This window comes from Maribacter polysiphoniae (assembly GCF_003148665.1).
Classification (GTDB): Bacteria; Bacteroidota; Bacteroidia; order Flavobacteriales; family Flavobacteriaceae; genus Maribacter_A; species Maribacter_A polysiphoniae.
The window spans coordinates 115,343-173,013 of sequence record NZ_QGGQ01000005.1; the positions used below are offsets into that span (position 1 = coordinate 115,343).

Consider the following 57,671-nt stretch of genomic DNA (forward strand, 5'->3'; position numbering starts at 1 on the left):
ATCCGAATTAAAATTTATGTAGCATGAATGGCTGTTCAAAGGTTTTATGCGAAGAGGGGTATTTTGGAATTGGCAGATTACTTTTTCCGATGCTGGTACATTTGCATGAATAGCATGGTGCTCATTTTTTGGGCCCTGTTTTTGGCAATCCATGCGACTTCACCCTCAAATAATTCGTCCAAGGTTTCAAACCAAAGGTTTAGCCAAAAACCGAAATGCTCGGATGAAATGGTATGGTTTGTTTTGTCGTCTACTTCCTGATGTGCGGTTACAGGGTTGCCATAGTATTTCCGTTTGAGGAACAATTGTGTTTCCCAGAAATCGGTCAGCAATTCCAAATGGGCGTCCCAATCGGAAATAATGTTGTTGAAGATAGGTCCTAATATATCGTCCTTCCGTATTTTTTTGTAGAACGTATTCACCAATAATGAAACGTCATCTCTGTTGGTTATGTCTGTTTTTGAACCCATTTTTTTATCCTTTAAATTATACTAGGAGAACTTTTTGTAACTCATTACGGCCAAGCCGTTCATTGCAACCGCATATAGAAGCGTTTTCAATACTTGGGGGTAAATATCGGAAATTCCAGCACCTTTGAGCATTACCATTCGCATGACTTGAACGAAATATTTGATGGGATTGAACTCGGTCAAAATCTGGGCCCATTCGGGCATACTCTCAATGGGGGTGAACAAACCACTCATCAAGATAAAGATAACCATAAAGAACCAGGCAATGAACATGGCTTGTTGTTGGGTGTCGGTATAATTTGAGATAAACAAACCAATACCGAGGATCACAAGGATATAAATAATCGTATAGCCGTACATTAGCAGGATACTTCCCACCATGGGAATGTCGAATATTAGTTTGGCAATAATCAGTCCAACGGTCAATAGGACGAGTCCCAATATCAAAAAAGGGAATAGTTTGCCAATGATGAATTGGTGTTTTTTGATCGGGGTGACATTAATTTGCTCCAAGGTGCCGATTTCCTTTTCCCGAACCACGTTCATTCCAGAGAGGAAGAGGGTGATCATGGTCACCAGCAACACTAAAATACCTGGCACCATAAAGGTTTTATAGTTCAATGTCTCATTGTACCAAAATAGGGGAATGGTCTCTATGAGTTGGGGCTGTACCTCGGGAGTGCCTAGAAGCATTAGGCCTACCCTTATTTTACTGTTGAATTGTTGAACGATTTGATTCACGTATACGTTTTCAACCCCGGCTGCGGCACCGTCAATGGCATTAATGGTCACTGATAGGTCCGATTTTTTTTCCTTTATCAGATCACGACTGAAATGTTGGGGAATTTCAAGAACGACATCGACCTCCCCATTGAGCATGGCGGATTTGGCTTTTTTTGCTGTAGGATAATCGGAAAGAACATTAAAATAGGTCGAGGCATTGAATTTTTCAACCAATTCCCTTGAAAAGGAAGTCTTGTCATTATCGATATATCCAAACTTGATGTTCTTGACCTCAAACGTTGCCGCATTCGAAAGAATGATCAGTTGGATCATGGGCATGATAAAGATGATGGGAAGCATGGCCTTATTTCTAAAGATCTGCCTAAACTCCTTTTGAATGATATAGCGGATGATGTTCATTATTCCAATCTGATTTTATATTTTTTGATACTTAAGGCAATAAAGAACAAGGTCATCCCAATCAAGATCAAGGTTTCTTTCCATAAATATTCAATACCTACCCCTTTGAGCATTATGCCTTTAATGATGATGATAAACCATTTGGCCGGAATGATATTACTTAACAGCTGTAAGGGTAGGGGCATGCTGCTGATAGGGAAGATAAATCCGGAAAGTAAAATTACGGGTAGCATTAACCCCATAAGTGAGACCATCATGGCGGTCTGTTGGGAAGTTGCAATGGTAGAGATCAATATCCCCAACGATAGGGCATTGATGATGAACAGGAGACTTTCAGCCCCCAAGAGGAAGAAGCTTCCTTCAACGGGCATTTTAAAAACAAAAAGGCTCAATAAAACAATGATTATGGCATTGATGACGGCAAGTAGTATATAGGGCACTACTTTTCCGATAATGACCTGAAAGGGCTTTAAGGGAGACACCAACAGGATTTCCATGGTACCTAGTTCCTTTTCACGGGTTATCGATATGGAGGTCATCATCGCGGAGACCAGCATTAGAATGACTGTCATGACCCCTGGTACGAACATGAAAACGCTTTTAAGTTCAGGGTTATACGCCAAACGGGTTTTGGGTACAATCTGATAGGATAATGTGGCTCCCTTATTGAGGTCCCCTTGATAGTTTTTTAGGATGGAGGCCGTATAGTTGCTTATGGTATTCGCGGTATTGGGATCGGTGGCATCGGTCAATATCTGTATGGTCGCTTTGTTTTCGGATATCAGTTTTTTGCTGAAATCGTTTTCAAAATTCAATACCGCCTTGATATGTCCCTTTTTAAAAGCGGGTTCTATGGCTGCTTCATTATCAATGACCTGTTTAATGCTGAAGTATTTGGATGCGGCTATTTTAGCGATGATTTCCTTGGTGGTTGCATCTTTCGAATGGTCGAGGATGGCAATGTCCACATTGTTGATTTCATTGGTTATGGCAAAGCCAAAGAGTAACACTTGGGCAATGGGCATACCAAAGAGGATGAACAGCGATCGTCTGTCCCGTAGAATATGGTAAAATTCTTTTTGTATGAATCCTATAAATCGTTTCATCCCTTTTATTATTCTATGTTTCTCGCTAATTTGAGGAACACTTGGTTCATTGTGTCTACCTTGTACAGGGTTTTTAGGTTCTTTGGCGTATCCAAGGCCTCTATTTTTCCTTCGACCATAATCGATACCCGATCGCAATATTCGGCCTCGTCCATGTAATGTGTCGTTACGAAAATGGTTTTGCCCCTATGTGCTTCCCGATAGATCATTTCCCAAAATTGCCGTCTTGTAATCGGGTCTACACCGCCAGTGGGCTCATCCAAGAAAATGATTTGCGGATTGTGCAAAAGCGACACCGAGAAAGCTACTTTTTGCTTCCACCCTAAGGGCAATGCCCCGACTAGTTTATTGGCTTCATCATGTAGTCCCAGTTCCTCGATCAATTCTTTGGTCTTTACTTTTATATCCGCTTTTTTAAGTCCATAAATCCCGCCAAAAAAAGTGATGTTTTCCTTTATGGTAAGGTCGTTGTACAAAGAGAACCGTTGGCTCATATACCCGATACTCTTTTTGACATCCTCTGCATGGGAAATAACATCGAAATTGGCCACAGTGGCTATTCCCGATGTGGGTTTTAGAATGCCAATGAGCATTTTCATAGCAGTGGTTTTTCCTGCACCATTGGCTCCAAGAAAGCCGAAGACCTCACCTTTTCCCACTTCGAACGAGATATTGTTCACTGCGGTGAAGGCGCCAAATGTTTTGGTCAGATCTTTAACGGTTATGGCATTTTCCTTGTTCATTTTTTTCTTGGACTGACTGTTTGTACTTATTTCGACAATTCCATAAAAGTATCCTCTATGGTAGGTGCTGTTTCATTGACCTCAATGTCCGTATGTCCGTTTGCTTGGAGATACTGAACCAAGTCCTTGGCGTTGAAATCAACATTGTTGCTTGTAAAATGTATGTATTCCCCAAAGGGATAGGCACTATGCGTTTGCTCGTAGCTACCTAGATCCTGGATTAGTTTGAAGGTTTCAGCTGCCTTAACCTTGAAAAGCCTTTTAGGGAAGGAATTTTTAATCACTTCAGGGGTGTCGATCTCTAAAATGTTTCCATCTTGGATTAGGGCTATCCTATCGCAGAGTGCTGCTTCGTCCATATACGGGGTAGATACCAAAATGGTGATTCCTTTTTTTTGCAATCGTTTCAGCATTTCCCAAAATTCCTTACGCGAAACAGGGTCGACCCCAGTGGTCGGTTCATCCAAGAACAATACCTTGGGTTTGTGGATCAGGGCACAGGATAATGCCAGTTTTTGTTTCATTCCCCCAGAGAGTTTCCCTGCCCTACGATCTTTAAAAGGTTCGATCTGAACATATATTTCCTTGATCAGATCGTAATTTTCCGCTATAGTCGTTCCGAAAATGGTGGCAAAGAAATTCAAGTTCTCCTCCACGGTTAAATCTTGGTAGAGCGAGAATCGCCCCGGCATATAACCAACATGGTTTCTGATGGACTTATACTCCTTGATGACATTGTAGCCTGCCACCGTGGCCTCTCCTTCGTTCGCAATCAACAAAGTGGTAAGGATACGGAACAAGGTGGTTTTACCCGCTCCGTCAGGACCTATTAAACCGAACAATTCCCCAGGTTTTACCTCAAAGGAGATGTTTTTCAAGGCCATAACCTTATCGTACGATTTACTTATATTTTTGACGGATATGCCCATTTTATCTTTTAATTAAATAATTCCGCACCAATTTTCCTTAGTTGAAATAATCGTAGTACCCTTCTAAATGCGTTTTGATGTCTGACAGTAATAGTGCTCCTTCCTCCTTGTTTTGGGTCTTTTGGAGCATCGCTATTTTTTTGATGAGGGGATGCAACCAAATGTGTAGGTTGTCGTGTGATGCCCCATCCATGGTACATTCCTTGACCACGGTGTTCTTTACTGCATTGAGACGATCGCCTAAGGCCCTATATTCGTTGCTAGTGGTTGCCTGACCCTCGTCTATGTAGGATAACATCAACATGACCCCATCGGTAGTTTCTTTGTTCGCCTTCCATTTGATACCATTGTTCAATACAATTTCTTTGATCCAGGCATTGTCGGGTTCTCGGGACGTTTTTGACTCGGCCTGATGATTGGTTGCGCTGATTGTTTCCATTGTTTCCGGCTGCTCTTTATTGGTTTCTTTACAACCATTGAGTCCCATCAGCAGTGCTATTGAAATAATTTGGATTCGTTTCATGCGTACTAGGTTTTAGTTGAACTTCTCTTTTTGACCAATTTTAGTCGTATGAACAGGAATATCAACAACCAAACAATTACCCTAAAGACCATGGCTTTTATGCTTTCCATGGCGACGGTATCAATAAAAAAGTAGAGATAGGCCAAGACAAGGGCATGGAAGCAAAGGATCACCGATATCAATTTTTTCGAAAGCAGGAAATCCTTCCATATCAGATATGCGGTAATCACGGATAGGGCCCCAACGACAATGTTATAAACCACCAGTCCATTCAAGACCGTATAATCGACTTTATGAAGACCCAATAGTACCGATGTTCCAGAGAGAACAGACATGGTTCCTATGGCTCCGGCAAGCACTAATGCGATAATTTGAGTGGTTTTCATAACATTTTTATGATGTTAGTAGCTTTAAAGCTACTGATTTTCGTTGTTGATCCACATTTCCCCTGGCATTCCTATTTTGAGGCTTCCATCGTTTTTGACCTTGACCTTTATGGCATAAACCAAGTTTATACGCTCCTCTTTGGTCTGTATTATCTTGGGGGTAAACTCAGCGGATTCGGCAATCCAGGATACCGTTCCCTTATAGGATTTCATGCTGTCCCCAGAATCTACCCGTACAGTTACTTCCTGGCCGATCTTTAGGTTTGCCAATTGGGTCTCACTGATATATACCCGAAGCTCCATTTCATCCAAGTCCGCAATCTTATATAGGGGTTTTCCAAAGGATGTGATTTCATTGGGTTCAGCGTATTTTACAAGAACAGTCCCTTTTACGGGATTTTTAATGATACTTTTTTTGATTTGGTCCTCAATCTGTTGTATTTGGACCTCTATGCTTTTTACTTCATTGACGATTGGGGCATTTTGGGTCTCAACACTTCGCATTTGTTGTTTCAGAATGTCGATTTTCCCATTGATATCGTCCAATTGTTTCTCGGTGGCCGCATTTTCCTTGATTAGGTTTTTAATCCGATTTTGGTCTTTAACGGCAACTTTCAATTGTTCCTTGATTACTTCCCGTTGGGAAAGAACATTACTCGATTTGGAAAAAACACTCGTCTTATTCGCTAACAGTTGGTCTTTTTTTAAAGAGAGTTGAACCGTGTCCACGACACCGACAATGGTATTTTTTTCAAGGATGAGGCCTTCTTCCGCATTGAAAAACAAAAGTTTACCATTCGCTTCGGAAGATATGATGGTTGCTGTGGCTTCGAAGTTTCCATAGCCATCCGCTTTTTCTCCGTTACCGCTACAGGATAGCATTAGGATTCCAATACATAGGGCCGGGAATATTGTTGGAATTTTCATCATTTTGGGCTTTAATATAACTTGGGAATTAGTATTTTCCATAAGTTCCGTTTGTCAATTGATATTGTATCTGGAGTAATAACAGTTGTGTTTTGTGTAAGGCAAGATTGCTCTTGGCCTCATATAGGTCGGTAAATTCGGTGATATAGGCCGAGGAGGTGATAACCCCGTTTTTCAGTTGGGAAGCCGCCGATTTTACCATGTTTTCGCGAATTCGGATTATTTCGCTGTCCATGTCAATGAAGTCCTGTAGCTTATCTATTTCAGATTGTAGTTGAACAAGTTCAAGATTGGTGTTAAGTTCAAAAGTCTCTTTTTGGGTATTTATGATTTCCTTGTTGATCTCTAGGGATTGTTTTTGCCCCTTCGTTTTATTCCAATCAAAGATGTTCCAATTGAGTTTTAAGCCTGTCATGTAAAATGTCTTAAAGGAATTATCGAGCATGTTCAAGCCAGGATTGCCATAGCCTCCCTGTGCAAAGGCATTCAATTTGGGTAATTTCGATTTGGTCAGTTGTTGCTTTGATAAATCGATCTGTGCTTTTTTAAGTTCGAATAAGGTTAGTTCCGGTCTTTGGGAGTCAGTTTGGTTCTCGGTGGGAACCATGGGGGTCTGTAGGATAGCATCAGCACTGAGGTCACTTCCGATCAGTAGCGCCAAACGTTGGGTCAAACCCTTTTTGGAATAATCGATTTCGGCATATTTCTGCTTAATGTTCAATAGTTCTACCTGCAGGGCATCTGCGGATGAAGGAAGTAACGTGCCATACAATACACCGGCCTGGACTTCCTCAATACGGCTTTGCAATTGTTTTTCCTTAGCCGCCAATAAGGACCTGTTCTCCTGTAAGAGAAGGAGGGATAAATATAATTGGTTTACCTTGTTTTTTAAGGCGTACAGATTTACGTTAACCTCTTGTTCCGATACTTTGGAGTTGCTTTCCTTTACTTTGGCGGTAGCATCTATTAGTCCGCCATTGTAGATGAGAAGGCTGGCGTCCAATGTGGCCCTATACTGATCTTTATTAGGGGGTGTAACCGATATATTCGGAAGTTCAATGGGTAAATGTGTGACGTCAGATTGGTAGGTGGCTTGTGCATTCACATCCAATCTTGGTAATTTGTCCTTCTTTAGCGTTGCAATATCCAACTCGGCCTGGCTTTGAAGTAAAACGGATTGTTTCGCCAGGGGATAATTTTTGGTCACCCTATCGAAACAATCATCCAAGGTCAACGTGCGTTGCCCTACTAAAACTACCGGTAAGAATAGTAAGAGAATGAAACTGTATTTCGTTATGCCCTTATTTATTGATGTGTTCATACTGTTATGGTTTATGGAACCGACATTTATACACTGATACTACTTATGAATTGTTCCGCAATCAAGGTTTTACGTTCCTGAAGTATCTTTTTATATTCTGAATCTGGGATATCCAATACTAATTTAAGCAGTGTTTCCCCTACGAAAGGGAAGATGGTGAGCGATAACAAATTCAACACTAATTGTTTAGGGGATTTTCTTTTTATTTTGCCTGCTTCAATTTCCGCTTCAATTTGTCGTAGGAGGGGTTTTGGGTCCGGTTTGTTGGGGTGTGACATTATTTTAGTCACAAAATCAGGATTGTGGTTGAGTTCGTGAATTATAAACGAAGGTAAATAGGGGTTCTCCAATATAAAATCGATATAACTTGATGAGAACCTTCTTATTTTTTCATAGAGGTCGATTTCCAAGGCGAAAATGATGTTCATCTGTGGAGCCAGTTTTTGAAAGGCGGACATCAGAACAGCCTCGAACAATTGTTGTTTGTTTCTGAAATAATAATGTAGCATGGCCTTGTTGATCTTTGCCTCATCGGCAATTTCTTGCATGCGTGCCCCAGCCATACCCTTCTTTTCGAAAATGGTTATGGCGGCATTTAAAATAGTTTGCTCTGTACTGGAATCTTTCATCAACTAAATGGTTTAACCAAATGGTTAACAAATGTATAAAAAAATTCACAAGTAGAATAATTTTTGGTTTTTTTTCGTCGTAAATGGTGTATTCAAGTGCTTGGCCTTACGTCGGATTTGTATAAAGGTGGTTGGACTGATAGGGTTCAGGAGGGTGTTCCTGGAAATAAAAATTGATGGGTAAACCGTATGGTGAAAATTGGAAAGGAACCTTTTAAGGGTGGCATTCCATGGGGCTTGTTCCTATTTCGCTTATGGGTTTGGGTGAAACATAAGGGATGCCAAGACCCATTCCCCGTAAAATAAAGAGTACGCCAATGACCACCACGAAAACGGGAATCAGTTGTCGTATTCTTCTTTTGGCCGAACTTTGCAAAAAACCACTCATATATATCGCTGTGGTCATTAGGGGTACAGTACCCAGTCCGAATAAGACCATGTAAAGGCTGCCTTCGAAGGCACTTCCCATGGCTATGGCCCCGAAAAGAGCCATGTAAACCAAACCACAAGGTAAAAAGCCATTTAAAAAACCAATGGTCAAAAATGTGTCCGGCGATTTTTTCTTCAATTCTTGTCCCAGTCGGCTCTTTATTCTTGATATAACCCTGAATAAGGGCTTCGAAAGGTTGTACTTCGCAAAGGTTTTGTAGGGGATAAGAACGGCAATAATCATAATGACACCAATGATGATCGATAGTTTTTGTTGCATACCAAAAACATAAAGGCCCTTGCCTAAAAGGCCAAAGACCAATCCAATCAAACCATAGGCCAAAAGGCGGCCAGCATGGTACAATGTTATCTGAAATACTTTCTTGAAACCATTGTTGCGATCAACAGGGAGCATAAATGCAATGGGGCCGCACATACCTACGCAGTGTAGACTGCCCATAAGACCCAATGCCAAAGCTGATAATAACATGATTAATAGGTGATGCTCTCTTTAAATAAATAGGGAAGGTCAAGATATTCCCATGAAATTTTAATGTCCCAGCGACCATCCAACAAACGTTTGTCAGGTATGAGCAAATGTGTATTGGATAAACTTATGGGTAAGTCAAAATCCAAGTGTTTATTGGACGGTCTGTATAGGGACACTGTGCCTTTAATTTTCTCAGGTTCTATTTCTTCAGGAAATTGAACGAGCAATCCTTCTGGGGTTTTTTGTACTATAAGTTTTGAAGACAGATTATTGGCATTGGTCTCGGCATCAATCTCTTTTTGAAACCCCAATTCCGCCTTGTAATACTCTTCAGTGACCAAATCGTGATTCGCATGGTCATCCATATTCATTCGTACGACAAAAAATAGTATAAAGCTTATAAAGCCAATGAATGCCAGTACAATTCCTGTTCCCCAATTAATTTTCATATGACTCTTTTTATTGCTTTATGCATGGTTTAATTATAACTCCTTGGTGCCAAGAATCGTGCTGTGGTGGTTTCGATTAGTTCGTCCCCACTATATACCCCGATTTTCAGCTTATCCTTATCGCCATTCAGTGCCGAATTGTTTATTTCGATAAATAGGGTGCCTTCCGCCAAATCCTGGGCAGGTACCACAAAGTTATCATGGGTCACTAATTTGATGGTACCCTTGTGGGACATGAGTTTAAAACTTACATCAGGAATATCCTTGGTTGTCTTATTGATCAATTTATAAGTAAAGACATTACTGATGATGTTGCCCTCTTTGTGTTCGTATAGTTGTCCGGGAAGTCGCAATATGTTTGCTTCCAAATCATTACGCAAGAAAAGCATACCGATCAACACTCCGGTCAATATGACCAAAACAGCGGTGTAACCTTTAAGCCTTGGTGTAAACTTGAATTTTTCCTTTTTGGTGATTTCGTCTTCACTGGCATATCGGATCAGACCCTTAGGGAGGTTTATTTTCTCCATTACCGTGTCGCATTCATCAATACAGGCGGTACAGTTAATGCACTCCAATTGGGTCCCGTTTCGAATATCGATGTTGGTTGGACACACATGGACGCATTGTTTGCAATCAATACAATCCCCGTGGCCAAGCGCTTCACGGTCTTCGTTTTTCCGGAATTTTTTTCTGCCATTTTCGCCTTCACCCCGTTTGTGGTCATAGGCGACAATAATCGATTTATTATCGAGTAATACACCCTGCATTCTTCCATAAGGACAGGCGATGATACATACCTGCTCTCTAAACCATGCAAATATGAAGTAGAATACCGCCGTGAATATCAATAGGGCTACCAAGGTGCTTATATGGGACATTGGTCCTTCGAATACATATTGTATCAGCTTGTCACTACCGATCAAATAGGCTAGAAAGACATTGGCTATGATAAAGGATATCAGAAAGAAGATAATCCATTTGGTGACCCTCTTCCTTATTTTCTCACTATTCCAAGGTTGTCGGTCCAAACGCATTTGCGCAGGACGATCCCCATCGATCCAAAACTCGATTCGTCGGAAAACCATTTCCATAAAAATGGTTTGTGGGCAGATCCATCCACAGAAAATACGGCCAAAAGCCACGGTAAAAAGAGCGATGAAAATAACGCCTATAATCATGGAAATCACGAAAAGATGAAAATCCTGGGGCCAGAAAGGGAATCCAAAAATATTGAAACGACGTTCCAATACGTTGAACATTAAAAACTGGTTGCCATTGACTTTGATAAAAGGCGATAAAATCAAGAATGCCAATAGAAAGTAGCTTACCAGCTTTCTGTATTTATAAAACTTCCCACTCGGTTTCTTGGGGAAGACCCAAGCGCGTTTACCATCTTCCCTTATGGTGCCTATGGAATCCCTGAAATTATCCTTTTCTTGATTTGCCATTATCTATTCCTTTTTATATGGAATGAAATTTATTAATTAACGGCCACTGTGATTGAATCGGTCGCTTGTTCCGGTGTTTGTTCTTGTGTTTGTTCTTGTGTTTGTTCTTTTGCTGGGGCATTCTCATCTACCCAAATATCACCTTCCGGTGCTTTCGGATTGGCTGGTGTCGTACCCTGAAGACTCAGTACATAACTGGCTATCTGGGCAATTTCAGCAGGTTTGAAGTTCGATTTCCAGGCAACCATACCTTTACCATCACGACCACCTTCTGAAATGGTGTTGAAGACATTCTTTATTCCCCCACCCAAAATCCAGTGGTCATCGGTTAGGTTGGGTCCAATTCCCCCACCACCATCGGCCATATGACAGGCTACACATGTGGTTTCAAAAATTGCTTTACCGGCATTTAAATCGGATGCATCGGTCAATAATTCAACCGAATTGGCATCGACTAGGTCTTTGGCAGTTTTTTTATATTCCTCTATTGCCAAGTTGGCAGCTGCAACTTCCTGTTCGTATTCCAGTTCTTGGTCATAATCCCCATAAACTTCAAAACGTACCAAATAGACCACGGCAAAGACTATGGTCGCATAGAACATATATACCCACCAAGGTGGTAATTCATTGTCAAGCTCCTTGATACCATCATAATTGTGGTCTAGGATAATCTCACCTTCTTCCGCGATGGGTTTGTTGGCTGTTAACTTGGCCCAAACCTTTTTGGCCCAAGGCCATTCCCATTGTTTTGATTTTGCCGATAAGTAGCGTTCTTTTGCCTCTTCGCTAAGCGTTTGGAACATCACATTCTCAATCGACTTCAAAATCAATTCTATGGCAATCAAAATCAATAGCACCATCAACATAAAGAATTGTGTAATGGGGTATTCTATGATGGCCAATTTATCGCCAGAGTCTATAAAGTACTCCATCAATCCGAAAATGACGAAGAAGGTTACGGGGATTCTAATCCACCAAGGTGACATATTTTTCATAATTCTAGTTGGTTATTTTGGTTGTTATCATCTTCTAAAGGGAGTTCGCTTACCTCTTTGATGTATGCCTTGCGTGCGGTGAAAACCCACAAAAAAAGGATGGCAAAGAAGAGGAAGAATATACATAATGATATCATGGGATAGGTGGCTACGCCATCTATGCTTTCCATGTGTCCTTTAATGAATTTCAGCATGACTTTATTTGTTTTGGGTTAAAACTTCGCCTGTCTCCTTGACCTTGATGTCGGTTCCCAATCGCTGTAAATAGGCGATTAGGGAAACAATCTCGCGATCTTTCATTTCCACGAATTCCTCTCCGCTTTCTTCAGCAAATTTTTTGTCGGCCTCATAAGAACTTACAAAATCGGGATCTGCATAAAGGTTTTTCTCGATTTTTGACGCTTGGGTGTCCATTAACTCGTAAGCATTGGCAATTTCCTCTTCGGTGTAAGGAACGCCTAGGCTAACCATGACCTCCATTTTAGCTTGAATGTCACTACGGTCGTGTTTGTTGCGGATCAACCATCGGTAGGCCGGCATAATCGATCCCGAGGAAGTACTTTGGGGATCGTACATATGATTGAAATGCCAGTTGTCCGAATACTTGCCACCGACTCTTAAAAGATCCGGTCCGGTACGCTTACTACCCCATAGGAATGGGTGGTCGTACACAAATTCCCCGGCTTTGGCATATTCACCATATCTTTCCACTTCACTTCTGAAAGGACGCACCATTTGTGAGTGGCAGCTCACACAACCTTCCCGTATATAAAGATCCCTTCCCTCCAGTTCCAAGGGAGTGTATGGTTTAACACTGCTTATTGTAGGTATGTTTGATTTTACCATGATGGTAGGGACTATCTCGATCATACCACCAATTAAGATGGCGACGGTAGCCCAGACGGTCATTTGAACAGGTTTGCGTTCCAACCAAGTATGTAGTGTCTCTCCAGCGGTTCTTTTGCTCGATACACGGGTCAAGGCAGGGGCCTCGGCCAACTCATCCTCTACCTTGCTACCTGATCTAATGGTAACAATGATGTTGTAAACCAAGGTAAACATTCCTAGGATGTAAAGGCTACCACCGATGGCGCGCATCCAATACATTGGCATGATTTCGTGTACGGTTTCCAAGAAGTTCCCATAGGCCAATGTTCCGTCAGGATTGAAGTCTTTCCACATCAATGCTTGGGTGAACCCGGCAACGTACATGGGTAACGTATAAAGAATGATCCCTAAGGTACCGATCCAAAAATGGAAGTTGGCCATGCCTACGGAATATAATTTGGTCTTGAACATTCTTGGCACCAACCAATAGATCATACCAAAGGTCAAGAAACCGTTCCAGGCCAAGGCTCCAACGTGTACGTGGGCAATAATCCAATCACTAAAGTGGGCAATGGCGTTTACGTTCTTGAGGGAAAGCATGGGTCCTTCGAATGTGGCCATACCATAACCGGTAATCGCCACTACCATGAATTTTAGGGTAGGGTCTACGCGAACCTTGTCCCAAGCACCACGCAAGGTCAACAATCCGTTGATCATACCTCCCCAAGATGGGGCGATCAACATTACAGAAAAGGCAACCCCTAAATTTTGTGCCCAGTCAGGTAAGGCGGAATACAACAAATGGTGTGGTCCTGCCCATATGTAGATAAAGATCAAAGACCAGAAATGGACTATCGATAATCGATATGAATACACGGGTCTATTGGCGGCTTTAGGTACGAAATAGTACATAAGCCCCAAGAAAGGCGTTGTCAAAAAGAATGCAACGGCATTGTGACCGTACCACCATTGTACCAAGGCATCCTGAACACCAGCGTACACGGAGTAACTTTTCATTGCGCTTACGGGTAATTCCAAACTGTTGAAAATATGTAATACGGCAACGGTTACGAATGTGGCTAGGTAAAACCAGATGGCAACATACAGGTGACGTTGCCTTCTTTTGAACATGGTCATTATCAAGTTTACACCAAAAGCAACCCAGACAACTGCAATGGCGATGTCAATCGGCCATTCCAATTCTGCATATTCCTTGGTTGTAGTATACCCTAATGGAAGTGAGATCGCGGCAGCTACAATAATCAATTGCCATCCCCAAAAGTTGAATTTACTTAAGAAATCGCTGTACATACGCGCTTTCAACAATCGCTGTGTGGAATAGTATACCCCTGCGAAAATAGCGTTACCCACGAAGGCAAAAATCACAGCATTGGTATGCAAGGGTCTTAAACGACCAAAGCTTAACCATGCGATGCCATCGGTTACATTTGGGAAAAGAAACATGAAGGCCAGTAGTAGGCCTACCGACATTCCCACAACTCCCCAGAACATGGTAGCATAGAGGAAATTTTTTACGATTTTGTTATCGTAATAGAATTGTTGTACTTCCATAATTACAATTTTTGACTTTTATTTAGTTGGTTTGATTTATTCTTGTCCTCTTTTTTTAAGGCGGTGTCGTCTTTTACTAACTCGTCATCAAAGAGCATGCGAACAGATGGCGTATACGAATCATCGTACTGCCCGCTGCGCACTGAAATAATAAAAGCTGTGAAAAAGATTATAGCAACAACGATGCTAATAGTCAATAGCACATAAATAACACTCATACCTTACCTGAAATTCGACCCAAACATATGTATTCACCAAAAGGCAAAATATGATTTTTGTCATGTTTTTAAATTAATTTACTTTTTTTCCTAAAATATTTGTGGCCAAGGTGGTAAAACCTACCACGCTTATAGAGCTTAAAGGCATTAGGATTGCTGCTATAACGGGCTCTAATTGCCCAGTTACCGCAAAATACAAACCAACAACATTATATACAAGTGATAATAGGAAACTTAACTTAATAATTTTCATTGCTTTCTTTGCCGCTAGGATATATTGGTCCAATTGGTCAAATTTTGAAGCGTCCAATATGCCATCACATGCCGGTGAAAAAACATTGATATTCTCTGATATGGCAATACCGACATTACTTTGGGCCAGCGCCCCGGCATCATTGAGTCCGTCACCCACCATCATGACTTTTTTGCCCTGCTCTTGCAATGTCTTTATGAAATTCAGCTTGTCCTTCGGCTTTTGGTTGAAATACATGGGGGTAAGCGGGGGCAATATCTTTTCGAGCCGGTATTTTTCCCCTTCGTTGTCCCCAGATAAAATGGCTAAATGTAAATGCTGGTCCATGGCCTTAAAAACATCGGAAACACCTTCCCTGTAGTGGTTGTGGAATACAAAACGGCCTTTGTATGTGTTGTTGGCGCTGATATGGACCGAAGTGGTTTCGGAATCATAATCGGTAGTGTTTCCAACAAAATCCGCTGATCCCACCTTGATATGGCTTTCATTTTTTTGTCCTTCGATCCCTTTGCCCAGATGTTCTTGGTAGTCGTCTAGAGGTACGATATTGTGGGCTGCCAACATATCGTACAGGGTTCTGCTCAATGGATGGTTGGAGGCCCTTAGGGTATTTTTCAAAAGTGATTCTTCTTCCAGTGTCAGTTCCATGCCCTCATAGGTGGCCTTGCTTTTCATGGTGGTGGTAATGGTTCCGGTTTTGTCAAAGATGGCCGTGTCTATTTGGGCCAATTGCTCAAGGGTTTGGGTGTTTTTCAAGTAGAATTTCTTGCGCCCAAAGATCCGTAGCATATTGCCAAGGGTAAATGGCGCGGCCAGGGCAATGGCACATGGGCAGGCAATGATAAGTACTGCCGTAAACACATTCATGGCTTTGCTGCTATCGTAATAGAGCCAAAACGCCGTGGTTATAAAGGCAATGGTCAAAACAGCCCAGGTAAACCGCTTTCCAATACTATCGGTCAGGGTTTGGAACTTGCTCTCTTTATTTTCGCTAAATACCGTACTGCTCCATAATTGGGTCAAATAACTTTGGGAAACGGTCTTTAGTACATCCATCTCTATGGCACCGTCCAATTGTTTTCCCCCTGCGTAGATTTTGTCGCCCGATTCCTTGAATACCGGTTCGGACTCACCCGTGACAAAGCTATAATCGATTTGGGCCCTACCGTTGATAAGTATACCATCAACGGGAATCAATTCTTCATTGCGGATCAAGAGGCGATCCCCTTTTTTTATGTCATAAACCTGGACGGTCTCCTCTTTATGGTCTTCTGATATTTTGGTGACAGCGATGGGGAAATAAGATTTATAATCCCGCTCAAAAGAGAGGAAGGAATATGTTTTTTGTTGAAAAAACTTCCCTATTAGCAGAAAGAATATGAGTCCGGTCAAGCTATCGAAAAAACCAGTTCCCCAATCAAAAATGATTTCTGCGGTGCTCCGAAGGAATAAAACAAGGATTCCCAGAGCAATAGGGACATCGATATTCAGTATTTTGGAACGAAGGCCCTTAAAGGCTGAGATTAGATAATCCTGCCCGGCATAGAACACAACGGGTAGTGAAAAAGCGAACATCAACCATCGGAACAGCCCTTTGTATTGGTCTAGCCAAAACTCATTGACCTCAAAGTATTCTGGAAAAGAAAGAAACATTACGTTGCCGAATGCAAAACCTGCGACGCCCAATTTATAGATAAGCCCCCGATCTATATTCTTCTTGCCCTTGTCAAAATCCTCTAGTGAGATATAGGGTTCGTATCCGATACGTGCCAGTAGGACGACAAGGTCTTTAAGCCCCATATTTTCGGGGTTGAAGATAACGCGTACCGTCTTTTTGGGGAAATCCACTTGGGAACTACTGACCGCTGGGTTTAATTTGTTGAGGTTTTCCAAAACCCAAATACAGGAACTACAATGGATTTGTGGAATATAAAGGTTTACGATTTGTAGGTTTTCCCCATTGAATTCCAAGAGTTTCTCGATGATTTTGGAATCATTTAAAAAGTCGTATTTGCTTTCGACAACGTTCGGTGTGGAACCGGCGGAGGATTGCAGATCGTAGTAATAGGACAGGTCGTTGGAGGAGAAAATTTCGTATACGGTCTTACAGCCGTTACAACAGAAATTCTTCCCATCGTGAACAATAGGGTTTCTGCCGCAATCGTCACCACAATGATAACATCGGACTTTCTCCATTTACATTTGCATATACCTACAACAAATATCTAGAACTTTCCTGAAATAATTCATGATAATTGTCAGCTTTTCGATATTTTTATACCATATTAAAGGTAGAGCAAATAGATTACTTTATGGATGAGGCAGAACAGAGTAGGTGTGAGAACTGTATTGTACGGCAGTTCAACTCTTTACGTGCCATGAGTAAGACCGAATTAAAGAAGGTTTCTGACTCGAAGGTCACGAAAAAGATTAAAAAGGGGGAGGCTCTTTTCGAGGAAGGGGACAAACTCGATGGGGTGTTCTGTGTTCGGGAAGGTGTTTCCAAGCTTTCCAAATTGAGTTCTAACGGTAAAGATCAAATCATAAAGTTAGCCAGTAAAGGTGAGGTGATGGGTCAAAGATCCGTCATTGCCGAAGAATATACCAATTTAAGTGCCGTGGCTGTCAGTGACATGGAAGTGTGTTTTATCCCAAAAGACAGTATCGTTCATACCTTAAGTAAAAATCCGGATTTCGCCATTGAGGTTTTAAGGCATATGGCCCACGACCTTAAGGAAGCCGATGATGTAATAGTGAATATGTCCCAGAAAACGGTAAAACAACGTATTGCCGAGGCCTTTGTTTATTTAAAGAACAATTATGGGGAGGATGATCAGGGATTTTTAAAACTGACCCTTTCCAGAGAGGATATCGCAAATGTTGTGGGTACCGCAACGGAATCCGCCATCCGGATAATCTCCGAATTCAAGAAAAAAGGAATGATCAAGACCTCCGGCAAAAAAATCGGGGTTTTGAATGAAAAATTGCTCCAAGATCTTATTGAGGGCTTTTGATAAGCCCGTTTTATCCTTCTATTTCCAAGCTTCCACATGTCTTATAAACCCTCTATTTTATTAAGGGTTTGGCGCATTTATGAAAAACTGACATAAATCATAGTTTGCCAGAACGTCTTCCGATAATTTTACACCTTATAAAATGGATTGGAATGAAAAATGTTTTACTACCCACGGACTTTTCAGAGAATGCTTGGAATGCCACTAAGTATGCTATTGAGTTGTTCAAAGAAGAGGAATGTGTTTTTCATTTGCTCAACACCTATACCCCTGCCATTGTCAGTAGTAGGTTTATGGGGACCAGTATGGGCCACGTACAGGAAAGTAATGTTCGTGATAATTCGGAAAAGGGATTAAAAGATCTCTTGGGTAAAATAAAGAAGAATTTCAATTACCCCAAACATAGTTTCAAAACCATCTCATCTTTTAGCCTGCTCGTTGACGAAATCAAGGATATCGTTGAAAGAGTGGGTATAGATATGATAATCACGGGAACCAAGGGGGCATCAGGTTTGGATGAGGTATTCATGGGTAGTAATACCGTACGAATAATCAAGTCCGTAAAGAATTGTCCCGTATTGGCCATTCCTCAGCATTTTGAATATGCGAGTCCTACTGAAATCGCTTTTGCAACGGACTTCAATAGGTTCTATTCGCTTTCCGAGCTTCAACCGATTATCGATTTGGCCAAGACTTTTAAGGCGTCATTGCGTATTGTTCATGTGCAGTACGAGATAAAGGCATTGACAGAGATTCAAATGTTCAATTTAAATATGTTGCGTAAATACTTAAATGAAGTTGAGCACTACGTGCATACGGTTTCCGAATTGAATTCCGTGTCAAAGACGTTGGAGGTTTTTGCCAAAGAGCTCGATATCCATTTATTGGCCATGTTGAATTACCAACATAGCTATATGGAGAAAATGACTCGTGAGGCAGTAGTGAAACGTATGGCTTTCCACACCCAAATACCTTTATTGGTCATTCCCGAACTGGGTATGAACACGCCCTTGAAATCTTCATCGAATAGGGAAAATGCGGTAATGGATTAAGAAGTTTGTCCAATAGGATGGTCTTCGTAGAAATCCTTGAATGTTTTTTTCGTGGTGTAGTTATCCGTTAAAACCTTATACACCATATAAACGACCATTGACTGGCCTAGTACGGTTATGTAAAATACCCAATTGAAAGAGAAATTCATAGCAGCCATAATCGTTACGACAACTAAGGTTAAGGTGGTGTTGGCTACCCAGAACATTGCGGAGTTTTTCATGTTTTATTTACAAAATACGAAAATGGTGGTTTTTCAGGGTTAAATAAATACTAAAAAAGGTGTTCCTTATAAGGGCTGTTCAACGTGTTCCTGGTATGCAGCCCATTGGGATGTCCCTATGGTTATGGATGTTACGCTGATGTTAAAGACATGGTAAAGGGTGTTATAATGGTGTCGTAACCGCTTGGGATTGCTTAATTTTGTATAAAAAGCATGAATATTCCCAAGACGGATAAGAAAAGGGTTGTGGTCATCGGAGGCGGCTTTGCCGGAATCTCATTGGCCAAAAAACTCAAGGATTTGGATGTGCAATTGGTATTGCTCGACAAACAAAACTACCATACGTTTCAACCTTTGTTGTATCAAGTGTCGACAAGTGGGTTGGAGCCCGATTCGATAGCCTATCCCTTGCGAAAGGTGTTGCGTAAACTCAATAATTTTTATTTTCGATGGGCCACTGTAGAGCGAATTGACCCCGTACAGCAACGTGTGATAACATCCAAAGGGGATTTGTCCTATGATTTTTTGGTGCTGGCCACAGGTACAAAAACCAATTATTTCGGGAACAAGGATATTGAAAAATATACCATGCCCATGAAGAATGTTCCCCAGGCATTGAATATTCGAAGTCTTATGCTCCAGAATTTTGAAAAGGCCGACGATTGTGTCGATGAAAAGGAGCGCAATGCCCTGATGAATTTTTGTATCATAGGGGCAGGACCTACCGGGGTGGAATTGGCAGGGGCCTTTGCAGAACTCAAGAATAATGTTTTCCCCAAGGATTATCGTCATTTGGATATTTCCGAAATGCAAATTCATTTATTTGAAGGCGGTCCCCGGGTCTTGCCCCCCATGAGTGTAAAAGCCTCGAAAAAAGCCCTTCAGTTTCTTTGTAAATTAGGGGTTACAGTGCATTTGAATACGATTGTTGAAGATTATGATGGGGAAACACTGACCTTGAAAAACCAGGAAACCATTGCCAGTAAGAACTGTATTTGGACGGCAGGGGTCACCGGTGCCTCCATTGAAGGATTCAATAAGGACGCACTGGTAGATCGGATAAATAGGTATAAGGTAAATGAATACAACCAAGTTGAAGGGTATTCGAATATTTTTGCCATTGGTGATATAGCGTTGATGCAGACCAAGGAATATCCGAAAGGGCATCCGCAGGTGGCCCAGCCCGCCATACAACAAGGGGAACTCTTGGCTAAAAATTTAAAAAGCCTATTGGTCGGTAAGGAGATGAAACCATTTCGGTATTATGACAAGGGTACTATGGCCACGGTTGGGAGAAATAAGGCTGTGGTCGATTTAAAGAGGGCGAAATTCGGAGGCTTCTTTGCCTGGTATATTTGGATGTTCGTGCATTTAATGGCCTTGGTCGGTTTTCGAAATCGTGTGATTGTCTTTTTCAATTGGGTTTATAATTACATTAATTTTGATAAGGCGGCCCGTTTGATCGTTCGGCCGTATCAGCCCAAGGAGTAGATACCTGAATTGTGTGATTCTATATCCCGGATCCGAAAAACCTTTGTATATTTGTAATGTTGTGTTGAGCTTCGATTTCGGTTGAGGCTATGGTGAAAATGCCTTAGGGCATCTACCAATGAAAGGCTTTCCTACTACTGGGAGGCTTTTTTTATGCACTTTTCCAAGATTTTACACAGCATACCCAGTCATTCTCTTCATCTAAATAATTGAGTTGGATTTCAATGGTTAGATGGTTTATCGTATTTTTAAGAAAGTTTAATCAATACCACGATCATGCCATTATATCATAAATTGGGTAAGATTCCCCATAAACGACATACGGTTTTCAAAAAGGCAGATGGTTCTTTGCATTATGAGCAATTGTTCGGAACGATAGGGTTTGATGGTATGTCATCCTTGCTCTATCATTTGCATAGACCAACGATGGTCAAGCAAGTTGGGGCGACCAAGGATGTATCTCCCAAGGCGGCAGTGCCACATAATATAAAGTCGAGATTGCTAAAGGGCTTCCAGGTGCAGGCCGAAGATGATTTTTTGGATAGTAGGAAGATTGTACTTTTCAATTCCGATGTGAATGTGGGTTTGGCAGCACCACGAAAATCAATGACCGATTATTTTTACAAGAATGCCGATGCCGATGAATTGATGTTTGTTCATAAAGGGACCGGTACATTGAAAACATTCTTGGGTGAAATTGATTTTGAGTATGGGGATTATCTCTTGATTCCCCGTGGAATGATCTATCAGATTGAGTTTGACTCCGAAGACAACCGTTTATTGGTAACCGAATCGTATAGCCCTATTTATACCCCCAAACGATATCGCAATTGGTTTGGACAGCATTTGGAGCATTCGCCTTTCTGTGAACGCGATTTTAAACTGCCCCAAAATTTAAAGACCCATGATGAGAAGGGCGAATTTGTGTTGAAGGTAAAGAAGCAAGGTCAGTTGCACGAATTGGTCTATGCCTCGCACCCTTTTGATGTTGTGGGTTGGGACGGATACAATTATCCTTATGGATTCTCCATACACGATTTTGAACCGATAACCGGAAGGGTACACCAACCGCCACCAGTACACCAGACTTTTGAAACGAATGCTTTTGTGGTCTGTTCCTTTGTGCCCCGGATATACGATTACCATCCCAAGGCCATTCCGGCCCCATACAACCATTCGAACATAGATTCTGATGAGGTGTTGTACTATGTGGATGGCGATTTTATGAGCCGAAGGAATATTGATCAAGGCTATATTTCATTACATCCCGCGGGAATACCCCACGGACCGCACCCGGGTACTTATGAGGCAAGTATCGGTAAAACCAAAACGGAGGAGCTCGCGGTTATGATCGATACCTTTAAACCGTTACAACTCACCCAGACCGCCTTGGATATTGATGATGGAAAATACTACCAGTCCTGGTTGGAGTAGGGTGATTTCCATGGTTGTCCTGTTTTCAATTGGTATCCCCCACGCTAAGGCCGTCAACACAGTGAAGGTTGAACGCCAAAAGTAAGTGCCGTATTAAGATAGTATCGCCTTGTAGCGCCATACCCGTTATGGTAGTTTAGATCCTATGCAGTACATATTGGATCAAAGAGGCCGCCAGTTTAGCGGTTTGGTGGTCCCTATCATATTTTGGGTTCATCTCAGCAATATCCATACCTATCATTTTATTGGATCTGATTATCGTCCATAAGGATTTAAGTACAATATCGGGGGCAAAACCCATAGGCGATGCTGCACTGACCCCAGGGGCGTATGCCGATGAAAATCCGTCTAAATCTATGGTCGTATAAATGTAATCCACCCCAGCGATAAAATCTTTGATGGTTTGTCTCACAGCATCCAAATGTTGCATATTGAATTCCTTTTTTCGCAAGAATTCAACATTGAAGTCTATAGCTGTTTCAAAGAGGGTTCTGTCATTGGCATCTTTACGAATGCCTAGGCACAAGTATTTAAAATTGTGTTTGCCGGCAGTGGCGTCTTGTGCGATTTGATAAAAGGGTGTTCCTGAATTATTGCCTTTTTCATTGGAACGAAGGTCGAAATGGGCGTCAAAATTGATAATGCCAATGGTCTTATCCTTTTCGATATGGTCAAGTAAGCCGTTATAATGGCCATAGGCGATATCATGACCGCCCCCAAGGAGTATCGGAAATGTATGTAGCTCCAATAACTTGGACACTTTTTGTGATAATAGGTTTTGGGCGGCCTCCATATCATCATCCACGCATTCAATAGTGCCACAATCAAGTATTTGCGACTTTTCATCCATATGGTTGGGCATATTTCCCAATTGGGACCTAATGGCATCCGGTCCGGCAGAGGCTCCTATTCTCCCTTGATTGCGTTTTACCCCGGTGTCACAGGCATAGCCCAATAAGGCAATTGTCTTTTGGGTTGCACTTGCGCTGATTTTATCAATATCGGTACATTCTACTTTTTCATGCAGATAGAGTTTCTGGTCAGAGGTTCTTCCCGTCCAGATTTTTCGGTTTGGTTTTTTGTAAATAGCCATAATCAATCAAATAAATTATTCAACAATTTGTTATCCACTAGATTAGGTAGGGTAACCTTGAGTTCGGGCGTACGCTCCATTTCCCGTTTTATTGCAAACAGGGCTTCTTTGTTTCGAGCCCAACTTCTACGCGAAATTCCGTTATTGACATCATAGAACAACATGTTCTTTAATCGTCTTGAGGCATCCTTTGAGCCATCCAAGACCATTCCGAAACCGCCATTAACAACTTCCCCCCAACCTACACCGCCACCATTATGGATAGAGACCCAGGTAGCGCCCCTAAAACTGTCCCCGATAACATTGTGAATCGCCATATCCGCGGTGAACTTACTACCGTCGTATATATTGCTGGTCTCTCGGAAGGGGGAATCGGTACCACTCACATCATGATGGTCACGACCTAAGACGATCGGTGCGGAAATCTCCCCACTTTTTATGGCCTTATTGAATGCCTCGGCAATTTTACTGCGACCTTCGGCATCGGCATATAGGATTCGTGCTTGGGATCCCACAACCAGTTTGTTTTGTCCGGCTTCCTGGATCCAGGTGATATTGTCTTGTAATTGTTGTTGGATTTCCTGGGGGGCTTCAGTCAAAATCTGTTTCATTACCGCAAGGGCAATGGCATCTGTTTTTTGAAGGTCTTTCGGATTGCCCGAGGTGCAAACCCATCGAAAAGGTCCAAAACCATAATCAAAACATAGGGGCCCCAAAATGTCCTGCACATAGGAAGGGTATTTAAAATCAACTTGATTTTGAGCCATGACATCAGCCCCAGCCCGTGAAGCTTCCAATAGAAAGGCATTCCCATAATCAAAGAAATAGGTTCCTTTGGCAGCGTGTTTATTAATGGTTGACACCTGTCTTCGCAAGGACTTTTGTACTTCAGTCTTAAAAGTGTTGGGGTCCGTGGCCATCATTTCGTTCGATGCCTCAAAACTTATTCCGACAGGATAATACCCGCCCGACCAAGGATTGTGTAATGAGGTTTGGTCCGAACCGATGTGTATGAATATGTCCTCCATGTCGAATCGCTCCCAGACGTCGACAATATTGCCGATAAAAGCCAGGGAAACCACCTCGTTTTCGGCAATGGCTTTTTGGGCCCTGACAACCAGTTGGTCCATATCGTCAATTAATTCATCGACCCATCCTTGTGCATGCCTTTTTTGTGCTGCGGTCCTATTCACTTCGGCACAAATGGTGATGCACCCGACTATGTTTCCGGCTTTGGGTTGTGCCCCACTCATGCCCCCCAATCCAGCGGTTAGGAAGATTTTTCCTTTGGGCGACTCATTTTTCTTCAACACCTTCCGGAAGGCGTTCATTACCGTTATGGCTGTACCGTGAACGATGCCCTGTGGGCCAATATACATATAGGACCCAGCGGTCATTTGGCCGTATTGGGTAACTCCCAAGGCATTGTATTTTTCCCAGTCGTCCGGTTTGGAGTAGTTGGGGACCATCATGCCATTGGTCACCACAATCCTTGGTGCTTCTTTGGAAGAAGGAAAAAGCCCCATGGGATGCCCTGAATAGATATGTAAAGTCTGCTCCTCGGTCATTGTGGCCAAATAGTGCATGGTCAACAGGTATTGTGCCCAATTTTGGAATACGGCGCCATTGCCACCGTAGGTAATCAATTCTTCAGGATGTTGGGCGACAGCTGGATCTAGATTGTTTTGGATCATGAGCATTATTGCGGCTGCTTGCGGGGTTTGGGCCGGATATTCATCAATTGGCCGTGCATAAATCCCGTATTCCGGTTTAAAACGGTACATGTAAATTCTGCCGAAATCATGGAGCTCTTGCGCAAATTCTTGGGATAATTCTAAATGCCAATCTTTTGGAAAATAGCGTAAGGCATTATGAATGGCCAGTTTCTTTTCTTCCAGGGAGAGGATGTCCTTGCGCTTTGGCGCATGGCTGACAGCGGAGGACCTTTCCCTTTTAATGGGTAACACTTTGGGAATACCCTGAAGTATTTGGGATTTAAAATCCAATGATGGGCTATTTGTTTGCATCTTAGATCAGTGCTTATGTTTATTATAGACCAATTCCCCTTTTTTCCATACCATACATGGTTTAAAGTTTCCTTGATTGTATAGTATCTCTTTGTAATTTCCTGTGTGGAATATGCACATATCGGCCAGGAGACCAGTTTGCAATTGACCCCTATCGGAAAGGTTCAAGGCGGCGGAAGCCCTTGAGGTAATTCCTGCGAGTACTTCGGCATTGGTCAATTTTTCGAAAGTTCCCAAGATGGCCGCTTGCGTCAATAAATCGCCCATAGGGGCCGAACCTGGGTTATGGTCACTGGCAATGGCCAGGGCACCACCGGCATCAAGGATTTTACGGGCAGGGGCGAAAGCGCATCCCAACCCTATGGAAGCCCCTGGCAGTGCGGTCGCAATCACATCGCTTTTTGCCAATAGTTTTATTTCCACTTCGGTACTGGCCTCTAGATGGTCAGCACTGATGGCTTTGTATTTTATGGCGACTTCACTTCCCCCTGTGGTAAATTGGTCGGCATGTACGGTAATGTCGAAACCAAGTTCCTTGGCTTTATTGAAATAGGGTTCTATCAATAGGGGGTAGAAGGCCCCTTCTTCAATAAAAGCATCGATCCGATTTGTGAGTTTTTCGGCCTTAAGGATAGGTAGCAATTCGGTTATGATCAATTCCAGGTATTCGGCAGGGATGCCATCAAAATCCTTCGGAACCATATGTGCGGCCAGGCAGGTAGGAACCAAATCAATAGGTAGTTGGGTGTCGGCCTCCTTAATCGCATAAAGCATTTTCAATTCCTCTTGAATTGAAAGTCCGTAACCACTTTTAACTTCAATCGTTGTTACACCATTGGCCATATGCCGTTTGGCTCTTTTTACAATGCCTTTGACCAAGGCTTCCTTGGTGGCCTTACGGGTTTGGGTAACCGTATCCCAGATACCCCCACCGGCTTTTGAGATTTCCATATAGGTCTTGCCGGAATTGCGTAGGGCATAATCATTGGCCCTTGATCCAGCAAAACAGATGTGCGTATGCGCATCTACAAAGCCTGGTAAACAGGTGTGGTCCCCATGCAGTTCATGGATTTCCGTATCCGTGGAAACGGCTTTTGCCAATACATCGAATTCCCCTATGGATTTTATATGGTGACCTTCAATAAGAATCCCCCCGTTTTCTATGGTTTTCAAGTCTTGGTCTGCGATGGGTCCCTTTAGGGAAAGCCCTGTCATGGGGATGATTTGTTTAAATGGTCCTATTAATTTCATGCGTTTTTTTTAATTGTAAAAAGATTCCCATTTCCGTGAAAAAGCGGTTGGGCATATCCTTTAAAATACTTCAAATTCGTCTGAATAGGGTGTCTTGAACGAAATCTTTTTTTGCTTTTTGGTTGCATCGATGACATTCATGATGGTTTTGTCCTTTATCATTTCGATACCGATGGCTATGTCATCGGCAAAGACCCTGTCCTTGGCTGCAAAGGCAACCTTCTTACGTACCGCTTTATGTACTTCATCCAATAATATACCCGATTTTAAGGGTTTTCGAAATTCAAAGGCCTGGGCTGCCGTTAAAAGTTCTATGGCCAATATTTTCTCAACATTCTTCAATACCTGTAATGCCTTTCGACCACTTATCGACCCCATGCTTACGTGGTCTTCCTGGCCAAGGGAGGTCGGAATACTGTCAGCACTTGAAGGGAAGCATAATCCCTTGTTCTCGCTGGCCAATGCGGCAGTAGTGTATTGTAGGATCATATAGCCGGAATTGATTCCCGTGTCCTTCATCAAGAGTTTGGGTACTCCGGGGCTGTTGCCTTCCAAGGCCAAATAAATCCTGCGGTCCGAGATATTACCAATTTCAGAGGCGGCCAAACACGCATAATCCAGGGCCATTGCCAAAGGTTGTCCGTGAAAGCTTCCACCACTGATGGTAAGGTCATTGTTAATGATAACGGGATTGTCGGTAACGGAGTTCAGTTCAATCTCCAGCAATTCTTTCAGGTGTAACCACGCATTGCGCGATGCCCCATGTACTTGGGGGATACATCGTAGGGAATAGGGGTCCTGCACACGTTCACAGTTGGCATGGGCTTCCATGATTTCCGAACCTTTCAATAAGCGTTTGATTCTTTTGGCCACATGGATGTTGCCTTTAAAGGGCCTCAGTTTATGAAGTTCGTTGTAAAAAGGTTTTATGGAGCCTTGCAAACCTTCGATCATCATGGCCCCGATAATATCTGCCTGTGAAAGACAGCTGTGCAGTTTTTCAACCACTTTTATGGCGTGCGCCGCAATGAATTGGGTGCCGTTAATAAGGGCCAACCCCTCTTTTGCCCCAAGGGCAATGGCTTTGAGTCCCGTTTTTTTAAAAAGTTCAGCTGTGGTCAGGGTTTCACCATCATACTCCACCTTTCCCAAACCAATTAAGGGAAGGAACAAATGGGAAAGCGGGGCCAAATCCCCGGAGGCACCTACGGAGCCCTGGGATGGAACGACGGGAATCGCATCGTGCCCAATATGCCAAAGGATGCGTTCTATAGTTGTTTCGGAAATTCCGGAAAAGCCCTTGGCAAGCGAATGCGCTTTTAAGATAAGCATCAACTTGGCAATTTCCCTGTCGATAGGTTTACCAACACCAACACTGTGACTTTGTAAAATATTCGTTTGTAATATTTGGGTTTCTTCCTTCGATATCTTCGTGGTGCATAAAGGCCCGAAACCAGTGTTGATTCCGTAAACAGGCAGGCCTTTCTCGACAATATTCCCCACGATTTTCCAACTCTCGTTGATTTTGTCCCTGCTCGATTTGGACAACCAGACTTCCGTTTGGCCATTGGCAATGGCAATCGCTGTACTGGCAGTTAACCAATCTTCACCTAATTTGAACCTTTTTGGAGTTGAAACCATCAATTCTCTTGTTTTACCCTAAATTTATTGATTAAGTTTGATACTTACTAATACCAATAAAATCAATATTCAATTACCATGGGTTATCAATTGGAGCTTCGACATTTCACTTATTTTTTGGCGGTTGCCGAGGAGTTGCATTTTAGGAAAGCGGCTGAAAAATTATTTATATCCCAGCCGGGCCTGAGTAGGCAAATCAAGCAAATGGAGGGGATTTTACAAGTGCAATTGTTTGTTCGGGATAAAAAAAAGGTGATTCTAACGCCAGCGGGACATTATCTAAAGGGCCAGGCAGAAGCCATATTCCATCAGATAAACGAAGCAAAAAGACAATTGCAATTGATCGGGGAAGGGGACAAAGGGGAAATCCGGATCGGATTTTTGGGGTCTGCCATGCAAAGTGTAATTCCCAATTTGCTTTTAAGTCTCAAGGATAAATACCCTAACATAAAAACGTCCCTGGAAGAGCGTTCGAATATGGCACAGGTAGAGGCCGTTTTAAAGGATGAGTTGGATATAGGGTTTGTAAGGTTGTCCAGGGTTCCCAAGGCCTTGGGAATGACAACGGTTTATAGGGATACGTTTTCGTTGGTGCTTCCTGAGAATTATCCTATGCTTACAAGAAATTTTGAGGGGATGCATCAATTTGCCAACGATGATTTTATACTCTTCAGTAAGGAATACAGCCCTTTTTATTTTGAAACGATCATGAGTATTTGTTCCGATGCAGGTTTTGTTCCCAAGGTGTCGCACAAAACGGTTCATGCGCATACCATTTTTAAATTGGTAGAGAATAATATGGGAATTGCCATTGTGCCCACTGCCTTGAAATCGGGCTTTCAGATGCGGGTAAAATTCATTGAATTAAGGAATATTGACCAACGTGCCTTATTGTCTGCCATATGGAAAAAGGATAACCCTAACCCCGTTTTGAAAAATTGTATGGATTTACTTTTGAAGTAAGCTTGATAAAATAGTAGTTTTAAAATCTAAATATGCAATAAATGATTTTTGACTTAATCAAAGATAGACGTTCGGTATTTCCTGACCAATATGTTGATATCCCCATCTCCAAGAAAGATTTGGATCAAATTTTGGAAGCCGCCAATTGGGCACCATCCCATAAAAAGACGGAACCATGGCGATTTAAGGTGATGCAAGGGGAATCCAAGGAAAGATTGGGGACCTTCCTTTCTACAAAATACCAAGAGGTTGAAGAAAGACCGAAGCAGGTAAAGATTAAAAAACTGAAAGAAAATCCGACTAAATCGGCCGTTGTTATAGCCATTTGTATGCAGCGTGACCCCAATGGGAGTGTGCCTGAATGGGAAGAAGTCGCAGCTGTGGCCATGGCCGTGCAAAATATGTGGCTTTGCTGTACAGAAATCGGGATTGGGTGCTATTGGAGTTCTCCCGGTTTAATCACCCATATGGATGAATTTTTTGATTTGGCCGAAGGGGAGAAGTGTCTCGGATTTTTATATATGGGATTTTTTGAAGGGGAATTGGCGATTGGCCAACGAAACCCGATTAAGGATAAGGTGGTTTGGCTCGATCAATTGAAATAAGGAAACAAGGCTCCTTTGTACTCCCAAAACGTGGCTATAAAGAGTCCTAAATAAACGATTGTGACCATAAACTTTAAGAAAGTCCCGGTTAAGAACCCGATAAAAGAACCAAAAGCGGCCTTTGTGGCCGTTTTTTTATCGGCCTTATTCAAAAGTTCCCCGACCAAAGCCCCGACAAAGGGCCAGATTATAATACCAAAAGGTCCCAGGACAGGAAAAAATAAGGCAACCAAAAGTCCTATGGTGGTACCTAGCATTCCGGCTTTGGTGCCCCCAAATTTTTTGGTCCCTACAGCTGGAATGATATAATCAAGAGCAAAAACAATCAGGGCAATCACTAAGGTAATGCCCAAGAACACCCAATCATTGGGAACCGCCTTGGTCAGATATAACAGTAATAGTCCGATCCAACTCACGGGAGGGCCGGGCAGTACTGGTAGAAAACTACCCAAAATCCCGATCAACATAAAAATAAATCCGAAAATCAGTAAAGCAATATCCATGGTTGTGTTTTTACTATTGGACAAATGTAACCGACAAATGTTACAAACAAAATCAAATTGTCCTGTTCATTTCAAATTTGATAAGTAAATTTGAATAAGATTGGATCAGTTAGTGAAAACCCACAAAACATCTCGAAACTCCAGAATGGCAAGAATGGGATGTGCAGTACTTTGTATGTTCTATTTATTGGGACTGTTTAATGGTCTCGTTTTGGAAACATTGCATGAGGTTTCACATATTATGGGACCAAAAATACACCATCATAATTTTGCCTCTAGTCATGAACGGATGGATTATTCCTCATTGGAAGCAATGGCAGGGCACTCGCACGAAGCTTTGGAGGCTTTGAAGCAGTTGTTGGAGGCCAACCAGCAGGACGAACAAGAATCCAATAGTGAAACCAACCTTAAACTGGATAAACACATCGTTGAAGAATCCTGTTTTGTATCTGAAATAACGACTTCAGTTGTCCGATATGACAATTGGGAATACAAAAGCGTAAATTCTTTTTGGTATAAAGGTGTGAGTACTCCCCCTCCCCAAAATAGCTAACATGGGCCAGGCCAAAATTTCAAAGAACAGGTTCCAAACTAAATGGAACAGGGTCTAGGTTTCCTATTGTTCAGGCTTATTTATACAAATCAAATTAAAAAACAACGACATGAAATATTTTATGACGGCATTCACCATGCTGTTCATGGGCACGATTGCTGCACAAAACTTGGGAGGAAAATTGATTGATGAATCCGGTTCGCCTTTAGAGGATGCGGGCATATTTAACAAAACCAATGGCCAACATAGCCATACCGATGGCACAGGACATTTTGTTCTTGATAGGACTTCGGTTAACGATACGGTCTATTTTTCCAGACTGGGGTATGCTACGCAAACCAAGGTGGTAAGTCCTGCTGATTTGGAGGGGTCGATAACGATAATACTCCAAGAAAGTGCGATTTCCTTAGATCAAGTGGTTTTGGTTTCAGAGGTTGATGCCTTGAGTAAATTGGTTGATGTGGATGTAAAGACGAACCCCGTAAAATCATCGCAAGAAATCCTAAGAAAAGTTCCAGGGTTGATCATTGGCCAACACGCAGGAGGCGGAAAGGCAGAGCAAATATTTTTGCGGGGTTTTGATGTGGACCACGGTACCGATGTGGCTATTAATGTGGATGGAATGCCCGTAAACATGGTTTCCCATGCCCATGGGCAGGGTTACGCCGATCTGCACTTTGTAATTCCCGAAACCATAGAAAATGTAAACTTTGGGAAAGGGCCCTATTATGCCGACCAAGGCAATTTTAATACGGCAGGTTACGTAAACCTGAAGTTGAGAAAAAGTTTGGATAAAAGTATGTTGTCTACTGAAGTGGGGCAATATGGAACTCGGAGGTTTATGGGGATGTTCAATGTAATCGACAGCCAGAACAGCAATGCGTATCTAGCTTCCGAACTGTATTTGGCGGATGGCCCGTTTGATTCACCCCAGCATTTTAATCGAATCAATATGTTGGGAAGATACCGTTACGCATTGTCCGGGGAACAAGAGTTACTATTGACAGCTTCCCACTTTTCAAGTAAATGGGATGCATCCGGTCAAATTCCGCAAAGGGCAATTGACCAAGGTTTGATAGGTCGTTTTGGTGCTATCGACGATACGGAAGGCGGACAGACTAGTAGAACCAATTTCCTTTTGAACCATAACAAGAATCTAGGGTCGGGTAAATCCTTGAACACAATGGCTTTTGCCTCCCATTATGATTTTGGGCTCTATTCCAATTTTACCTTTTTCTTGGAAGACCCGGTCAATGGGGACCAGATCAAACAGTATGAAGATCGTTTATTGGCCGGGGCAAAAACGGAATTTAAAAACAATTCGGCACGTTTGGGGGATTTGGGTTTTAAATACAATGCAGGGATTGGTTTTAGGTACGATAATGTGGATGATAACCAGTTGTCGCACACCGCAAATCGACAAGAATTGTTAGAGCGTTTGGCCTATGGCGATGTAGATGAGGTGAATGGTTATGCATTTGCCGGAGCAGCTTTTAAATCGGGCAAATTTACTTTTGAACCAGGGCTTCGTTTGGATTATTTTAAGTTTGATTACAGCAACAGTATGAGTGAACTTTACGATAGTCGGAGTGAAGAAAAAGTGGCGTTCAGTCCAAAGTTCAATATTATTTATAGTCCAGCGGAAAAGACACAGTTGTTCCTGAAAACAGGAATTGGATTTCATTCCAATGATACTAGGGTAGTGGTGGCAAATGGTGGGGAGGAAATTCTACCGGCAGCTTATGGGGTCGATTTGGGAACCATTATAAAACCTGTGGATAAATTGGTCTTGAATGCCACTTTGTGGAGCTTGTTTTTAGATCAGGAGTTTGTTTATGTGGGTGATGCGGGAATTGTAGAGCCTAGTGGAAAAACGCGAAGAATGGGACTTGAAGTCGGAGCCAGGTACCAACCTTTGGATTGGCTCTATGTCTATTCTGATGCCAATTATACCCATGCGCGAAGCACCGAAGAGGCCGATGGGGAGGATTACATCCCATTGGCACCTGATTTCACCATGGCCGGTGGCGTGACTTTAGGTGGGAGTCAAGGTTTTTCAGGTGGACTTAACTATCGATATATTGATGATAGACCCGCCAATGAGGATAATTCCATCGTTGCCGAAGGGTATTTTGTGACCGATGCGACATTCAATTACAGTATAGGCAATTGGACCTTTGGACTCATTGTGGAAAATATTTTCGATACGGAATGGAACGAAACGCAATTCGCCACCGAAAGCCGTTTGTTCAATGAACCGGAGTCTGTGGAGGAAATCCATTTCACACCGGGTACCCCATTCTATCTGAGGGGAAAAGTAACGGTAGCTTTCTAAATATAAGTCCGCCGGTATGCTACACTGGCGGATTTTTTTAATTAATTTCAACTAAAAAATTAGTTTAAACTAAATATTTAGTTATATTTGTTGCATCAATGAACTAAAAACTTAGTTGAATATGAAACAATTGACCAAGGCAGAGGAAGAGGTGATGCAAATTTTATGGCTATTAAAACGGTGTAATGTTGCAGCCATAATCAAGGAATTACCTGAGCCTAAACCCGCATATAATACGGTCTCTACCATAGTTCGAATATTGGAGGGTAAGGGTTTTGTAGATCATGAGCAGGAAGGTAAGGGTTATTTGTATTTTCCGTTGGTGCAAAAATCGGATTATAGTAATCAATCGATCAATAAACTGGTTGATGGGTATTTCCAAGGGTCGTTCAAAAGTATGGTCTCTTTTTTCATGAAAAAAAACGATATGGGGCTTTCTGAGTTGGAAGCTATTCTAAATGAAATTAAAAAAGAGGACAAATGATACAGTATATCTTGGAATGTATTTCCTTTCAGTTGGTCTTTCTTATTGTTTATGACTTCTTCCTTAAGAGGGAAACCTTTTTTCAATGGAACCGGTTGTATTTATTGGGCACCCATGTATTGTCCTTGTTTTTGCCCTGGGTAAAGATCGAGGCGTTTAAGACCGAGGTTCCGTTTGAATCTTACAGCTACCCTGATTTTTTATGGCATATTCAAATGGCCCCAATAGAGCCTTCGACAAAAGACACTTCTTGGATAGAACTTACATCGCAAGAAGGGGTGTTTTTATTCGGTGTTTTGATAGCCCTTGTGCTGTTTGCCTATAAAATGTACAAAATCTACTTACTTCGGAAGAATGGGGAAATTCAATATTTTGAAGAGTTCACTCAAATCATTATTTCCAATAGCCATTTGGCGTTTTCATTTTTCAAATCCATTTTCTTAGGAGATCAGGTCGTAAAGGAAGGACATGATAAAATCATACAGCATGAGCTTGTACATATAAAACAGAGACATACCATAGACCTTATGATCTTCGAATTGTTGCGTATTGGCTGTTGGTTCAACCCGCTGGTATATATCTATCAAAATCGGATTTCGGAATTACATGAGTTCATTGCAGACGCACAGGTTGCGAAGACCAATAAGAAAGAACAATATCAATTAATGCTTTCACAAGTATTTCAAACACAACATATATCATTTATCAATCAATTTTTCAAATCATCATTAATTAAAAAACGAATAGTCATGTTACAAAAATCAAAATCCAAAAAAATCTTTCGATTAAAGTATTTAGTGTTATTGCCTCTTGTTATGGGCATTTTGTTTTATACCTCATGTAAAATTGATTCTAGCTCTGAAACTAGTTCCAATAAAAAACTATCCTTAGAAGAACGTTTGGTTCCTTTTGCGGTTGTTGATGAAGTCCCGGTTTTCCCAGGTTGCGAAGATGCTACGGATAAAAGGGCCTGCTTTCAGCAAAAAATGCAAGAACACATTAGTAAAAACTTCCACTATCCAGAGGGAGCACAAAAATTGGGTTATCAAGGTAGGGTTAACGTCTTATTTACCATTAATAGTTCTGGGAAAATTGAAAATATTAAAAAACGGGGTCCACATAAATTATTGGAAGAAGAAGTACATCGTATAATTTCCAGTTTACCACAAATGCAACCAGGAAAACAAAAGGGGGAAGTAGTAGATGTTCCGTATTCGATTCCCGTTTCGTTTGTGTTGGACTAATCAAAATGTTCAAGTTAAATCCGGGTTAACGGTTTTTTTAAAAAAACCTCCAAATTCAGTTCTTCCTTTTAAAAATGTCTCTACATTTATATTACAACAGGCAGGTTTGGCCCCATTTATCCGATGGGGCTTGTTTATTCTATATAAACGTATTGGTGAAGCTCCTTAAAAAATCGTAATTTCCGCCTTGAAATAGGGTTCATGAGAAAGTTTTTAACCATACTGCTTTTATGTTCTTGTTTTTCTTGTGGTTTGTTCGAATCCAAGGAGGCAAAAACCCAAAAATTGGTCAATAAGGAAATGCTTACCATTGATTGGAATGATGTTGACAACTACCCGCTTTTTGCAAATTGCGATGAGTCAACTTCCAAAACCATACAAAGGCAATGTTTTGAGAGGGAATTGCTCAATCATTTTTGGACAACCTTACAAGAGTTCGAGTTTGTCATCGATACTGACACGAATACTACGGTTTATGTGGATTTTTTAATAGATCAAGAGGGGAAGATAACGGTTGTGAATATTGAAAAGGATAAGGGCATCGAAAAGACAATGCCGGAATTCGACGCAATTATTTCACAGAGTCTACGAAACTTACCACCATTGGCACCGGCATTGAAAAGGGGTATACCCGTACGTGCGAAATTCAGGATACCGATTGTACTCAATACCAATAGTTAGGTCATTCAAGATAGTAATAAAGTGTAAAACAAGGAGCACAGGATATTTCCGATGGCTAACAACTAACAATAATAAAATTTGGCGAACGAAAAAATCATATTGGGAATCGATCCAGGAACCACGATTATGGGGTTTGGCATCATTAAAGTGGAGAACAAGCAAATGAAGTTCGTTCAAATGAACGAATTATTGCTTCAGAAATATAACGATCCCTATACCAAACTTAAACTCATCTTTGAGCGCACCATCGAATTGATCGATACGTATCATCCCGATGAAATAGCCATTGAGGCCCCATTTTTCGGAAAAAATGTACAGTCCATGTTAAAGTTGGGTCGTGCCCAAGGCGTTGCCATGGCTGCAGGGTTGTCACGGCAAATCCCCATCACGGAATATCTTCCCAAGAAAATTAAAATGGCGATTACCGGTAATGGAAATGCAAGTAAGGAACAAGTGGCACGAATGCTTCAAAGTACCCTTGGATTGAAATCCTTACCGAAAAACCTGGATAGTACCGACGGACTTGCAGCTGCCGTTTGCCATTTTTACAATGAGGGCAAGATAGATATTGGAAAAAGCTATTCGGGCTGGGATGCTTTTGTAAAACAAAATGAGAAAAGGGTTAAGAAGTGAAGGGGGGACAGTGAACAATTAGCAATTAGCAATTTACAATGAACAATGAATGATCTACAATGAACAATTCGTAATTAAGATGAAGAATAATCCTTTAGCTGATAAATCATATGAGTTTGCATTGAAAATTGTGGTGTTGTATAAAAAAATTATTTCCAACCATAAGGAATATGTGCTTTCTAAACAATTACTACGTTCAGGTACTTCAATAGGGGCAAATGTTTCGGAAGCTAATGGGGCCATTTCCAACGCTGATTTTTCTGCTAAAATATCTATTGCTTACAAAGAGAGTCTCGAAACGAAGTATTGGCTTAATTTATTGAAAGATACTGAATATATTGGTTCATCTGAGGCTAATTCTTTGATTTGTGATGCTGATGAGCTTTCGAAAATTATGTTTTCTATTTTGAAAACAACACGCATAAGTAAAAACAATTAATTGGTCATTGGTCACTGCACTCTGCCAATTGATTATTGTTAATTGCTAATTGAAAACTGAATTATGTCCGGCATTTATATCCATATTCCTTTTTGCAAACAGGCCTGTCACTATTGTGACTTTCACTTTTCGACCAGTATGGCGAAGAAAGATGCGATGATAGCAGCCTTAAAACAAGAGTTGGTATTGCGAAAGGATGAATTCAAGGGTGATACTATAGCGACCATCTATTTTGGCGGGGGTACACCATCCGTATTGACGACAACCGAGATCAATGATCTGATAGCAACCGTTTACTCAAATTATAAAGTCATTGAAAATCCGGAAATTACCTTAGAGGCCAATCCCGATGACTTGTCACAGGGGAAAATTGTGGAATTGTCCCAAAGTGGTATTAATCGTTTAAGTATTGGGGTCCAATCATTCTTTGAACAGGATTTGAAAATGATGAATCGGGCCCATAGTGCCATAGAGGCGGAGCAATCCATAGGGGAAGCGACTAAATTTTTTGATAATATCTCTATAGACCTTATCTACGGTATTCCCGATATGACCGATGCGCGGTGGAGGCAGAACATTGCAAAAGCCCTTTCTTTCGGAATTCCCCATATTTCTTCCTATGCCTTGACGGTGGAGCCTAAAACGGCTTTGGACAGTTTTATTAAAAAAGGGTTGATGAAACCGTTGGATGACGAGCTCGCCCAGATCCATTTTCAAACACTTTACGATGTTTTGACCAAGGCTGGTTTTGATTGCTATGAAGTGTCCAACTTTGGTAAACCAGGGTATTATTCCAAAAATAATACGGCCTATTGGCTAGGGGAAAAATATATGGGTATTGGTCCTTCGGCACATTCTTACGATGGGGAACATAGAAGTTGGAATATCGCCAATAATCCAAAATATATCAAAGCCATTGGTCAAGGAAAATTACCCAGTACCAGTGAGCTACTTTCACAAACCGACAAGTACAATGAGTACGTGATGACCGGCCTGCGTACAAGTTGGGGGATTTCCTTGGATCGGATTCGGTCCGATTTTGGTGAAAAATACCATGGCTATATAATCCGTCAGATGCAAAATTACATAGACCAAGGATTGTTGGGTCTTTCAAAAGATCGATTGACGGCCACAAAAAAAGGAAAGTTTTTGGTTGACGGGATTGCCAGCGATTTGTTTATGATTAATTTAGGTTGAAATTAAAGTTTGCTTCCTACTAAACGTATGCTGAACATTGTTCCAAAATTGTAAGGAAGCCTTCCATATCGGTTTTTGACTGTTCGAGCGCAGTCAAAAACCAAAACCCTTAAACCCAATATGTCTCGACTGCGCTCGACGAGACCTTTTTTATATGCTTGCAACCCTGAAAGTTAATAACAGAAACCATACGATAGACCTTTCAAATCCACTTGATATATCCATTGCCATGAGTGGTAATGTATCCAATGTGAATGCCTGGTATATTACGCATCCACGAATAGAACCGCACACCGAAGGCAAGTTTATTGGGGCAGTATCCAAGGGGGCAGCAGTAAATTTCAATGATATTTGGTTCAATCCCCATGCGCATGGGACGCATACCGAATGTGTGGGACATATTACCGAAGAATTCCATTCCATCAATAAGAACCTGAATCAATATTTCTTTTATGCCGAGGTCGTCACTATTGCCCCGGAAAAGTCAAATGATGATTTTGTGATTTCAAAAAAACAGTTGCAATATGCCTTTGGCAACAAAAAAAGGGATGCGATTATCATACGTACCTTGCCCAATTTAAGCGATAAATGCTCCCGGCAGTATTCCAAGACCAATCCACCTTATCTAACGGAGGAAGCCGCCAGGTTTTTGGTGGATAAGGGCGTGGAACATTTGTTGGTCGACCTGCCCTCTGTTGACAAGGAGCGGGATGGAGGGGAGTTGCTTGCGCACAAAGCTTTTTGGGACTTCAATGGTAAAATACGTAAGCAAGCGACAATCACGGAGTTTGTATTTGTGCCCAACAGTATTGGGGATGGGACTTATTTTCTAAATTTACAGGTGGCTCCTTTTGAGAACGACGCATCGCCAAGTAGACCGGTGTTGTACAGGAACATAGAGGAGTAAATAGTCGTTGGGAATAGTATCTTTGGTGTTGTTACCGTGGTTTGATATTGCCTTTATGCGGACTAATTTTAAAAGTAAGTAGATGAAAACATTGATTAAATTGGAAGAGTTGATGATGCTTGCCCTAGGTATTTTCATGTTCGGGTTATTGGGGTACCAATGGTGGTGGTTTTTGGTTTTGATACTCGCTCCCGATATTGGAATGGCAGGGTATTTGTTTGGAAATAAAACAGGGGCAATGACGTATAACCTTTTTCATCATAAAGGTTTGGCCATAATTTTATATTTTGCCGGAATGTATTTTTCATCCCCTATTGTTCAATTGATAGGGGTTATTATATTCTCACATGCCGCATTGGATAGGGCTTTGGGCTATGGGTTGAAATATAATAAGGGATTCAAGTATACCCATTTAGGGGAAATCGGAAATAAAAATGGATAGTATTTTAGAGATATTTTTAGGGCTCATCCTTGGTGCCATACTCATGTATTGGATGTTTTCCATGTTCAGGAAAAAGAAGAGCAAGGAGCTTACAGAGCATCAGTCGACCGTGCTTTTGGAAAAGATAAAAAGTGTTTGTAAGCTCATTTCGGTGGAAGGTGATTTTGCCGAAATCTATAAATACGAAAATACCAAGGAGCGTTTTCTGAGTTTGGTGAGCAGTAAAAAGAAAGCCTTGATCGTCATCAATGCCAAAGCCCTGATCGGATACGATCTACAGAAGATATTGATGCATGCCGATAACGATAAGAAAAAAATCATCCTAACGAATTTTCCTGATCCCGAAGTAATTTCCATAGAGCCCGAATTGGAGTTTTATGATATCCAAAACGGACTCTTCAATACGTTTACCCCAAATGATCTTACGTCATTGAATAAGGAGGCCAGAAAGCATATCATGGAGAAAATACCCGAGAGTGGCTTAATGGAAACGGCAAAACGAGAGGCCTTGGAGGCTGTATTGTTGATTGAGAAGATCGTTGAGACCATAGGGTGGAAATTGGATTATTCCGCTTTGAAGATAGATGGAAAACAAAAAAAATTATTGGACTTATGAAAATTGTATTAACCGTATTGCTTATCACCTTCAGCATGGTCGGTTATGGCCAAACAGACAACACTATGGGGAATTTCGATACTAATTTTGCACATACCGTTTATTTTTGGTTGCACAATCCTGATAGCCAGGAAGACCGTGCGGCTTTTGAAACATCCCTACAAAAATTCATGGATGCTTCGGCCTATGCCAAGACCAAGTTCATTGGTACCCCTCCAAGGGCCAGTAGGGATGTGGTCGATGGTTCTTTTACCTATTCCTTGATTGTTACTTTTGAATCTGCAGAGGCGCAGCAAAAATACCAGGATGAGGCACCCCATAAATTGTTTATAAGGGAGGTGGGCCACCTTTGGGCCAAGGTTGTTGTTTATGATTCCAAAGGTATTTAGGATATGAACATAGAGGAATTCAGGGAGTATTGCATTTCCAAAAAAGGGATTACCGAGGAGTTTCCTTTTGATGCGGAGACCTTGGTGTTCAAGGTCATGGGCAAGATGTTCGCCCTAGTGCCCCTGGAACGACTCCCTTCCCAAGTGAATTTAAAATGTGATCCCGAACGGGCCATTGCACTTCGCGAGGAATATGAAGGTAGAATCCTCCCCGGATATCACATGAGCAAAGTACATTGGAACACCCTTTTTATTGAAAACCTGCCACATCCCTTGATGAAAGATTTGATAGATCATTCCTATGACCTGGTGGTTTCGAAATTCACAAAAAAACTCAAAGCGGAATTTGATGCCTTAGAATAAGTTATGCGGACTAATTTGGAATACATAATCCATGATTTAAAGGAATGCTTTGATGGCAAGCCCTGGTATGGGGATGCTGTCATGACAAAACTCGATACCGTCGATTGGCATATTGTCAATGATCGCATTTATGGGGATAAGACGATTGCGGTTGTGTTACAGCATATGATCAATTGGCGCATTTTTGTCATTAAAAAATTACAAGGTGATGCCGATTATGATATCATTATCGACACATTGAACGACTGGGTCCCGATCACTATTGGCAACGAAAAGGAATGGGAACGGTTAAAACAGGGAATCAGGCAAACACAAAATGAACTTTTGGGGCTATTGGCGGATAGAAATGATGCGGTTTTAGATAAAAAAGTACCCGGTAAAAACTATGTTTTCGGGGCTATTCTTAGAAGTGTTGCACAGCACGATATTTATCATTTGGGGCAGATTGCCATGCTTAGCTCCATGACAAAAAGCTAGGATGGTTTCCTTATATTTACAGCTTAAATAAGTTACCGCCCGAATGCAAGAACCTTTATCGTTCTACAACGAACAGATTTCAGAATATAAACATCAGTTATCCCAAGTGAAAAAACGATTGTACGCATCGAGTATGCTGCGATTGGCCATTTTTTGTATCGCGGTTGTCGGTATTTATTTGGCTTATGGGAATGGAAAATTAGTGGCAGGTATCATCGTTGGTACTATTGTGCTTTTCATTTTCTTGGTTTCACGACATTCCGATTTACAATATAAGCGGGATAGGATTAAGGCCTTACTTCAAATCAATAGTACGGAAATTGAGGTGCTGGAGCGAAAATTCCATCATCTACCGGATGGTAAGGAATTCAATAGGGGCGATCATTACTTTTGTCAGGATATCGATCTCTTTGGAAGGGGGTCCTTTTATCAATATGCAAACCGAACAGCCTTGAAGGAAGGGGGGGCGTATTTTTCGTCCTTGTTATTGGGTAATGACATTGAGGACATTCCAGCCAAACAAGAAGCTATCGATGAATTGGGTAAAATGCCCAAGTGGAGACAAGGGTTTTCTGCGGTGGCCAGCTTGGTAAAAACAGAGACTCCTTTTAATGTTATTGTAAAATGGTTAAAGGGATATCAGGTTTTTGTTCCTCAGTATATGTCCTTTCTGCCCACGATCTTTTCGTTGGTTTCATTGGTACTGATCACGTTGTATTTTATGGGGTTGCTAAATGGATGGGGCGTTGTGGTTTGGATGTTCCTAGGGTTGGGCATTACAGGTGCCCACTTAAAGAAAATCAATAAACTTTCCGAAAATACTTCAAAGGTCCAAAGTACCTTCCATCAATATCAAAAGTTGATAATGCAATTGGAGGAGACTGAATTTACAGCCGGTCTGCTAAAAAAAGAACAGGCGGTGGTATTGCATGATAAAGTACGGACATCAAAAATATTGGAGGAGTTCTCCAAGATCTTAAATGCGTTTGACCAAAGGAACAATATGATTTTTGGGTTTTTGGGAAATGCCTTTTTGTTATGGGATCTACGGCAGTCTTTCCGGCTGGAGAATTGGATCCAAAGCCATGGGGGCATGGTGGAGGGTTGGTTCGATGTTGTCATTTTCTTTGATGCCTATAATAGTTTGGGCAACTTCGCCTACAATCATCCGAAGTATGCTTTTCCAAAGATTACAAATGACGACGTTGTTCTAAAACCGACCAAGGCAGGTCATCCCTTGCTGGATCCCAATAAAAGTGTCTTGAATGATTTCCAGATTGATAAGGAGCAATTCTTTATCATTACCGGGGCCAATATGGCAGGTAAGAGTACATTCTTAAGAACAGTGTCCCTGCAGATAGTAATGGCCAATGTAGGTTTGCCCGTATGTGCGTCCTATTCGGAATATGCTCCGATTAAATTGATTACCAGTATGAGGACCTCCGATTCCTTGGCCGATGACGAATCGTACTTTTTCTCCGAACTGAAACGCTTGAAATTCATTGTGGATGAAATTCAAAAAGACCGTTATTTTATCATCCTGGATGAAATATTAAAGGGCACCAACAGTACGGACAAGGCCATTGGGTCTAGAAAGTTCGTAGAGAAACTGGTCGCCTCAAAATCAACCGGAATCATTGCCACCCATGATCTTAGTCTTTGTGAGGCAGCGGAAGACATGGCCCAAGTGCATAATTTTTATTTTGATGCCGAAATCATCAATAATGAACTTCATTTTGACTATACACTCAAGAATGGCATCTGTAAGAATATGAATGCGTCCTTTTTATTGAAAAAGATGGAAATCGTGGAATAATTGCAAATCGGGTAATTCACAAACGCTTTACCTGTAAGGCATGAAAAGCATCGGTTTGTTATTTCGGGCATTCCTCTTCCTCCTGTTTGGGAAAAGCGCTTATCCATAACAATCAACCACTCGTCTACACTTTTTCTTCATTCATCCCTACCTTTATGGAATTAGCTTTTAAATTAAGCATATTTGGTGTTCACTTAATTCAAGAATTTCATGAAAATATTATTTATAGAGGATGATACCATTGAAACCATGAAACTTCATAGAACGGTTTCTAAGTTACAGATGAGGTTTGATATTGTGGAGGCCAAAAATGGGGAGGAGGCATTGGCGGTTTTAAGATCAGGGGATGAATTACCGGACATTATTTTATTAGACCTGAATATGCCTAGAATGAGTGGTATAGAATTCCTTAGAATTTTAAAGAAAGACGATAAGTTGAAATATCTTCCGACAATAGTATTGACTACCTCAGAGAATAGGGCCGATTTATTGGAATGTTATCGCATAGGAATTGCGGGATATGTGATTAAGCCCTTGAAATATGCGGACTACGAACTGAAATTGCAGAAGGTATTGGACTACTGGAGTGTCAATGAATTGGTGAAAGCCTAACAAAATAATGCTTTTCACAACATATTTTATCATTTATGTATTACTATTCTTACATTTATTACTTAATTACAGAATAAATGAAGGGAATTGTTTTTACGGAGTTTTTGGAAATGGTCGAATCAAAGTTCGGACTGGAAACGGTAGATAACATTATTGAACAGACCAATCTGTCTTCTGAAGGTGTTTATACTTCTGTTGGGACCTATGATTTCAATGAGATGGTTAGTTTGATAACCGGTCTCAGTGATGAGGTGAATATACCGGTTGATGATCTGATATACACTTTCGGGCTTTATCTTTTTACTGGTTTGGCCAATGCTCATCCCGAGGTGATAAAAAGTTATAATTCCCCACTAGGACTTTTATATTCAATAGAAGATCATATTCACGTTCATGTAAAGAAGTTATATCCAGATGCCGAACTTCCTACGTTCAAAATTTTGGATAAGACCGATACCTCCATTTCAATGATCTACTCCTCTTCACGGGGCCTTTACCGATTGGCCCATGGATTAATCGAAAAAGCCTTTGAACATTTTAATGGGAGTGCGGATATTACGTATGAACTGATCAAGGAAGATGGGACAGAAGTGAAATTCAATATAACCCAGAATGGATAATAAGGAAGTTATCCTACTAAGGAAGGCACTAGACAGGCAAAAGAAAGCACGTGTTCAGGCAGAGAAGATCCTTGAACGGAAATCAAAGGATCTTTACGATGTGACATTGCATCTTAAACATGCCAATAGCAAGTTGGAAAATCTGTTGTCCGAGAAAACCTCGGAATTGGATGGTGTTTTTATTAATATCATAGATCCTTATGTAGTAATGGATCTTGCCTTCAATGTAATCAACATGAATTTGTCAGCAAAGGAGTTCTTGGGGTATGACCATACCAAGGAAACCATAAACTTGGAAAAGTTGGTGCATAAGGATTATATGGAATACACGATCAGTTCGTTCAGGTCGTTGTTAGAGCTTGGTACCCTAAAGAATTATAAGGCCAAGATCTATGTAAAGGATGGATCCGAAAAATATGTTCAGATCAACTGTAGCCTAATCTATAATAAAGAACATCAACCTATAGCGGCACAAGGTATTATTCGGGATGTGACCCGTGAAATGGAGATCAGCCATTTATTGACGGAGCAGAAAAGACAGCTGGATATTATTATAGAAAATTCGCCATTGAGCATTGCTTTGGTAGTAGCGAATAAAATAGTAAAAGCAAATAACACCTTTAAGAATCTTTTGGGGTATTCGGACGCAGAACTTAAAAAATTATGTTTAAAAGATATTTCCTTTCCTGAGGAAAGGGAAGAGTCCAATAAACTAATGACCTTGATGGAATCTGGAAAACTTGATAATTTCTCGATTACAAAGCATTATGTACGCAAAGATGGCACCAGCCTTTTGGCCAAGACCTCGATAAACGCGGTTAGGGACGAACAAGGGGTGGTCGAGTATCAAGTAGCGATGATCGAGGATATTACCGAGCAAAGAAACCTTGAACTTCAAAAAGAGAAATTAATGAAGGAATTGGAGGCTAGCAATCAAGGACTTCAGGAATATGCACATATTGTTTCCCATGATTTGAAATCACCCCTCCGTAGCCTTAGTGCACTTGCTACATGGCTAAATGAGGATTATAAAGAGGTTCTGGATGATAATGGGGTCTTTAATTTACAGATGATGCAAGAGCGCATCGAGGGAATGGATAAACTTATTGACGGGATATTGAAGTACTCAAGTATCACGGCGGAAAACTTGGAGTATTCTTTAGTGGATTTTAACAAAATCATACATGATATCCGCGAAATAATATTTATTCCCAAGCATGTCAATGTGATTATCATGAATACATTGCCAACAATCAATGCCGATAAAACCAAAATCCACCAATTGTTCCAGAATATTATCAGCAATGCGGTGGTGAATATAGAAAAGGAGGAAGGGGTTGTAGCGATAAGCAGTTTGGAGACCGATTCACATTGGCAGTTCAGTGTTAAGGATAATGGCAAAGGAATTCCGAAGGAATACCATGAAAAAATATTCAAAATATTCCAATCGGTGGGAGATAAAGAAAGGTCTACGGGAATAGGATTGTCAATAGTAAAGAAGATAGTCGATCTTTATGAAGGGGAAATTTGGCTTGATAGTGCCATTGACGAAGGAACGACCTTCCATTTTACCATAAAAAAATAACATGGAGCAACCAAACTTATCATATATTAAGGAACTGGCTGGGGATGATATCGCTTTTGAGCGAAAATTCATTGATATCATTAAGCAGGAATTTCCTTTGGAAGTGGCCGAATACATGGGCCTAATAAACAAAGACCTACCTAGGTCGGCGGCGGAAACCGTACATAAATTGAAACATAAGTTCAATATCCTGAGTATGGAGAAAGCCTATGTATTCTCAGTAAACTACGAAGAGGAACTGCGACTTGGACATACTGAATTACATCCGAAATTCACCGCGATTTTAAATCATATAGAAACCTACCTAAAAACAATTTGACAATGAATTGTATCATTATAGATGACGAAGCTGCCGCTAGGGCCATAGTTGTACAATTGTGTTCCAAAGTTCCTGAACTAGATGTAATTGATGAATTTTCAAGTGCGATAGATGCTATTAAATTTCTGAATCAGCAAACTGTCGATCTTATTTTTTTGGATATTCATATGCCTGGATTCAGTGGTATCGATTTCGTTCAAACCCTAAAGGATCCACCCAAAATTATACTGACCACTTCAGATACCAATTTTGCGATTGCCGCCTATGAATACGAGGCCATAGTGGATTATCTGGTAAAGCCTATGACCTTGGGGCGATTTGAGAAATCAATCCAGAAAGTGAAGAATACGTTGTCAAAACAACCAAAATCCGAGAATAGGGAAAGCGCTTCTTCAGGGGCAGGGGAAGATTTGTATATTAATATCGATAGGAGGCTTATCAAGTTAAAGTTCAATGAAATTCTATTGATTGAGGCCAAAGGGGATTATATTGAAGTGAAGACCGAAAAAGAGTCCTATAGGGTTCATAATACCTTAAAAAAAATCAAGGAGAAATTGCCGGAAGGGATTTTCTTGCAGACGCACCGATCCTTCATCATTAATTTTACAAAGATTATCGATATAGAGGATAATAGTGTGCTTATTGAAAAGAACGTAGTGCCCATTAGCCGTTCAAACCGTCCAGAATTAATGCGACGACTTAATCTATTATAAACGTTCCAATATGCTACTCTTCCAGTTTAGTATGAAAGATAGGTTTCTTGGTCAATAACCATTTTAATTTTACTCCAAGTTCAGTAAACTCGAATCCTGCGGCAGTGGCCGAGGCTATATTACTGTATTTTCCATAAAGATTTGCACTTAAACGCTTCGATATTTGGTGCTGTAGACTCGCTTCCGTCCTAAAAATAGCAGTTTGGGGATCTTGCTCGACTTGCTGGAAACCTGTTGCAGCACTGGCCATGAAATTTGTTTTTTTTGAAAATTTCCCACGTACATCAATAAAAATCTCTATCGCTTTGTATTGGTCTGGACTAAAGTATATGGTGGGTATCTGGTCTTTAAAGGTTATATACTGAAAATTGACCCCCGTTTTTAAGGTAGGTTTTCGCAGAAGGGTATAATACAGCGATGTAAATATAAGATTACGGGTGTTTGTATCGGTCTGTTGTGTGTGCATCAATTGGGTATACCAACCTAGATTAAAGTTCGTACCTAAATTGTAATCCAAGCTATAATGGTTCATCACAATTTCACGCTCGATCAAGTCCGCATTAAAATTTTGTACTTCGCGCTGGTAACCAAGGTTTAAATTTTGGAGTTTGTAGGGTTGCATCTGTAATTTGATGTCGAGCACCGGTTGTGTGTAGGCCGTTGTCATAAATCTGGAGTTGTTGAGTCCGAATATGGTCTTTAGTGTCGTTTTTGGGAGCAGTTTGTATTCCAAACCGGCCAAAAGCACATGGGAATTGGCCTTATTCAATGTTACCGTGTTTTCAGTGGTTCTATACAGATAGGAGAATGTAGTTCGGAATTTTGTGGAAAATGAAACATCTACCTTGGTGTTGGTATAAAACGCAATGTTGTTGCCATTGTCAAAAGTGTAAGCCGCATGTTCCTCAATGTTCGGGGTATGCATGAGGTTCAATTTTTCGATAAATCCCATGGCATCCTTTTGGTTTTTATAGATTTCCAAGGTTTTAAAGGCAGCATGGTAGGCATTTTCGATTTGATCTGCGGCAAATAAGGCATTGGCCTTTCCTAGATTGCCGTCGAAGGAGGTGCTATCCTGGGTTAAAATCGCATCGTAACTTTCGATACTTATCTTTGTGTTTGAGGTATATAGGCCTAAGGTTGCTTTCAGGGCAAGTATCCATTTTCGCTGGGGATTTGTGCTTTCCAAGCTATCGATTTGCTCTTGGGCCGTCTTGAATTTCCGATTCCAAATCAAGGCTTGGACATAACGGTCATAGGTACGTTCGGTAAGTTCAGGATCCTTCAATTTAAGTACTTTTGACTTGGCTATACGGGCTATGTGAAGTGCTTTTTTGTCTTTTTCCCCAATATGCGCTGCCAAGGAAATTCCGTTTAACGCCGTAATTGAATCTTTTGGACTAGTAGCATATCGCAGATAGGTGGTTTTTGCACTATCCACTTCCTTGGAGATCAAATACACATTGGCCAGATTCAACAAGGCATCCTTATCTTCCGGGAAATCCCAAAAAATGTCTTTCAATAGTTGTTTTCCTTGGTCATACAACTGCTGATTCACAAATTGGTTGGCATAACCCAATCTCATGTATTTTTTTGAAATTGTGGCACTTTCATTTTTTGGCTGGATACTCAAGGCCTTATCAACCCAAAGTAAGGCTTCCTTATATTCCTTTAGATTACTTAAAGTATTTGCGTAGCCCAGAACTGCCCCAAAATTATTTGGATAATCGGCAACTAGGTCAGCATATAAAGGTTTTGCCTTTTCGTACTGTTTGTCCCATAATAAGGATTCATTATAATTGATTTGTATTTCAAAGTCCTCCGGATAGGTTTCCAACATAGTTGCAAATAATGCAATGGCTTTTTGGGGTTCGCCACTTAAACCTATCGCCCTGCCATAACATATTTGGGCAGTTTTGTTTTCGGGGTCCGATTTTAAATAAGACTCGAAAAAAATCCCAGCAGCCGCAAACTGTCCTTTTTCCAATAACTGAAATCCGGCCTCCATGGAATTTTGGGCAACACCTGAAAAAATATTCAGGAAGAAAAATACGGAAAGGGTAAAATAGTATTTATAAGTCATCAAACAAGTAAGGTTAATACTACAAAAACATAACGGTCAAGTCATGTTATTATTAGCATGATTTTGGTTTTATAAAGGTATTGTAGGCATTCCCAAACTGGAAGTTCGATTTTGTCCATTCACCTACAGCAAAGTGTCATTGAACCACATGGGCATCAGATTACATGCTGATCTGAAGATATTTGTCGTGTTACATCCAATAAAAACAACGTACAATGAACACATTAAGAATAGTATTAAAAAAAGTTTCCCCAGAGCAAATGTTCATGGCCAGTGTACTCCTGGTAAATGGGGGGAATTATATCTACAACCTGATTTTAGGCCGATTGTTGGGGCCTGAATCATTTGCTGATGCAGCACTCTTGATAACCTTATTATTGGTATTGTCCTTCGTGGGAATGACTTTTCAACTGGCAACGGCAAAGTTCGCCGTTGTTTTTTCAGGAAGTGAATGGATGAACTTTAGGAACCTTATCTATAGGTATGCCATTATTTTTGGAATGGTTACAGGGGGCTTGGTTGTTTTCTTTTCAAAGGAAATGCAGTTGTTTTTTAAAACCCAAACGCCATATATGTTTGTTGTCTTTGGATTTGGAATACCCCTATATTTTTTAATGAGCGTTAATCGTGGGTCATTTCAAGGAAACTTGGAGTTTAAAAATCTATCAGGTACCTATCAAACCGAAATGTGGAGTCGATTGATAATTACTTTGGCCTTGCTTTTGTTTATTCCAATGGAACCGGCTTTCATTGTAGCTATAGGTATCTCCCTATCTTTCCTGTTTGGTTTGATACCTTCAAATTTTAAGGGATTGTCATTTTCCAAGCCGATCATATTACAACCACAAAGCTCTAAACGTGTTTCCCAATTCATCATTTTGACCGCTTGTTATGAATTCACACAGATTATTATTAACAATAGCGATGTACTCTTGGTAAAGCATTATTTTGATGAGATGGATGCGGGATTATACGCATCCTTGGCGCTTATTGGTAGGGTGGTCTACTTCGTGGCATGGATGTTCGTGATGTTATTGTTGCCAGCCGTGGTCCAAAAACAAAAGGATGGTGATCCTACCGCGCCTATCTTGTTTAAATATGTTGGTTATGTAGGACTTTTGTCGGTATCTATAGTGGCTGTTTGTTATCTGTTTCCCGAACTGATCATTACGCTGATGTTTGGTGATGCCTATGTGTCGGTGGCAGGACTTTTATGGCAATATGCATTGGCGACATCACTTTTTGCAATCTCCAATATTTTCGCATATTATTTTTTGTCTTTGGATCATTACATCCCTGTAATACTATCTGGTGTTTTGGGGTTGTCACAAATCTTTTTAATCGTGTTGTTTCATGAGAACCTATTCAATGTTGTGCAGATGCAAATAATTTCAATGGCCATTTTGTTGGTAGTTCAACTTATCTATTTTATGAAAAAGAGAAATAGCCTATAAACCTATTGTTGCTTGAGTTTGGCCTAAACCGGAAACAACCCCATGTTTTCGGTTTTTTATTTTTGATTCCGGGATAAGATAGCAAAGACAACAGATATCCGCCTTGAAAGGGAACGAGGAATTCCATTGGTATCATCCTCTAATAATATTATATGTCCCCGTACAACGTTGGATGGTTGTACCTCTCCGCCATAGCGTATTTCTTTACCGAAACAGTTTTTCCATTCGTCTACAGCAATCTTCCATCCACCACTGTACGGCCTGTATTCTTTGGTCTTTGAGGCATATTTGTATCAGAATTAAACCAAAAAAAACTTAACCTTATGAAATTAGCAATTGTAACGGCGTACCCACCGAGTAAAGTAACCTTAACCGAATACGGATATCATTTGGTCAAACATTTTAGGTTACAGGAAGAAGTAAGTGAGATTATTTTGATCACCGATAAGACCGAAGGTGAAAAAGATCTGTCCTTCGAAGGGGATGGATGTAAAATCACGGTTAAGGAATGTTGGAGCTTTAATAGCTACAAAAACCTGTGGGGTATCACCAATGTTATTTTAGAAACCAAACCGGATGCCATTTTGTTCAATTTGCAATTTTTGAAGTTCGGGGATAAAAAGATACCGGCTGCATTGGGGCTTATACTGCCATTGATATGTAAGTTGAAAGGCATACCCACTATTTCCTTATTGCATAACATATTGGAACAGGTAGATCTGGAAAATGCAGGGATTACCAAAAATAAGTGGTTACAAAAAGCCTATAATTTTATTGGAAGCACATTGACCCGATTTGTTTTGTCATCAGATATTGTAGCAGTGACCATTAGTAAATATGTTGGAATCTTAGAGGGAAAATACAAAGCACGGAATGTTGCCTTGGTACCACATGGTTCTTTTGATACGCCACCAGAACCCGATTATTTATTACCAAAAGGCCCCAAGCAGGTTATGGCATTTGGGAAATTCGGTACGTATAAGAAGGTCGAAATTATGATAGAAGCTGTTGAGCTGATACGGCTGCGTACCCAAGAGGACATTGAAATCGTAATAGCGGGTACTGATAGTCCAAACACCCCTGGTTATTTGGAAGGGATGAAGGCGAAATATAGCCATGTTTCCCAATTGAGGTTTACGGGCTACGTTGCAGAAGAGGATGTTCCGGTTATTTTTGCGGATAGTTCGGTTGTGGTTTTTCCATATACATCGACAACAGGAAGTTCGGGGGTTTTGCACCAGGCAGGTAGTTATGGTAAGGCTGTGGCACTTCCTGATTTGGGGGATTTAAGTATTTTGGTTCGTGAGGAAGGTTACAACGGAGCATTCTTTGACCCGGAAAGTACGGAATCCTTGGCGGATGCAATACAAGGTGTGTTGACTGATGATTCTAACCGTATCCATTTGGGGCAAACCAATTATAAGGCTGCTTGTTCCCTGCCAATGAGTTCAATAACCAAAATGTATATAGATTATTTTGAGGCCATACGGTTTGCCAAGTCAGGCGGACTTTCATTAAACTTACTCAAAAAATTAGAGCATCTAGAAAATGAGGTTTAAATCTTTTTATTGTTGGGTTAAGTGAAAAAGGGGGCAGTCTGGTTAACTGTTCCTCTTTTTATTTATCATATCATTCTTTGTTTTTTAAAGTCAAATACTTGAAGGCAGCTTTTTGTTTTCCTTCTATATCCATAAAACCAAAATACTTCTGCCGTTGTTTGCGCCAAGGTAATCGCCCAACTACCCCAGTGGGGATATGATCAAAATCATGCATGGTCCAAAAAAGATAAGGAAGGTTTTCATTCTTTAAAGTAACCTGCATCTTTTTATAATATTCAGCCTGTCTCTCTTCGGAACCATTGAATATATTCCATATACCACTATAGGAAGAATAACCATATTCTTGTAGTACCAATATTTTATTGGGTATCGCCTGTCTTACTTTTTGATAGGCTTGGTTGAAATCGGATACTTCCCTATAATAATGGAATGATACGAAGTCTACATGGTCATTCAATTGAATGGCAGCTTCCGGACAGGACCAGCCTATGGTCACAGGATGTCCATGGTCCCATCGCTTTATGTTACCGGCCATTTGCTGTAGCCATGCGAGCACTTTTTCTTTCCCCCGGGATTCAAAGTCCAAATCAGGTTCATTTTTAATATCCCACGCCAAGATACCGTCATGGTCTTTGAAAGTCGTTACGATTTGTTCGGCATGCCTATTGGTCAAGGTCCAATCTTGGATACTATAATCCCCATAAAAATCGAAAAGGGTTACAACCACTTGTAGTTTGTGTGCCACAGCGAGGTCTAGGGTTGACCTTAGTTTATCGAGTTTCCCCAAATCCATATTTGCTTTCCCGAAGTCTTTATAGGGCACGAAAATACGAATGGTATTGAGCCCCATATCGCGAATTGTCTGGAAGTCATCCGCTATTGTGTTTTCCTGATAATTCGCCCCGAACATATCCCAAGGGCTATCTTTAGGATAGTAGTTTACGCCCTTGCAATTGGAAATTGCAGGATATTCTTCTTGTAAGGGAGTTATTTTTTCCATTGACTTTTCCGTATTGACAGGAACCTCTTTCATGTGGCGTATTCGCCAAAAACCATCTTCCAAAAGCATCATAATCTTAAATGAACTCGTATGGTTTTGTTTGGTGACCAATTTTTGGTCTTTGTAGATTTCGGTATAGGTCTGTACATGATTATCCGTAAAAACCACTAGTTTGCCATCAGCACTATAAAAATTGAGTTCCGGGTGATGTTCAAGGCTAGTCGTTTTCAAATGGGTCCCGTTAGCTTTATTATGGTCGATGATTCTGTATATTTTGACGCGCATACTATCGGTAAAATAATCGGCAATGCCATAGGGGTCGTTGTTGGCATAGGCCTGGTTTCGAACATGCCAGGCACTTAGATAGTCTTCTTCGATTTTCTTCAAGTTTTGTGCTTCCATAGGCCTACCTTCATTAGCGACATTCGTCCAAGTTATTTTGGGGAGATAAATGTCCTCAAAGGCAGATTCAACATGGAGGATTGAGGATTTATCAGCTCCTGTGTTGAGATAGGATAAGACCGAACTGATTCCAAAGAGCAATAGGGCGTTCACACCCAAAAAGCTGAGAATCAAACCTGCACGATATATGTTTTTGTTCAAGCCTTTTTTCATTTGAGCACTACAGTTATGTTTTTGGTTATTCCGGCTGATTTTATTTGTAAATGATAAATCCCGTTTTCAAAAAAGTCAGGGGGTAATCTAAATTTTGCCAAACCGTTTTTGGAAGTGGTCATTTTGGTTTCCAACAATTGACTTTGGGAATTATAAATAGCCAGTTGGATTACCAAGCCATCTGGAATATCCTGGTTCATAAAACTTTTTATCGGTCCTACGAATACCGTTCTCTTGTCTTCCGGGAAACTGATGGTATAATCCTTAACCGCTGCTTCAAAATCTATGGTAATGGTATTGCTTTTTGCAATCCCTGTAATATAGGCGGTTACTTTCCATGTTTGTTCTTCAACAGGGTGTAAAAGTTTTGCCGTTGCAATACCATTCAAGGTGCTACCTGAAGTTTGGAGTAAATTACCGGTTTTGTCTTCAATCAGAAAGGAAACCAAGGTTCCGTCACTTATGATGTTGTTGAATTGATCGGTAATGACAGAGGACGAAAAGGTGATGATTTGATTGCCATCGGCATATTGGTGGTCCCTTTTGGAGGTGATGGTGAAATCAATGGCGTTTGAAGGATAAACGAGGGTAGTAAGTTCTTTGGAATCCGTATGGTTACAGGAAGCGGTGACAAGTATCCTACCCGCTTTTGCGGTTGTGCCAATCTTGGTCCAGGCCATTGAATTCTTGATTTCAATTTCATTTTCGAAAATAGTTTCTTTAAACTGATGCTTAACGGTTATGTCAGTTCCATCTGCGAAAGTATTGTCATAAATATCCGTTGGGACGATAACAAACATAGAGAAGTCAATATTTCCAGCGGTTATACTTCTAGGGCCTAAATATGATTCGATCAGTGTTTCTTCTGTTGTGTTTGGGGCTATTTGTAGGGTTCCCGAAATTGATTTTTCTCGGGGTGTTACAAATTCCCAGCGACAAATCCCGGCTTTTTGGGAATAATCAGGGGGCATTTGAAATTCCAGTAGTCCCTCTTTCATTACAGGTTCGAGAAGGGAAGAACCGAGAGCATTCCTTACAACAAGTGCGCTACCTGTTTTTTGATTGGATTTGAATCTTAATGTAATGGTGTCACCTGCATTATAGTTGGTCTGTTTTGTCAATAACAGGGAAGCCTGGGTGCTGGGTGCTTCAAGCTTGGGCGTTTCAGGGGAGCACCCTTGGGTCATAATGACAAGCCATACTATGTAAATTGTCTGTCTCAAATTATTTGGGATTTCCTATGTAACTATTGACTTCAAACTTGATAAAACCAAAACCATCGCCTCCATATTTCTGCAGCTGGTTTTTACCATGGTCATTATCTCTTAAGGGAATCATTTTTTTCGCTATTTCAGAATTCGGCAATCCATTCACAAAACAAAATTCCAAACTGGAATTGATAAGGTCTATTCTAGAGAGTCCCATGGTTTGATAATCAAAAAATTGTTTTCTTTGGATACGTACACCTTCCGTCAAAAATTTATGGTCTACCCAAAGAAGCTCTTTATCGTTGTTATAATAAGAAATCAACAATTGGGGAATAGTGACTTCTTGAATACCTGAATTGAACAGTACCCCTTCAATGCGACCATCGGTAATGTGTATCTCTTGTATGGCCACTTCCTTGTACAAATCGGTGTTAGCCACATTTCCTGCACATTGCAGATTGAATTTAGTTGGCTGTTCTTCCAAATTAACGGGGGTGAATTCATCAGGGTCGAAAGTTGCAGGCATATTTTCCTCTGTGGAGGACCAGGCAATACCTTCAAAATTTATCTTAAAGTTGGTGGTTTCCTTCGGCATTAGTTTGTGCTTAATGTGGTATTTTGCATTGTAATTTGCAAGCTCGACATCATCATTGTTATATAGAGTTCCCTTTAAAACGACGTCGGCCGGGACATTATCAACATTTTGTAATTCGCCTATAATTGAAAACCTCCCGTTAAGTTTTACCAGTTTGGCTGATAGTATTTCTAGAACAGGCTGTTTTAGAACATCCTCATGATGTGTCTGTTGGGTGGTAATCCTTCGCTTGCCGTGATTGTAAAAGGTGGTTCCACTGGAAGTGAAAAGCTGATCGGGAGGTAGGTCATTGTTGAAACCCAGTGGTTTTATATACCATTTCCCTCGTTTTTTTACCAGTTCGTGATAATGTTCTTTGTTTACTTTCTCCAATGGGGTGATGTATCGTGTGCCTACGTGTACCTTAGCACTGTTCTCGGTTTTTTCCAATACCGTAATGCCAATGGAATCCAATTTTGCATAGGAGCTTAAAATGCCATCGGTTACCGAAACTTCCAACATATATTGCGATAAGGTTACATCGCTTTCAGGATTTAAATAAGAATATGCTTTCTGAAACTCCTTGAAGTCCATGGCATCATAATAGGCATGTACAACATTTTCCGGGGAAAGCTGGGTATTGTTCTTTAGATAGAATTCATATCCTCCATAAGAAAGACAGAGTAGCACAAAGCTTGCCCAAATATGATTGACGGTCACTAATTTTTTTGAAAACCCATGGTACGGGATAGTATACCTTAAATAAGGGGGGTCGGGTATTTTTTTTGATTTCAATACCCTGTACCAGACCAATTGAATATTAATGATGAATGCCAAAATAATCGTCAGGATCGGAATAATGCCCCACATGATCTTTAAAAAAGTGGGTACGTCTTCTTTGGGTAAAATAGAGGGTACGGGGGGTACATTCAATTTTTCCCACACCATAATGCCATTTTCCAATTGTTGCAATCGTTGCCAACCACAGAAGTACAATATGGGATCGTAGAATTTGTCATTGGAGAAGATATATTTAAGGTTGTATTTCTCAGGTACGGTTAAAAATTGTTGTAATGATCCGATACCCTCAACGCCCCTGAATTTTGAGTTTTCCAGTCGTTCGATTGCCCGAGTTGTTAATTCCGGCAAGCGTCGTGCGGAATGGTAGTTCCCGTCTACGGTCATTGCGTTGGTTTGGGCAGAGAGCCATGCCATTTGGTCTCCAAACCCCAAGGGCAAATACCTCCACTGGTCGTGTTGATCTTGGTTCAGGAAATTAACAATGGGTAGCATCTTTATTTTTGATGGTTGCGACGGTCTAAAATAACCGAGACTCATGGTGAAAATGACCATAAACAATATACCACCGACTAATAATCCACCTAATATTCTATGATACACCGCGCCAAACCGATTTTGTAAGTTGGTTTTTAGATCACCTTCGACCATGCGATAGGTGAATTCACCCAACAAGGGTAACGCCATAATGGTTGCCCAAAGGGTAAAGCGGTCCAAGGTTAATATATTGAAAGCCGTTTCCCCCAATATTTTTAAAGGAATCGGTGTGGTACCACCTGTTCCTAAGATGGTCAACATGGTAATTGATAATCCGAAAAACAGGTAACGTTTACTAAAATATCTGTAAAAGATATAAGGCATAATAAAAAGTAGAATTCCCCAAGGAATCATAAAAAAAACCAATCCTGATGAGGTAACCTCAAGAAAATTATCCCTGGATCCATGGGGTATGGGTACCTGTGTTATGGGATTTTTTTTTGAATTTATCCAATAGGGGAGAATGCAGACCACAATCAACACCAATGAGGAAGATCCAAACCCGACGATACGCCAAAAGAGTTTTTTGAAAGTTTGTATAAAGACCTTGAACGTTATTGTCTTATTGGTCTTTACTCGGTCCTTTGAGGCATCCATTATGACCATTCCAATTAAGGGAAAGACAAAGAACACCATACCAAAAATGGGGGTCACATGATGTGAGGTAACTGTTACCGCAATGAGGGAAAGACTAGTGGCTAAATATTTCCATTTACCTGTTTTGATCCAGGAATAGATTTCGGGTAAAGCATGTAAAAGCACAGATAATCCAATGATACTGGGCAATTGACCAAAAATATGCAATGTTTCAACAAATGTCGATGAGAAAACAGCCATTAGGGCTGTATATCCGGCTACTTTTCGGTTTCCGGTCATTAATAATCCAAACCGATAAGCCCCCGTAATAAAAAGAATAATGCCGATCAAGGCTACTGTGAACATACCAAATTTGAGTCCACCAATATAGGATAGCAAAGCAATTGATTGATGGACCAAGGGGGGATAAGCCTGAACTGTAAACCCCGTGTACCACCTATAATCCCACGGTTCAAACCAACTATTGGCATAATGGTCGGCAAAGAATAAATGGATCAAAGCATCATAGGTGTATTCAAGAGTAAAGAATATGCTTGAACCGTGAAAAGCCACCCCTATGAAAAGGGCTAAAATAAGTAAGATATTGGTTCTATTCATAGGTGACTATCGTAGGAAAATATAACAAGGTAAAGATAGATATATTGTGGTATTACCTCATTATCAA

The 57,671-nt window shown here is 40.9% G+C and carries 56 protein-coding genes; 28 read left to right on the forward strand and 28 right to left on the reverse strand.

Annotated elements, in window-relative coordinates:
* Window positions 1–77: 77 nt before the first annotated feature.
* The 18 genes from LX92_RS12335 to LX92_RS12420 form a co-directional block, all read right to left on the reverse strand.
* The gene (locus LX92_RS12335; RefSeq protein WP_109651014.1) at window positions 78–470 is read right to left on the reverse strand and encodes a group III truncated hemoglobin; all 393 of its coding nucleotides are present in this window, start codon (window positions 468–470) and stop codon (window positions 78–80) included.
* A gap of 21 nt (window positions 471–491) precedes the next feature.
* Entirely contained in the window at window positions 492–1,613 is a 1,122-nt protein-coding gene (locus LX92_RS12340) for an ABC transporter permease (RefSeq protein WP_109651016.1), read from the reverse strand.
* Window positions 1,613–2,719, reverse strand: a complete 1,107-nt coding sequence (locus LX92_RS12345) for an ABC transporter permease (RefSeq protein ID WP_109651018.1) — start codon at window positions 2,717–2,719, stop codon at window positions 1,613–1,615. Before LX92_RS12345 ends, LX92_RS12340 begins: the two co-directional genes overlap by 1 nt.
* An 8-nt stretch (window positions 2,720–2,727) precedes the next feature.
* Complete coding sequence (locus LX92_RS12350; protein WP_109651020.1) at window positions 2,728–3,462, reverse strand: ABC transporter ATP-binding protein; 735 nt, start codon at window positions 3,460–3,462, stop codon at window positions 2,728–2,730.
* A gap of 26 nt (window positions 3,463–3,488) precedes the next feature.
* A complete protein-coding gene (locus LX92_RS12355; protein WP_109651022.1) occupies window positions 3,489–4,391 on the reverse strand; it encodes an ABC transporter ATP-binding protein in 903 nt (300 codons plus the stop codon).
* Window positions 4,392–4,428: 37 nt separating this feature from the next.
* The gene (locus tag LX92_RS12360) at window positions 4,429–4,914 is read right to left on the reverse strand and encodes a hypothetical protein (RefSeq protein WP_109651024.1); all 486 of its coding nucleotides are present in this window, start codon (window positions 4,912–4,914) and stop codon (window positions 4,429–4,431) included.
* 5 nt (window positions 4,915–4,919) lie between these two features.
* A complete protein-coding gene (locus LX92_RS12365) occupies window positions 4,920–5,300 on the reverse strand; it encodes a hypothetical protein (protein WP_109651026.1) in 381 nt (126 codons plus the stop codon).
* Window positions 5,301–5,330: 30 nt separating this feature from the next.
* Window positions 5,331–6,230 carry an HlyD family secretion protein gene (locus tag LX92_RS12370; RefSeq protein ID WP_223308277.1) on the reverse strand — a complete coding sequence of 300 codons (900 nt, stop codon included), beginning with the start codon at window positions 6,228–6,230 and terminating at the stop codon, window positions 5,331–5,333.
* 25 nt (window positions 6,231–6,255) lie between these two features.
* Window positions 6,256–7,548: a TolC family protein gene (locus LX92_RS12375; RefSeq protein WP_109651028.1), complete on the reverse strand. Its 1,293-nt coding sequence runs from the start codon at window positions 7,546–7,548 to the stop codon at window positions 6,256–6,258.
* Between the two features lie 26 nt (window positions 7,549–7,574).
* Window positions 7,575–8,177: a TetR/AcrR family transcriptional regulator gene (locus LX92_RS12380; protein ID WP_109651030.1), complete on the reverse strand. Its 603-nt coding sequence runs from the start codon at window positions 8,175–8,177 to the stop codon at window positions 7,575–7,577.
* Window positions 8,178–8,391: 214 nt separating this feature from the next.
* Window positions 8,392–9,096 carry a sulfite exporter TauE/SafE family protein gene (locus LX92_RS12385; protein WP_109651032.1) on the reverse strand — a complete coding sequence of 235 codons (705 nt, stop codon included), beginning with the start codon at window positions 9,094–9,096 and terminating at the stop codon, window positions 8,392–8,394.
* Window positions 9,097–9,098: 2 nt separating this feature from the next.
* Window positions 9,099–9,545, reverse strand: a complete 447-nt coding sequence (locus LX92_RS12390; protein ID WP_109651034.1) for a FixH family protein — start codon at window positions 9,543–9,545, stop codon at window positions 9,099–9,101.
* Between the two features lie 29 nt (window positions 9,546–9,574).
* Complete coding sequence (gene ccoG, locus LX92_RS12395; RefSeq protein ID WP_109651036.1) at window positions 9,575–10,996, reverse strand: cytochrome c oxidase accessory protein CcoG; 1,422 nt, start codon at window positions 10,994–10,996, stop codon at window positions 9,575–9,577.
* A 32-nt stretch (window positions 10,997–11,028) separates the two neighbouring features.
* On the reverse strand, window positions 11,029–11,991 hold the full coding sequence (locus LX92_RS12400) for a cbb3-type cytochrome c oxidase N-terminal domain-containing protein (RefSeq protein ID WP_109651038.1): 963 nt from the start codon (window positions 11,989–11,991) through the stop codon (window positions 11,029–11,031).
* Window positions 11,988–12,185 carry a CcoQ/FixQ family Cbb3-type cytochrome c oxidase assembly chaperone gene (locus LX92_RS22750; protein ID WP_109651040.1) on the reverse strand — a complete coding sequence of 66 codons (198 nt, stop codon included), beginning with the start codon at window positions 12,183–12,185 and terminating at the stop codon, window positions 11,988–11,990. The genes LX92_RS12400 and LX92_RS22750 overlap by 4 nt, the downstream gene beginning before the upstream one ends.
* Window positions 12,186–12,189: 4 nt before the next feature.
* Window positions 12,190–14,391: a cytochrome-c oxidase, cbb3-type subunit I gene (gene ccoN / locus LX92_RS12410; RefSeq protein WP_109651042.1), complete on the reverse strand. Its 2,202-nt coding sequence runs from the start codon at window positions 14,389–14,391 to the stop codon at window positions 12,190–12,192.
* 2 nt (window positions 14,392–14,393) lie between these two features.
* Window positions 14,394–14,609, reverse strand: a complete 216-nt coding sequence (ccoS, locus tag LX92_RS12415; RefSeq protein ID WP_109651044.1) for a cbb3-type cytochrome oxidase assembly protein CcoS — start codon at window positions 14,607–14,609, stop codon at window positions 14,394–14,396.
* A 73-nt stretch (window positions 14,610–14,682) separates the two neighbouring features.
* Window positions 14,683–17,058, reverse strand: a complete 2,376-nt coding sequence (locus LX92_RS12420) for a heavy metal translocating P-type ATPase (protein WP_109651046.1) — start codon at window positions 17,056–17,058, stop codon at window positions 14,683–14,685.
* A 116-nt stretch (window positions 17,059–17,174) separates the two neighbouring features.
* On the opposite strand from LX92_RS12420, the gene LX92_RS12425 reads away from it, so the two are divergent.
* Together LX92_RS12425 and LX92_RS12430 are read left to right on the forward strand one after the other, a co-directional pair.
* Window positions 17,175–17,876: a Crp/Fnr family transcriptional regulator gene (locus tag LX92_RS12425; protein ID WP_109651048.1), complete on the forward strand. Its 702-nt coding sequence runs from the start codon at window positions 17,175–17,177 to the stop codon at window positions 17,874–17,876.
* Between the two features lie 152 nt (window positions 17,877–18,028).
* A complete protein-coding gene (locus tag LX92_RS12430) occupies window positions 18,029–18,928 on the forward strand; it encodes a universal stress protein (RefSeq protein WP_109651050.1) in 900 nt (299 codons plus the stop codon).
* Here the strand turns inward: LX92_RS12430 and LX92_RS12435 are convergent.
* Entirely contained in the window at window positions 18,925–19,149 is a 225-nt protein-coding gene (locus tag LX92_RS12435; protein ID WP_109651052.1) for a hypothetical protein, read from the reverse strand. The two genes, LX92_RS12430 and LX92_RS12435, sit on opposite strands and share 4 nt — an antisense overlap.
* A 213-nt stretch (window positions 19,150–19,362) precedes the next feature.
* Between LX92_RS12435 and LX92_RS12440 the strand changes: the two genes are divergently transcribed.
* Together LX92_RS12440 and LX92_RS12445 are read left to right on the forward strand one after the other, a co-directional pair.
* Window positions 19,363–20,640, forward strand: a complete 1,278-nt coding sequence (locus LX92_RS12440) for an NAD(P)/FAD-dependent oxidoreductase (protein ID WP_109651054.1) — start codon at window positions 19,363–19,365, stop codon at window positions 20,638–20,640.
* A gap of 276 nt (window positions 20,641–20,916) precedes the next feature.
* The gene (locus tag LX92_RS12445) at window positions 20,917–22,074 is read left to right on the forward strand and encodes a homogentisate 1,2-dioxygenase (protein ID WP_109651056.1); all 1,158 of its coding nucleotides are present in this window, start codon (window positions 20,917–20,919) and stop codon (window positions 22,072–22,074) included.
* Between the two features lie 136 nt (window positions 22,075–22,210).
* On the opposite strand, the gene hutG is transcribed toward LX92_RS12445, so the two are convergent.
* The 4 genes from hutG to hutH are packed head-to-tail and all read right to left on the reverse strand — an operon-like array spanning window position 22,211 to window position 28,086.
* Window positions 22,211–23,167, reverse strand: a complete 957-nt coding sequence (hutG, locus tag LX92_RS12450; RefSeq protein ID WP_109651058.1) for a formimidoylglutamase — start codon at window positions 23,165–23,167, stop codon at window positions 22,211–22,213.
* A 2-nt stretch (window positions 23,168–23,169) separates the two neighbouring features.
* On the reverse strand, window positions 23,170–25,194 hold the full coding sequence (locus LX92_RS12455) for a urocanate hydratase (RefSeq protein ID WP_223308276.1): 2,025 nt from the start codon (window positions 25,192–25,194) through the stop codon (window positions 23,170–23,172).
* Between the two features lie 6 nt (window positions 25,195–25,200).
* A complete protein-coding gene (gene hutI, locus LX92_RS12460) occupies window positions 25,201–26,445 on the reverse strand; it encodes an imidazolonepropionase (protein WP_109651060.1) in 1,245 nt (414 codons plus the stop codon).
* A gap of 60 nt (window positions 26,446–26,505) precedes the next feature.
* Window positions 26,506–28,086, reverse strand: a complete 1,581-nt coding sequence (gene hutH, locus LX92_RS12465) for a histidine ammonia-lyase (RefSeq protein WP_109651062.1) — start codon at window positions 28,084–28,086, stop codon at window positions 26,506–26,508.
* A gap of 78 nt (window positions 28,087–28,164) precedes the next feature.
* Here hutH and LX92_RS12470 point away from each other — a divergent pair, with 78 nt between their 5' ends.
* Together LX92_RS12470 and LX92_RS12475 are read left to right on the forward strand one after the other, a co-directional pair.
* Window positions 28,165–29,049, forward strand: coding sequence for a LysR family transcriptional regulator (locus LX92_RS12470; protein ID WP_109651064.1), 885 nt, complete (start codon window positions 28,165–28,167; stop codon window positions 29,047–29,049).
* 41 nt (window positions 29,050–29,090) lie between these two features.
* Window positions 29,091–29,654: a nitroreductase family protein gene (locus LX92_RS12475; RefSeq protein ID WP_109651066.1), complete on the forward strand. Its 564-nt coding sequence runs from the start codon at window positions 29,091–29,093 to the stop codon at window positions 29,652–29,654.
* Here the strand turns inward: LX92_RS12475 and LX92_RS12480 are convergent.
* Window positions 29,642–30,157 (reverse strand): DUF456 domain-containing protein, encoded by a 516-nt coding sequence (locus LX92_RS12480; RefSeq protein ID WP_109651068.1) that lies wholly within the window; start codon window positions 30,155–30,157, stop codon window positions 29,642–29,644. The genes LX92_RS12475 and LX92_RS12480 overlap by 13 nt on opposite strands.
* Before the next feature lie 145 nt (window positions 30,158–30,302).
* On the opposite strand from LX92_RS12480, the gene LX92_RS12485 reads away from it, so the two are divergent.
* The 20 genes from LX92_RS12485 to LX92_RS12580 all read left to right on the forward strand — a co-directional run bounded on the left by LX92_RS12485 (window position 30,303) and on the right by LX92_RS12580 (window position 46,582).
* Entirely contained in the window at window positions 30,303–30,710 is a 408-nt protein-coding gene (locus tag LX92_RS12485) for a hypothetical protein (RefSeq protein WP_146197829.1), read from the forward strand.
* Between the two features lie 109 nt (window positions 30,711–30,819).
* A complete protein-coding gene (locus tag LX92_RS12490) occupies window positions 30,820–33,045 on the forward strand; it encodes a TonB-dependent receptor (RefSeq protein ID WP_109651072.1) in 2,226 nt (741 codons plus the stop codon).
* Between the two features lie 121 nt (window positions 33,046–33,166).
* Window positions 33,167–33,529, forward strand: a complete 363-nt coding sequence (locus LX92_RS12495) for a BlaI/MecI/CopY family transcriptional regulator (RefSeq protein ID WP_109651074.1) — start codon at window positions 33,167–33,169, stop codon at window positions 33,527–33,529.
* Window positions 33,526–34,773: a M56 family metallopeptidase gene (locus LX92_RS12500; RefSeq protein ID WP_109651076.1), complete on the forward strand. Its 1,248-nt coding sequence runs from the start codon at window positions 33,526–33,528 to the stop codon at window positions 34,771–34,773. Before LX92_RS12495 ends, LX92_RS12500 begins: the two co-directional genes overlap by 4 nt.
* 201 nt (window positions 34,774–34,974) lie before the next feature.
* A complete protein-coding gene (locus tag LX92_RS12505; protein WP_223308275.1) occupies window positions 34,975–35,454 on the forward strand; it encodes an energy transducer TonB in 480 nt (159 codons plus the stop codon).
* 78 nt (window positions 35,455–35,532) lie between these two features.
* Window positions 35,533–36,087: a crossover junction endodeoxyribonuclease RuvC gene (gene ruvC / locus LX92_RS12510; RefSeq protein WP_109651080.1), complete on the forward strand. Its 555-nt coding sequence runs from the start codon at window positions 35,533–35,535 to the stop codon at window positions 36,085–36,087.
* 79 nt (window positions 36,088–36,166) lie between these two features.
* Window positions 36,167–36,526 carry a four helix bundle protein gene (locus LX92_RS12515; protein ID WP_109651329.1) on the forward strand — a complete coding sequence of 120 codons (360 nt, stop codon included), beginning with the start codon at window positions 36,167–36,169 and terminating at the stop codon, window positions 36,524–36,526.
* Between the two features lie 63 nt (window positions 36,527–36,589).
* Window positions 36,590–37,723 (forward strand): radical SAM family heme chaperone HemW, encoded by a 1,134-nt coding sequence (hemW, locus tag LX92_RS12520; RefSeq protein WP_109651082.1) that lies wholly within the window; start codon window positions 36,590–36,592, stop codon window positions 37,721–37,723.
* A gap of 154 nt (window positions 37,724–37,877) precedes the next feature.
* Window positions 37,878–38,630, forward strand: a complete 753-nt coding sequence (locus tag LX92_RS12525; RefSeq protein WP_109651084.1) for a cyclase family protein — start codon at window positions 37,878–37,880, stop codon at window positions 38,628–38,630.
* A gap of 82 nt (window positions 38,631–38,712) precedes the next feature.
* Window positions 38,713–39,072 (forward strand): DUF4260 domain-containing protein, encoded by a 360-nt coding sequence (locus LX92_RS12530; RefSeq protein WP_109651086.1) that lies wholly within the window; start codon window positions 38,713–38,715, stop codon window positions 39,070–39,072.
* A complete protein-coding gene (locus LX92_RS12535; RefSeq protein WP_109651088.1) occupies window positions 39,065–39,688 on the forward strand; it encodes a DUF4230 domain-containing protein in 624 nt (207 codons plus the stop codon). Before LX92_RS12530 ends, LX92_RS12535 begins: the two co-directional genes overlap by 8 nt.
* Window positions 39,685–40,077 (forward strand): Dabb family protein, encoded by a 393-nt coding sequence (locus LX92_RS12540; RefSeq protein ID WP_109651090.1) that lies wholly within the window; start codon window positions 39,685–39,687, stop codon window positions 40,075–40,077. Before LX92_RS12535 ends, LX92_RS12540 begins: the two co-directional genes overlap by 4 nt.
* A 3-nt stretch (window positions 40,078–40,080) precedes the next feature.
* On the forward strand, window positions 40,081–40,440 hold the full coding sequence (locus tag LX92_RS12545; protein WP_109651092.1) for an MmcQ/YjbR family DNA-binding protein: 360 nt from the start codon (window positions 40,081–40,083) through the stop codon (window positions 40,438–40,440).
* Between the two features lie 3 nt (window positions 40,441–40,443).
* Window positions 40,444–40,917 carry a DinB family protein gene (locus LX92_RS12550; RefSeq protein ID WP_109651094.1) on the forward strand — a complete coding sequence of 158 codons (474 nt, stop codon included), beginning with the start codon at window positions 40,444–40,446 and terminating at the stop codon, window positions 40,915–40,917.
* Window positions 40,918–40,960: 43 nt separating this feature from the next.
* Window positions 40,961–42,733, forward strand: coding sequence for a MutS-related protein (locus LX92_RS12555; RefSeq protein ID WP_109651096.1), 1,773 nt, complete (start codon window positions 40,961–40,963; stop codon window positions 42,731–42,733).
* A gap of 210 nt (window positions 42,734–42,943) precedes the next feature.
* Entirely contained in the window at window positions 42,944–43,345 is a 402-nt protein-coding gene (locus LX92_RS12560) for a response regulator (protein WP_109651098.1), read from the forward strand.
* Between the two features lie 77 nt (window positions 43,346–43,422).
* Window positions 43,423–43,965, forward strand: coding sequence for a heme NO-binding domain-containing protein (locus tag LX92_RS12565; RefSeq protein WP_109651099.1), 543 nt, complete (start codon window positions 43,423–43,425; stop codon window positions 43,963–43,965).
* Window positions 43,958–45,550, forward strand: a complete 1,593-nt coding sequence (locus tag LX92_RS12570) for a PAS domain S-box protein (protein WP_109651102.1) — start codon at window positions 43,958–43,960, stop codon at window positions 45,548–45,550. The genes LX92_RS12565 and LX92_RS12570 overlap by 8 nt, the downstream gene beginning before the upstream one ends.
* 1 nt (window position 45,551) lies before the next feature.
* Window positions 45,552–45,869, forward strand: a complete 318-nt coding sequence (locus tag LX92_RS12575; RefSeq protein ID WP_109651104.1) for a histidine kinase — start codon at window positions 45,552–45,554, stop codon at window positions 45,867–45,869.
* Window positions 45,870–45,871: 2 nt separating this feature from the next.
* A complete protein-coding gene (locus LX92_RS12580) occupies window positions 45,872–46,582 on the forward strand; it encodes a LytR/AlgR family response regulator transcription factor (protein ID WP_109651105.1) in 711 nt (236 codons plus the stop codon).
* 13 nt (window positions 46,583–46,595) lie between these two features.
* On the opposite strand, the gene LX92_RS12585 is transcribed toward LX92_RS12580, so the two are convergent.
* Window positions 46,596–48,665 (reverse strand): tetratricopeptide repeat protein, encoded by a 2,070-nt coding sequence (locus LX92_RS12585; protein WP_223308274.1) that lies wholly within the window; start codon window positions 48,663–48,665, stop codon window positions 46,596–46,598.
* Between the two features lie 215 nt (window positions 48,666–48,880).
* Here LX92_RS12585 and LX92_RS12590 point away from each other — a divergent pair, with 215 nt between their 5' ends.
* Window positions 48,881–50,119: an MATE family efflux transporter gene (locus LX92_RS12590; RefSeq protein WP_109651109.1), complete on the forward strand. Its 1,239-nt coding sequence runs from the start codon at window positions 48,881–48,883 to the stop codon at window positions 50,117–50,119.
* Window positions 50,120–50,442: 323 nt separating this feature from the next.
* The gene (locus LX92_RS12595) at window positions 50,443–51,678 is read left to right on the forward strand and encodes a glycosyltransferase (protein ID WP_109651111.1); all 1,236 of its coding nucleotides are present in this window, start codon (window positions 50,443–50,445) and stop codon (window positions 51,676–51,678) included.
* Between the two features lie 70 nt (window positions 51,679–51,748).
* On the opposite strand, the gene LX92_RS12600 is transcribed toward LX92_RS12595, so the two are convergent.
* The 3 genes from LX92_RS12600 to LX92_RS12610 are packed head-to-tail and all read right to left on the reverse strand — an operon-like array spanning window position 51,749 to window position 57,604.
* Entirely contained in the window at window positions 51,749–53,293 is a 1,545-nt protein-coding gene (locus LX92_RS12600; protein WP_109651113.1) for a cellulase family glycosylhydrolase, read from the reverse strand.
* The gene (locus LX92_RS12605) at window positions 53,290–54,516 is read right to left on the reverse strand and encodes a hypothetical protein (RefSeq protein WP_146197830.1); all 1,227 of its coding nucleotides are present in this window, start codon (window positions 54,514–54,516) and stop codon (window positions 53,290–53,292) included. Before LX92_RS12605 ends, LX92_RS12600 begins: the two co-directional genes overlap by 4 nt.
* A gap of 1 nt (window position 54,517) precedes the next feature.
* Complete coding sequence (locus tag LX92_RS12610) at window positions 54,518–57,604, reverse strand: hypothetical protein (protein ID WP_109651117.1); 3,087 nt, start codon at window positions 57,602–57,604, stop codon at window positions 54,518–54,520.
* Between the last annotated feature and the right edge of the window lie 67 nt (window positions 57,605–57,671).

Coding starts and splice junctions, on each gene's coding strand:
- LX92_RS12335 (WP_109651014.1), bottom strand. CDS start 470: ATGGGTTCAAAAACAGACATAACCAACAGAGATGACGTTTCATTATTG.
- LX92_RS12340 (WP_109651016.1), bottom strand. CDS start 1,613: ATGAACATCATCCGCTATATCATTCAAAAGGAGTTTAGGCAGATCTTT.
- LX92_RS12345 (WP_109651018.1), bottom strand. CDS start 2,719: ATGAAACGATTTATAGGATTCATACAAAAAGAATTTTACCATATTCTA.
- LX92_RS12350 (WP_109651020.1), bottom strand. CDS start 3,462: ATGAACAAGGAAAATGCCATAACCGTTAAAGATCTGACCAAAACATTT.
- LX92_RS12355 (WP_109651022.1), bottom strand. CDS start 4,391: ATGGGCATATCCGTCAAAAATATAAGTAAATCGTACGATAAGGTTATG.
- LX92_RS12360 (WP_109651024.1), bottom strand. CDS start 4,914: ATGAAACGAATCCAAATTATTTCAATAGCACTGCTGATGGGACTCAAT.
- LX92_RS12365 (WP_109651026.1), bottom strand. CDS start 5,300: ATGAAAACCACTCAAATTATCGCATTAGTGCTTGCCGGAGCCATAGGA.
- LX92_RS12370 (WP_223308277.1), bottom strand. CDS start 6,230: ATGATGAAAATTCCAACAATATTCCCGGCCCTATGTATTGGAATCCTA.
- LX92_RS12375 (WP_109651028.1), bottom strand. CDS start 7,548: ATGAACACATCAATAAATAAGGGCATAACGAAATACAGTTTCATTCTC.
- LX92_RS12380 (WP_109651030.1), bottom strand. CDS start 8,177: ATGAAAGATTCCAGTACAGAGCAAACTATTTTAAATGCCGCCATAACC.
- LX92_RS12385 (WP_109651032.1), bottom strand. CDS start 9,096: ATGTTATTATCAGCTTTGGCATTGGGTCTTATGGGCAGTCTACACTGC.
- LX92_RS12390 (WP_109651034.1), bottom strand. CDS start 9,545: ATGAAAATTAATTGGGGAACAGGAATTGTACTGGCATTCATTGGCTTT.
- ccoG (WP_109651036.1), bottom strand. CDS start 10,996: ATGGCAAATCAAGAAAAGGATAATTTCAGGGATTCCATAGGCACCATA.
- LX92_RS12400 (WP_109651038.1), bottom strand. CDS start 11,991: ATGAAAAATATGTCACCTTGGTGGATTAGAATCCCCGTAACCTTCTTC.
- LX92_RS22750 (WP_109651040.1), bottom strand. CDS start 12,185: ATGCTGAAATTCATTAAAGGACACATGGAAAGCATAGATGGCGTAGCC.
- ccoN (WP_109651042.1), bottom strand. CDS start 14,391: ATGGAAGTACAACAATTCTATTACGATAACAAAATCGTAAAAAATTTC.
- ccoS (WP_109651044.1), bottom strand. CDS start 14,609: ATGAGTGTTATTTATGTGCTATTGACTATTAGCATCGTTGTTGCTATA.
- LX92_RS12420 (WP_109651046.1), bottom strand. CDS start 17,058: ATGGAGAAAGTCCGATGTTATCATTGTGGTGACGATTGCGGCAGAAAC.
- LX92_RS12425 (WP_109651048.1), top strand. CDS start 17,175: ATGGATGAGGCAGAACAGAGTAGGTGTGAGAACTGTATTGTACGGCAG.
- LX92_RS12430 (WP_109651050.1), top strand. CDS start 18,029: ATGAAAAATGTTTTACTACCCACGGACTTTTCAGAGAATGCTTGGAAT.
- LX92_RS12435 (WP_109651052.1), bottom strand. CDS start 19,149: ATGAAAAACTCCGCAATGTTCTGGGTAGCCAACACCACCTTAACCTTA.
- LX92_RS12440 (WP_109651054.1), top strand. CDS start 19,363: ATGAATATTCCCAAGACGGATAAGAAAAGGGTTGTGGTCATCGGAGGC.
- LX92_RS12445 (WP_109651056.1), top strand. CDS start 20,917: ATGCCATTATATCATAAATTGGGTAAGATTCCCCATAAACGACATACG.
- hutG (WP_109651058.1), bottom strand. CDS start 23,167: ATGGCTATTTACAAAAAACCAAACCGAAAAATCTGGACGGGAAGAACC.
- LX92_RS12455 (WP_223308276.1), bottom strand. CDS start 25,194: ATGCAAACAAATAGCCCATCATTGGATTTTAAATCCCAAATACTTCAG.
- hutI (WP_109651060.1), bottom strand. CDS start 26,445: ATGAAATTAATAGGACCATTTAAACAAATCATCCCCATGACAGGGCTT.
- hutH (WP_109651062.1), bottom strand. CDS start 28,086: ATGGTTTCAACTCCAAAAAGGTTCAAATTAGGTGAAGATTGGTTAACT.
- LX92_RS12470 (WP_109651064.1), top strand. CDS start 28,165: ATGGGTTATCAATTGGAGCTTCGACATTTCACTTATTTTTTGGCGGTT.
- LX92_RS12475 (WP_109651066.1), top strand. CDS start 29,091: ATGATTTTTGACTTAATCAAAGATAGACGTTCGGTATTTCCTGACCAA.
- LX92_RS12480 (WP_109651068.1), bottom strand. CDS start 30,157: ATGGATATTGCTTTACTGATTTTCGGATTTATTTTTATGTTGATCGGG.
- LX92_RS12485 (WP_146197829.1), top strand. CDS start 30,303: ATGGCAAGAATGGGATGTGCAGTACTTTGTATGTTCTATTTATTGGGA.
- LX92_RS12490 (WP_109651072.1), top strand. CDS start 30,820: ATGAAATATTTTATGACGGCATTCACCATGCTGTTCATGGGCACGATT.
- LX92_RS12495 (WP_109651074.1), top strand. CDS start 33,167: ATGAAACAATTGACCAAGGCAGAGGAAGAGGTGATGCAAATTTTATGG.
- LX92_RS12500 (WP_109651076.1), top strand. CDS start 33,526: ATGATACAGTATATCTTGGAATGTATTTCCTTTCAGTTGGTCTTTCTT.
- LX92_RS12505 (WP_223308275.1), top strand. CDS start 34,975: ATGAGAAAGTTTTTAACCATACTGCTTTTATGTTCTTGTTTTTCTTGT.
- LX92_RS12515 (WP_109651329.1), top strand. CDS start 36,167: ATGAAGAATAATCCTTTAGCTGATAAATCATATGAGTTTGCATTGAAA.
- hemW (WP_109651082.1), top strand. CDS start 36,590: ATGTCCGGCATTTATATCCATATTCCTTTTTGCAAACAGGCCTGTCAC.
- LX92_RS12525 (WP_109651084.1), top strand. CDS start 37,878: ATGCTTGCAACCCTGAAAGTTAATAACAGAAACCATACGATAGACCTT.
- LX92_RS12530 (WP_109651086.1), top strand. CDS start 38,713: ATGAAAACATTGATTAAATTGGAAGAGTTGATGATGCTTGCCCTAGGT.
- LX92_RS12535 (WP_109651088.1), top strand. CDS start 39,065: ATGGATAGTATTTTAGAGATATTTTTAGGGCTCATCCTTGGTGCCATA.
- LX92_RS12540 (WP_109651090.1), top strand. CDS start 39,685: ATGAAAATTGTATTAACCGTATTGCTTATCACCTTCAGCATGGTCGGT.
- LX92_RS12545 (WP_109651092.1), top strand. CDS start 40,081: ATGAACATAGAGGAATTCAGGGAGTATTGCATTTCCAAAAAAGGGATT.
- LX92_RS12550 (WP_109651094.1), top strand. CDS start 40,444: ATGCGGACTAATTTGGAATACATAATCCATGATTTAAAGGAATGCTTT.
- LX92_RS12555 (WP_109651096.1), top strand. CDS start 40,961: ATGCAAGAACCTTTATCGTTCTACAACGAACAGATTTCAGAATATAAA.
- LX92_RS12560 (WP_109651098.1), top strand. CDS start 42,944: ATGAAAATATTATTTATAGAGGATGATACCATTGAAACCATGAAACTT.
- LX92_RS12565 (WP_109651099.1), top strand. CDS start 43,423: ATGAAGGGAATTGTTTTTACGGAGTTTTTGGAAATGGTCGAATCAAAG.
- LX92_RS12570 (WP_109651102.1), top strand. CDS start 43,958: ATGGATAATAAGGAAGTTATCCTACTAAGGAAGGCACTAGACAGGCAA.
- LX92_RS12575 (WP_109651104.1), top strand. CDS start 45,552: ATGGAGCAACCAAACTTATCATATATTAAGGAACTGGCTGGGGATGAT.
- LX92_RS12580 (WP_109651105.1), top strand. CDS start 45,872: ATGAATTGTATCATTATAGATGACGAAGCTGCCGCTAGGGCCATAGTT.
- LX92_RS12585 (WP_223308274.1), bottom strand. CDS start 48,665: ATGACTTATAAATACTATTTTACCCTTTCCGTATTTTTCTTCCTGAAT.
- LX92_RS12590 (WP_109651109.1), top strand. CDS start 48,881: ATGAACACATTAAGAATAGTATTAAAAAAAGTTTCCCCAGAGCAAATG.
- LX92_RS12595 (WP_109651111.1), top strand. CDS start 50,443: ATGAAATTAGCAATTGTAACGGCGTACCCACCGAGTAAAGTAACCTTA.
- LX92_RS12600 (WP_109651113.1), bottom strand. CDS start 53,293: ATGAAAAAAGGCTTGAACAAAAACATATATCGTGCAGGTTTGATTCTC.
- LX92_RS12610 (WP_109651117.1), bottom strand. CDS start 57,604: ATGAATAGAACCAATATCTTACTTATTTTAGCCCTTTTCATAGGGGTG.